The sequence below is a fragment of the Flavobacterium sp. LB2P53 genome (genome assembly GCF_003970305.1).
GTDB lineage: Bacteria > Bacteroidota > Bacteroidia > Flavobacteriales > Flavobacteriaceae > Flavobacterium.
In genome coordinates this window covers 1-57,671 of sequence record NZ_RYDG01000012.1, presented here as the reverse complement: position 1 = coordinate 57,671, position 57,671 = coordinate 1, and the positions used below count along the sequence as shown (strand labels likewise).

Annotated in this window: 45 protein-coding genes and 3 pseudogenes; 20 read left to right on the top strand and 28 right to left on the bottom strand. The window is 34.5% G+C overall.

Translation table 11 applies throughout. The annotated features are described in order from the left end of the window. Nucleotides 1-13 precede the first annotated feature (13 nt). From EKL95_RS13260 to EKL95_RS13240, 5 genes are all read right to left on the bottom strand, one after another. Complete coding sequence (locus EKL95_RS13260) at nt 14-2,161, bottom strand: TonB-dependent siderophore receptor (RefSeq protein WP_126564398.1); 2,148 nt, start codon at nt 2,159-2,161, stop codon at nt 14-16. Between the two features lie 188 nt (nt 2,162-2,349). Then, nucleotides 2,350-2,829, bottom strand: coding sequence for a DUF6265 family protein (locus EKL95_RS13255; RefSeq protein WP_126564397.1), 480 nt, complete (start codon nt 2,827-2,829; stop codon nt 2,350-2,352). A 648-nt stretch (nt 2,830-3,477) separates the two neighbouring features. Beyond that, nucleotides 3,478-5,769 carry a DNA topoisomerase 3 gene (locus EKL95_RS13250; RefSeq protein WP_126564396.1) on the bottom strand — a complete coding sequence of 764 codons (2,292 nt, stop codon included), beginning with the start codon at nt 5,767-5,769 and terminating at the stop codon, nt 3,478-3,480. Between the two features lie 1,249 nt (nt 5,770-7,018). Continuing rightward, the gene (locus tag EKL95_RS13245; RefSeq protein WP_126564395.1) at nt 7,019-7,633 is read right to left on the bottom strand and encodes an AbiV family abortive infection protein; all 615 of its coding nucleotides are present in this window, start codon (nt 7,631-7,633) and stop codon (nt 7,019-7,021) included. Between the two features lie 83 nt (nt 7,634-7,716). Next, nucleotides 7,717-8,439, bottom strand: coding sequence for a tetratricopeptide repeat protein (locus tag EKL95_RS13240; RefSeq protein WP_126564394.1), 723 nt, complete (start codon nt 8,437-8,439; stop codon nt 7,717-7,719). A 555-nt stretch (nt 8,440-8,994) separates the two neighbouring features. On the opposite strand from EKL95_RS13240, the gene prfA reads away from it, so the two are divergent. From prfA to EKL95_RS13215, 5 genes and pseudogenes are all read left to right on the top strand, one after another. Beyond that, entirely contained in the window at nt 8,995-10,071 is a 1,077-nt protein-coding gene (gene prfA, locus EKL95_RS13235) for a peptide chain release factor 1 (RefSeq protein WP_126460993.1), read from the top strand. 63 nt (nt 10,072-10,134) lie between these two features. Beyond that, on the top strand, nt 10,135-10,494 hold the full coding sequence (locus EKL95_RS13230; RefSeq protein WP_126460991.1) for a four helix bundle protein: 360 nt from the start codon (nt 10,135-10,137) through the stop codon (nt 10,492-10,494). A gap of 38 nt (nt 10,495-10,532) precedes the next feature. Beyond that, nucleotides 10,533-11,360, top strand: coding sequence for an orotidine-5'-phosphate decarboxylase (gene pyrF / locus EKL95_RS13225; protein ID WP_126564393.1), 828 nt, complete (start codon nt 10,533-10,535; stop codon nt 11,358-11,360). Between the two features lie 208 nt (nt 11,361-11,568). After that, a complete protein-coding gene (locus EKL95_RS13220) occupies nt 11,569-12,381 on the top strand; it encodes an ABC transporter substrate-binding protein (RefSeq protein WP_199736841.1) in 813 nt (270 codons plus the stop codon). A gap of 250 nt (nt 12,382-12,631) precedes the next feature. Further along, nucleotides 12,632-13,416, top strand: a pseudogene (locus EKL95_RS13215) (alpha/beta fold hydrolase). Nucleotides 13,417-13,689: 273 nt separating this feature from the next. On the opposite strand, the gene purU reads toward EKL95_RS13215, so the two are convergent. Continuing rightward, on the bottom strand, nt 13,690-14,544 hold the full coding sequence (purU, locus tag EKL95_RS13210; protein ID WP_126460985.1) for a formyltetrahydrofolate deformylase: 855 nt from the start codon (nt 14,542-14,544) through the stop codon (nt 13,690-13,692). A 239-nt stretch (nt 14,545-14,783) separates the two neighbouring features. On the opposite strand from purU, the gene EKL95_RS13205 reads away from it, so the two are divergent. The 3 genes from EKL95_RS13205 (at nt 14,784) to EKL95_RS13195 (ending at nt 20,490) form a co-directional block, all read left to right on the top strand. Beyond that, nucleotides 14,784-18,236 carry a methylmalonyl-CoA mutase family protein gene (locus EKL95_RS13205; RefSeq protein ID WP_126460982.1) on the top strand — a complete coding sequence of 1,151 codons (3,453 nt, stop codon included), beginning with the start codon at nt 14,784-14,786 and terminating at the stop codon, nt 18,234-18,236. Between the two features lie 691 nt (nt 18,237-18,927). After that, nucleotides 18,928-19,800 (top strand): alpha/beta hydrolase, encoded by an 873-nt coding sequence (locus EKL95_RS13200; RefSeq protein ID WP_126561869.1) that lies wholly within the window; start codon nt 18,928-18,930, stop codon nt 19,798-19,800. A gap of 189 nt (nt 19,801-19,989) precedes the next feature. Further along, on the top strand, nt 19,990-20,490 hold the full coding sequence (locus EKL95_RS13195; protein ID WP_126460976.1) for a hypothetical protein: 501 nt from the start codon (nt 19,990-19,992) through the stop codon (nt 20,488-20,490). Between the two features lie 60 nt (nt 20,491-20,550). Here EKL95_RS13195 and EKL95_RS13190 read toward each other — a convergent pair whose 3' ends face one another. Then, nucleotides 20,551-21,516 carry a TerC family protein gene (locus EKL95_RS13190; protein WP_126460973.1) on the bottom strand — a complete coding sequence of 322 codons (966 nt, stop codon included), beginning with the start codon at nt 21,514-21,516 and terminating at the stop codon, nt 20,551-20,553. 302 nt (nt 21,517-21,818) lie between these two features. Between EKL95_RS13190 and EKL95_RS13185 the strand changes: the two genes are divergently transcribed. The 3 genes from EKL95_RS13185 to EKL95_RS13175 all read left to right on the top strand — a co-directional run bounded on the left by EKL95_RS13185 (nt 21,819) and on the right by EKL95_RS13175 (nt 25,942). Continuing rightward, the gene (locus tag EKL95_RS13185) at nt 21,819-24,008 is read left to right on the top strand and encodes a glutamine synthetase III (RefSeq protein WP_126460970.1); all 2,190 of its coding nucleotides are present in this window, start codon (nt 21,819-21,821) and stop codon (nt 24,006-24,008) included. Nucleotides 24,009-24,341: 333 nt separating this feature from the next. Next, complete coding sequence (locus EKL95_RS13180) at nt 24,342-25,520, top strand: AIR synthase related protein (RefSeq protein WP_126460967.1); 1,179 nt, start codon at nt 24,342-24,344, stop codon at nt 25,518-25,520. A 62-nt stretch (nt 25,521-25,582) separates the two neighbouring features. Further along, on the top strand, nt 25,583-25,942 hold the full coding sequence (locus tag EKL95_RS13175) for a hypothetical protein (RefSeq protein WP_126460964.1): 360 nt from the start codon (nt 25,583-25,585) through the stop codon (nt 25,940-25,942). Between the two features lie 516 nt (nt 25,943-26,458). Here the strand turns inward: EKL95_RS13175 and EKL95_RS13170 are convergent. From EKL95_RS13170 to EKL95_RS13160, 3 genes and pseudogenes are all read right to left on the bottom strand, one after another. Continuing rightward, a complete protein-coding gene (locus tag EKL95_RS13170) occupies nt 26,459-28,303 on the bottom strand; it encodes a PLP-dependent transferase (protein WP_126564392.1) in 1,845 nt (614 codons plus the stop codon). Nucleotides 28,304-28,553: 250 nt separating this feature from the next. Further along, nucleotides 28,554-29,021, bottom strand: a complete 468-nt coding sequence (locus EKL95_RS13165; RefSeq protein ID WP_126561871.1) for a hypothetical protein — start codon at nt 29,019-29,021, stop codon at nt 28,554-28,556. An 81-nt stretch (nt 29,022-29,102) separates the two neighbouring features. Continuing rightward, nucleotides 29,103-29,430 (bottom strand): annotated as a pseudogene (locus EKL95_RS13160) (IS1595 family transposase); the annotation flags it as partial. Nucleotides 29,431-29,718: 288 nt separating this feature from the next. Here EKL95_RS13160 and EKL95_RS13155 point away from each other — a divergent pair. From EKL95_RS13155 to EKL95_RS13140, 4 genes are read left to right on the top strand one after another with little or no spacing between them, the layout of a single operon-like run. Continuing rightward, complete coding sequence (locus EKL95_RS13155) at nt 29,719-30,111, top strand: hypothetical protein (RefSeq protein WP_126460951.1); 393 nt, start codon at nt 29,719-29,721, stop codon at nt 30,109-30,111. Further along, on the top strand, nt 30,112-30,732 hold the full coding sequence (locus EKL95_RS13150; RefSeq protein ID WP_126460948.1) for a hypothetical protein: 621 nt from the start codon (nt 30,112-30,114) through the stop codon (nt 30,730-30,732). A 14-nt stretch (nt 30,733-30,746) separates the two neighbouring features. Then, a complete protein-coding gene (locus tag EKL95_RS13145) occupies nt 30,747-31,538 on the top strand; it encodes a sensor histidine kinase (protein WP_126460945.1) in 792 nt (263 codons plus the stop codon). A gap of 3 nt (nt 31,539-31,541) precedes the next feature. Then, the gene (locus EKL95_RS13140; protein WP_126460942.1) at nt 31,542-32,207 is read left to right on the top strand and encodes a response regulator transcription factor; all 666 of its coding nucleotides are present in this window, start codon (nt 31,542-31,544) and stop codon (nt 32,205-32,207) included. 133 nt (nt 32,208-32,340) lie between these two features. Here EKL95_RS13140 and EKL95_RS13135 read toward each other — a convergent pair whose 3' ends face one another. After that, nucleotides 32,341-33,060 carry a DUF547 domain-containing protein gene (locus EKL95_RS13135; protein WP_126561873.1) on the bottom strand — a complete coding sequence of 240 codons (720 nt, stop codon included), beginning with the start codon at nt 33,058-33,060 and terminating at the stop codon, nt 32,341-32,343. Nucleotides 33,061-33,370: 310 nt separating this feature from the next. Here EKL95_RS13135 and EKL95_RS13130 point away from each other — a divergent pair, with 310 nt between their 5' ends. Continuing rightward, complete coding sequence (locus EKL95_RS13130; protein WP_126564406.1) at nt 33,371-34,630, top strand: asparagine synthetase B; 1,260 nt, start codon at nt 33,371-33,373, stop codon at nt 34,628-34,630. A 384-nt stretch (nt 34,631-35,014) separates the two neighbouring features. On the opposite strand, the gene EKL95_RS13125 is transcribed toward EKL95_RS13130, so the two are convergent. From EKL95_RS13125 to EKL95_RS14970, 7 genes are all read right to left on the bottom strand, one after another. Then, entirely contained in the window at nt 35,015-35,818 is an 804-nt protein-coding gene (locus tag EKL95_RS13125) for an endonuclease/exonuclease/phosphatase family protein (RefSeq protein WP_126564391.1), read from the bottom strand. A 355-nt stretch (nt 35,819-36,173) separates the two neighbouring features. Then, nucleotides 36,174-36,581 carry a hypothetical protein gene (locus EKL95_RS13120; RefSeq protein ID WP_126561875.1) on the bottom strand — a complete coding sequence of 136 codons (408 nt, stop codon included), beginning with the start codon at nt 36,579-36,581 and terminating at the stop codon, nt 36,174-36,176. Between the two features lie 129 nt (nt 36,582-36,710). After that, nucleotides 36,711-37,766, bottom strand: coding sequence for a type I restriction endonuclease (locus EKL95_RS13115; protein ID WP_126564390.1), 1,056 nt, complete (start codon nt 37,764-37,766; stop codon nt 36,711-36,713). Between the two features lie 164 nt (nt 37,767-37,930). Further along, nucleotides 37,931-38,155 (bottom strand): hypothetical protein, encoded by a 225-nt coding sequence (locus EKL95_RS13110; RefSeq protein WP_126555644.1) that lies wholly within the window; start codon nt 38,153-38,155, stop codon nt 37,931-37,933. A gap of 735 nt (nt 38,156-38,890) precedes the next feature. Then, nucleotides 38,891-39,559 carry a response regulator transcription factor gene (locus EKL95_RS13105; RefSeq protein ID WP_126460926.1) on the bottom strand — a complete coding sequence of 223 codons (669 nt, stop codon included), beginning with the start codon at nt 39,557-39,559 and terminating at the stop codon, nt 38,891-38,893. A 10-nt stretch (nt 39,560-39,569) separates the two neighbouring features. Beyond that, nucleotides 39,570-41,294, bottom strand: coding sequence for a tetratricopeptide repeat protein (locus EKL95_RS13100; RefSeq protein ID WP_158614865.1), 1,725 nt, complete (start codon nt 41,292-41,294; stop codon nt 39,570-39,572). Between the two features lie 56 nt (nt 41,295-41,350). Then, nucleotides 41,351-41,515 (bottom strand): hypothetical protein, encoded by a 165-nt coding sequence (locus EKL95_RS14970; RefSeq protein WP_156063249.1) that lies wholly within the window; start codon nt 41,513-41,515, stop codon nt 41,351-41,353. Nucleotides 41,516-41,853: 338 nt separating this feature from the next. Here EKL95_RS14970 and EKL95_RS13095 point away from each other — a divergent pair, with 338 nt between their 5' ends. After that, nucleotides 41,854-42,714, top strand: coding sequence for a hypothetical protein (locus EKL95_RS13095; RefSeq protein ID WP_126460920.1), 861 nt, complete (start codon nt 41,854-41,856; stop codon nt 42,712-42,714). A gap of 104 nt (nt 42,715-42,818) precedes the next feature. Here EKL95_RS13095 and rplT read toward each other — a convergent pair whose 3' ends face one another. From rplT to thrS, 4 genes are all read right to left on the bottom strand, one after another. Next, the gene (gene rplT / locus EKL95_RS13090; RefSeq protein ID WP_035633036.1) at nt 42,819-43,163 is read right to left on the bottom strand and encodes a 50S ribosomal protein L20; all 345 of its coding nucleotides are present in this window, start codon (nt 43,161-43,163) and stop codon (nt 42,819-42,821) included. 169 nt (nt 43,164-43,332) lie between these two features. Continuing rightward, on the bottom strand, nt 43,333-43,530 hold the full coding sequence (gene rpmI / locus EKL95_RS13085) for a 50S ribosomal protein L35 (RefSeq protein ID WP_022827375.1): 198 nt from the start codon (nt 43,528-43,530) through the stop codon (nt 43,333-43,335). Nucleotides 43,531-43,668: 138 nt separating this feature from the next. After that, on the bottom strand, nt 43,669-44,226 hold the full coding sequence (gene infC / locus EKL95_RS13080) for a translation initiation factor IF-3 (protein ID WP_370273076.1): 558 nt from the start codon (nt 44,224-44,226) through the stop codon (nt 43,669-43,671). A gap of 16 nt (nt 44,227-44,242) precedes the next feature. Then, nucleotides 44,243-46,189, bottom strand: a complete 1,947-nt coding sequence (thrS, locus tag EKL95_RS13075; protein ID WP_126564388.1) for a threonine--tRNA ligase — start codon at nt 46,187-46,189, stop codon at nt 44,243-44,245. Between the two features lie 432 nt (nt 46,190-46,621). Between thrS and EKL95_RS13070 the strand changes: the two genes are divergently transcribed. Continuing rightward, nucleotides 46,622-47,194 carry an FAD-dependent oxidoreductase gene (locus EKL95_RS13070; protein WP_126460913.1) on the top strand — a complete coding sequence of 191 codons (573 nt, stop codon included), beginning with the start codon at nt 46,622-46,624 and terminating at the stop codon, nt 47,192-47,194. Between the two features lie 25 nt (nt 47,195-47,219). Here the strand turns inward: EKL95_RS13070 and EKL95_RS13065 are convergent, their stop codons facing one another. After that, nucleotides 47,220-48,287 (bottom strand): DUF3810 domain-containing protein, encoded by a 1,068-nt coding sequence (locus EKL95_RS13065; RefSeq protein ID WP_126564387.1) that lies wholly within the window; start codon nt 48,285-48,287, stop codon nt 47,220-47,222. 109 nt (nt 48,288-48,396) lie between these two features. Here EKL95_RS13065 and EKL95_RS13060 point away from each other — a divergent pair, with 109 nt between their 5' ends. Further along, nucleotides 48,397-49,860: an aminoacyl-histidine dipeptidase gene (locus tag EKL95_RS13060; RefSeq protein WP_126454018.1), complete on the top strand. Its 1,464-nt coding sequence runs from the start codon at nt 48,397-48,399 to the stop codon at nt 49,858-49,860. 354 nt (nt 49,861-50,214) lie between these two features. Here the strand turns inward: EKL95_RS13060 and EKL95_RS13050 are convergent, their stop codons facing one another. The 5 genes from EKL95_RS13050 to EKL95_RS13030 all read right to left on the bottom strand — a co-directional run bounded on the left by EKL95_RS13050 (nt 50,215) and on the right by EKL95_RS13030 (nt 56,014). Further along, nucleotides 50,215-50,982: a carboxypeptidase-like regulatory domain-containing protein gene (locus EKL95_RS13050; protein WP_126460905.1), complete on the bottom strand. Its 768-nt coding sequence runs from the start codon at nt 50,980-50,982 to the stop codon at nt 50,215-50,217. Nucleotides 50,983-51,070: 88 nt separating this feature from the next. Then, nucleotides 51,071-52,993, bottom strand: a complete 1,923-nt coding sequence (locus EKL95_RS13045; protein WP_126460901.1) for a DEAD/DEAH box helicase — start codon at nt 52,991-52,993, stop codon at nt 51,071-51,073. Between the two features lie 204 nt (nt 52,994-53,197). Next, nucleotides 53,198-53,776: a non-canonical purine NTP diphosphatase gene (locus EKL95_RS13040; protein WP_126555663.1), complete on the bottom strand. Its 579-nt coding sequence runs from the start codon at nt 53,774-53,776 to the stop codon at nt 53,198-53,200. Nucleotides 53,777-54,046: 270 nt separating this feature from the next. Beyond that, nucleotides 54,047-55,060, bottom strand: coding sequence for a M28 family metallopeptidase (locus EKL95_RS13035; RefSeq protein WP_126460895.1), 1,014 nt, complete (start codon nt 55,058-55,060; stop codon nt 54,047-54,049). A 378-nt stretch (nt 55,061-55,438) separates the two neighbouring features. Then, complete coding sequence (locus EKL95_RS13030; protein WP_233589423.1) at nt 55,439-56,014, bottom strand: GIY-YIG nuclease family protein; 576 nt, start codon at nt 56,012-56,014, stop codon at nt 55,439-55,441. Nucleotides 56,015-56,289: 275 nt separating this feature from the next. On the opposite strand from EKL95_RS13030, the pseudogene EKL95_RS13025 reads away from it, so the two are divergent. Next, nucleotides 56,290-56,379, top strand: a pseudogene (locus EKL95_RS13025) (transposase); the annotation flags it as partial. Nucleotides 56,380-57,671: the final 1,292 nt, after the last annotated feature.

Genomic DNA, 57,671 nt, shown 5'->3' with positions numbered 1-57,671 from the left:
CGAATTAGGAATCTTAAAATTTATATGTCAAACCGGCAGTTACACTTCTTAATCGCTGTGGAGTTACAGTAGACCAGCCTGAATAATATTTTTCGTTTAATATGTTATTTAATTTTAAAGCTAAATTGAATTTATCATTCGAATACGACAAAGCCGAATTTAATATGGTATAACTTGGTAAGGCAAATGTTCCGATATTCGATCTGTTCAACGTTTTATATTCACTGGCGTGGTTTCCGCCAAATCCTAGACCGAATCCTTTTAATTTCCCGGAAGTCAACGTGTAATTTGCCCAAAAATTTACTAGCGTTTCTGGTCCGGCTTCTTCAGGTCTTAATCCTAAATATCCATCACCGGGATTGTCTTTTGTAACTTCACTTTTGTTATTACTGAATCCAGCAATCACATTAAATCCTTTCATTGGGTTTGCCGTAAAACTGATTTCAACTCCTTTACTGTTGACTTCACCGCCCTGAATTGCGTTGTTAATATTGTTTGGATCCGTCATTAATCGGTTTTTTACATCAATGTTGTAGTAGCTAATCGATGCCGAAATGATGTCTTTGTATAAGTTTGTTTTTAATCCAAATTCATATTGATTAGCTTGCTCCGGATCAAAAGATTCCATTCTTGTATTAGAACCATCCACTTCAGAAACTTCTCGTGGCGTTACATTTACAAAGCCATTCATATAATTTGAAAAAACCGAAACTTTATCTTTAATCAACATATAAACCAGACCGAATTTTGGAGAAACGGCTGCTTGGCTGTTTTCTTCGGTCGCTGTTTTCGATTTGAAATGATCGACGCGCAAACTGATCATTGCAGATAATTTATCGGTAACATTCAACACATCTGAGGCGTACGCACTAATAACCTCAACTTCAGCAGTTGAATTTCCGTCAAACGAATCTACTAAAAGATTATCAACTCCCGCTTGGGTCAAATCTCCGGTATCTGATCCATCGATTAAGGAGACAATTCCGTTTCCAACCCAACCGGTACTCCCGTTTATAATATTTGATTTATAATAATCGACACCGGCAACCAATCGGTTTCTTAAGTTTCCAATTTTAAAGTCTCCAATAAAATTTTGTTGAATATCCGTTGCTAAAGTTTCTCCGTTTCTTTTAGAAATGAATCGTGTAAAATCATTTCCGTTTGATGCATCAAATAAATAGGAATAATACCCATTTGTTTTACTGTTGCTTCTGGATAATACCGTTTGTGAAGTCCACTGATTCGATATTTTATAAAACATTTGAGCCTGTAAATTATAAGTAGGATTGCTGATGGACAGCTCGTTTGAAGTGAATGATTTTGTATAGTTTTTTTCGAATAATTCCATCGAATCAAATGATAGAGCGGAATTTCTGTTCAAGAAAAGCATCGGGGCATTTGATGAATTTCGGTTTGTAAATTCAGTATTGATCAAGAACGAAAGTTTATCACTAACTTTATAACTCAAGGAAGGCGCAAAGAAAAAGGATTTGCCAAAACCGGCATCCTGAAACGAATTTTCTTTTTGGTAGGCTGTATTTATTCGTACGGAAACATCTGTGTTTAGTGGGATATTTACATCTGCAGTAAGACGATCCATACCATACGATCCGGCATTATAACTGATTTCTCCACCAAATCTTGAATAAGGTTTTTTAGTTACAATATTTATTAAACCTCCGTATGAAATCAAACTACTGCCAAATAATGTTCCTGAAGGTCCTTTGATCACTTCAATATTGTCCACGTTGGCCGGATCAATACTTCCATTGTTGATTCCGGGAAGCCCGTTAATCATTGTTGGCTGAACTGAAAAACCTCTCATAGAAAAATATTCAGCACCGTCGCCGCCACGCCCGGTTGATTCCCAAAGACGCGTGATTCCAGTTGCATTTTTTAGCGCATCACTAAAGTTAGTAACCACTTGTTCTTTCATTAACTCGCTGGTAACGGTATTGTACACCTGTGGATTTTCAATATTATTCAAAGGCATTTTAGAGATTGTGGTGCTTTTTTCTCTTTTATACCTGTATTTGTTGGTGTTTATAATCACTTCTTTCAATGTTTTTAAGGTATCTTTTTCTTGCTCTTTCTTTTCTTGAGCAGTAACCGTTATTCCAAAAAGCAAAACGAACAGGTAAAAGGCAGGTATCTTTTTCATTTATTTAGATTAATTAAAAATAAGTTGCAAATATAAGAGTGCTTTTGTTCTTAACAAAACTTATTTAGACTAATTACAGATAATATTTAAAATTAATTTTTATTCCACTGCAAAACAGTTTTTTAACGGCATAAAAAAACCTTGCTTATTTCGAGCAAGGTTTTGATTGGAACTAAAATGTTAAAATTTTAGTTGATTTTTTTCATTGAATATTGTTCGGAACTGGGTTTTCCTTGCTGGATTCCTGAAATTTTTACCACTATACTGCCTGGATTGATTTCACTATAAATAATTTTTTGAGGATAATCATGTTTCGGGTTTTCAAAAACCAGTTGTTTCTCAGTTGTCGTTGTCAACTTGAATGCGACTGCTTTATCCTCGTTTTGTCCTTTTACCATAGTTGAATACGTTAATTCTTCTCCTTTTTGTTGCAAAATAATAGATTCAAAATGCAAAGTGTCTTTTTCTTTGATAAAATAGGATTGCGCTTCAAAAGTACTGTCGTTTACTTTTTTCCAAGTTTCAGAAAGATTTCCATCAACGGACTTATTTTCCCAATTTCCTAAAATCCAATTGGCGGCTTTCATTTTTTCTAATTCATTTGCATCCGATTCTTTGCAGGAAAAAATGGTTAACAAAAGTAATATAAGAGTTGTTTTTTGAAACATTGGTGTAAATATTTGGTGTTATTTTGAACTGCTAAATTAAGAAAAAATAGAATAACGTCGCTTTTTTAGTTTTGGAATCACAGGTTCACCATATAAGTCATATAAGTTTTTAATTTGAATAGAATAAAGGAAAAAAACAGTTCATTTAAGGAAAGTCGCATAGTTCATAAAGAATGTTTTAATTTACGTTCTCTTCAGCCAATGTGACAAATAAACTAACTTTCTTAACCCGTTGGGTGCAATTAATTTTTGATGATAATTTTCGTCAGTTCGAGTGATCCCGCTTTTGGGCGGGATTATATCGAGAACTAGAAAATTAGTATTAAAAACGGTTCTCGATACACGTCACTTCGAGTGCGAAGCGTATCGAGAAGTTTGTTCCGTTTTACTACACAAAAAACACTCGAACTGACGTTTTGAATAATTGCACCCAACGGGTTTTCTTATATAACTTAAGTAATGACTAAAATTTAATGTCGTATTTTAATAAAGCACTAAATTTCTTTGCCACAGATTTCACAGATTAGCACAGATTAATTCGTTATGTAATTTTAAAAATCTTTTTAATCCTTACAATCTGTGGCAAAAACTCTTTTTAATAATTGCGACAATATATCTTTCTTGCTACTTATATGGTTAAAACAAAATTTAATCACTTTCATTCAAAATAATATAAACCAATTCTTTAGTTGGTTTTTGATCTTTCAGTTTTGCTCTGACCACATCAAAAGGTACTTTGAAATCACAGCCTGATTTATAACCGCTGCAGCCGTAAGCGATTTTTCCTTTTAGCACCGTTCCTTTCTTGCATTTCGGACAGGCTAATTCGTCCGGAATGACTTTTTTTAAAGCTTTCTTGGCTTCTAATTTGAGTTGGAAATTTTCGTCAAAACGAAGTAAACCTTCCACAGTGCCGATATCAGTTTTAAAATCTTTTAAGTTTACAGTAGATCCTTTTTGTAGTAATCGCAAGTATTGGTTCTCGGATATTTTTTTCTCTGCAAAAGTGTAAGGCAATAGGAACGTGCAACCTGCTTTATAATTGGTACATCCAAATGAAGATTTTCCTTTGATAAGTGTTCCTTTTCTGCATTTTGGACAGGCTTCCGCCAAAATCCCTGCGGCTTTCTTTTTCTCGACTTTAACAACTTCTTTTTGAATGCTTCCCGCATGCGAGATATTGGCACGTCTGGTTTCACTTCGCACTTCATAGACCAAAGCTTCTACCATGTTTTTCATGTTCTTAATAAACGCAGCAGCGGTAAAAGTTCCTTTTTCAATATCTTTCAACTGCTTTTCCCAAGAGCCGGTGAGTTCAGCTGATTTCACCAAATCATTTTGAATGGTGTCAATAAGCTGAATTCCCGTAGGTGTTGGCAATACCTGTTTTTTGTTCCTAATGATGTATTGGCGTTTAAACAGCGTTTCAATAATATTGGCTCGCGTGGAGGGACGCCCAATACCGTTTTCTTTCATCAATTCGCGTAAATCTTCATCATCCACTTGCTTGCCTGCGGTTTCCATGGCGCGCAATAAAGTAGCTTCGGTGAACTGATTCGGTGGTTTGGTTTCCTTTTCTAAAAACGAGGGTTCATGTGGCCCTTTTTCACCTACAACAAAACTCGGTAAAATATCGGCTTCTTTTTCTTTGGCGTTTGGATCTTCAAAGACTACGCGAAATCCCTTTTTAAGGATTTCTTTTCCTGTCGTTTTGAAGGCTACATCTGCTGCTTTCCCAATAACGATGGTATTGGCAACCAAACAATCGTCATAAAACACGGCTATAAATCGCTTGGTAATTATGTCATATACTTGCTGCTGATTGTATTGCAAGTTGGATTGAATCCCCGTTGGAATAATCGCATGGTGATCCGTAACTTTTTTATCGTTGAAAACTTTGGGCGATTTTTTTATCTTTTTTTCCAAAAGCGGTTGCGTCAACGCAGCATAATTTGTCAAGTTTTTCAGAATCCCAGCCACTTTTGGATAGATATCATTGGGCAAAAACGTCGTATCAACTCTGGGATACGTAACTACTTTTTGTTCGTACAAAGTTTGGACAATTTTGAGTGTTTCATCTGCCGTAAAACCAAATTTGGTATTGCAATACACCTGTAATCCTGTTAAATCAAATAGTTTAGGTGCAAACTCATTGCCATTCTTTTTTTCGACAGAAACTATTTCAAACTCACTTTCCTTGACTTTATTGGCCAAGAGTTCGCCATCTTCTTTTTTCAAAAAGCGTCCTTCTTCATAGCTGAAAAGCGTTTCTCTGTATAAAGTTTGCAACTCCCAATACGGCTGTGGTTTAAAATTCTCAATTTCTTTGAATCGGTCCACAACCATTGCCAAAGTTGGGGTTTGCACCCTTCCTATAGACAAAACTTGTTTGTATCCGCCATGTTTTACGGTGTACAAACGCGTGGCATTCATGCCCAGTAACCAGTCGCCAATGGCTCTGGAAAACCCTGCATAGTATAAATTATCATAGTTGGCAGATGGTTTCAAGTTCTGGAAACCCTCTTTGATGGCTTCGGTGGTTAGGGAAGAAATCCACAAGCGTTGCACCTCGCCTTTATAATTGGCTTCGTTCATCACCCAGCGTTGAATAAGTTCACCCTCTTGCCCGGCATCCCCGCAGTTGATGACCAACTCGGCTTTGTCGAAAAGGCTTTTTATGATTCGGAATTGCTTTTGGATCCCCGAATTCTCGACCACTTTGGTTTCGAATTTGTCGGGAAGCATGGGCAGATTGTTCAAATCCCAACTTTTCCAATGGGGCTTGTAATCGTTCGGTTCTTTTAAGGTACATAAATGCCCAAAAGTGTAGGTGACCTGATAACCATTGCCTTCATAATATCCGTCATGCTTGGTATTGGCTCCCAAAACGGATGCGATTTCGCGGGCGACACTTGGTTTTTCGGCAATACAGACCTTCATTTTTTCCTACTGATTTAAGGGTGCAAAGTAGGAATTTAGAAATTGGTATTAAAAAGAAATCGACAGGAGTTATGAACTGGTATGTGATTCATTGCGAGGAACGAAGCAATCCCATTCAGTTGGTCTATTATTTATTTGCTTATCGTTATGGGCACAGAATACAATTCTGCGCTAACGATTGTGGATATTCGAGCGATCGGTAATACAGACCTTCATTTTTGCTACTTATTTTGAGGGCGCAAATTAGGAATTTACAAATTGGTATTAAAAAGAAATTTTGTGGAGTTATGAACGGTTAGGACGTGCTGTTTATTAGGAGCAGTACGAATGGCGTTTTTTCAAGAACCCATCTTCCTGCTGTCCGCTGTATCCACGCTAAAAAGCGTGGGATGCCGCTTCCATCAGGGCTATTGATTACGTCTCATTTTCATAATAACGAAAGAGAAAATGCCGTAGATTACTTCATATATTCTCATTTACTGTTAGCGCAGAATTGCATTCTGTGCCCACTCCAATTGACACCCAAACTAATTTACAAAATTACTTCTAAATCAGCTTTAAAAATTAAAAAAAAAGCTAATATCGTTTTATGGATTAGCTCTTTTGACTTGTTTTACCTGTCCTCGTTTGTGGGCACAGAATGCAATTCTGCGCTAACGACTGTGGATATCTGAGCAATCGGGTCCGCAAATTAAGAATTTAGAAGTTGGTATTAAGAAGAAATTTTGTGGAGTTATGAACGGGGAGGGTTAAGTCATTGCGAGGAACGAAGCAATCGCATCTAGTTAGTCTATTATTTTATTTGCTCATCGTTCTGGGCACAGTTTGCAAAACTGCGCTAACGATTGTGGATATCCGAGCGATCGGGTAACAATAATGCACTAATAACACAACTAATATAAGTTATGTATTTGATTTTGTTTATTTTTTCAAAATCAAAACAGTTAAATATACCTGCAATTATTGTCATAACTATAAATTTAAAAAATATGTAATTTAAAATAGCAAGTATTATTAAAGAATAAATAATCGTCAATAATAGAGTTTTATTTGGATTTATTATTAGAATAAATTTCAATGCTAATAAATAAGAATAGTAAAATACAATAAAAGTTAGTATAAAATGAAATGAGAATTTTATTATGTTGAAAATTGAAAAAGTGTTTTTCATAATATTTATTTTTGTTTTCTAACTTAATTCTAAAAAAGGTGAAGGCTCACGACTTAGTAATCTGAGGCTGGATGGATCTTAGTTTTTAAGAATTTCTTTTATTTTTTTATAACTTTTGATTGAAGTCGCTTCTTCATCTAAATTATTTCGAGTTTCATAAAGTATATCAAAGTTTTGAATTCCTAATTTTAAAAATGGTTCAGCGATTTGCAATCTAAATTTCGCGTAATATGCAATATTATCTAGCTTTTCTTTTGTAATAATTTCAGATGGTTTATTAAATTTATTGTCAATAAGTGAAGTATATAAACTAAAGTTCTTATAGTTGTTAGAGATATGGACCTTTCCTAATTCAAAAAATGAGTTCTCTAATAATTTTGTAGTTAAATCGCTTTTCTCTGCCATTATAGCAAACATAAAATCTATGCCTTGAGAAAATTCAGTTTTAGCTAAATGGTTTTTATAATCATTTTGAAATTTTTTAGTTTCTAGATCACTTTCAATGTCTCCTTTTAAGAGAAAATTAAATGTTAGAAATGCTTTTCCAACTTCTTCAATGCTAAATTGAAAAAGACTATAAGCTCTAGCTACTTTATTCTTTTCAGCTAAAATTTCAGCTTCTTCGATTAATTCTCGAGCATTAGCCAAAGACTTTTCGATTGCTTCAAAATAATCTAATCGGTCAATTTTCATAGTTTGTTTTTTTAGTATTGCTTAATATGTTTGGCTACCGCTGCGAGTCATTCGTGCGGCAGTCTGAGGTTTTTCTCTATAAATTATTCAAAAGTTATGATTTTTTCCAATTCTTCTGCCGAATAACTGTCAAGTTTTTTAACTTCATAAAATTCTTTTTTCGCTTTATCATTATTGCCAAACTCAGCATATATCTTGCAAGCACAATAATGGGCCTTTAAATAATCAGGTTTTAATTTTATTGCTTCATTTAGCATATTTAGTGCTTTTTCTTTGTTCCCATTTTCTTTAAGAACAAGCCCTAGATTAAAATATAACTCAGGTTTTTTTGGATTTAATTTTATTGCTTGCTCATAAGCATCAATTTCTTTATCAGATTGTCCCATTTTGCCATATGTCAATCCAAGATTAAAATATACTTCTGACGATGGTCTTTTACTTATTTCATCTGTGAAAGCTTCTACAGCTTTATCATATTCTCCCGCAACGAAGTATTTACGGCCTAAATTACTTATTCCTATATACCAAAACGAAAAGTAGATTGAAGAAAACACCCACAGAAATTTTAATGGACTAGTCATGCTTAATAATCCTAAAAAGAATGATGATGGAAGCATCCATAGTAAATGAAATGGTGAAATATGGAGAAGAAATATTAGGATTATCGCGACAGTCATTAAAAAAGCTTGAAGTTCCATCGCCTTTTCTGTTGCTTGTTCATTTTTGGCTTTTTCTCTGATTTTTAGAGTCCAACCTAAAGTGATTAAAATGCTTAATCCTAAAATAATGTAACTGATGATGTTCATTTTATTTTAATTTGGGGTTGTGAATATTTTCGGTTCAGTACATTACAACGACCGCTGCTTACATTAAACGAAACTTTTCTTTACAATTGTTATTTCACCAAAAATATAATTTAAATCCGAAAATACTGATAAAAAATTATCAAGTTTAAATCTTTTTTCAAAACTAACTCTTTTTAATTCAGGAACTTTACGGGAAACCGTAAAACGTTTCTTTTTTTTTAGCTTCAGAACGATTATAACTTTTCACAGGCTTCTCGATACGATTTTTAGTTGTAAAGCTGTCGCATTACTACTAAAAATCACTCGAACGGACGGTACAAGAGATTGATTTATTCGAATAAATATATTGAGTAGTACAAATGCCATAGCCCTGATGGAAGGGAAAATCCTTTATTGATAAAACGCGGAGCAAGTTTTATCAATAAAGATTGGAATGACAGCAGGAATCAGCTCCTCGAAAAAAATGTGAAATCTGCAATCCAAAATGTGAAATCTTTTCACTAAATAATGTGAAATATTTCACTAAATTTGCACCCTAAATAAAGGACTAAGAAAATGTTAGATAGACTTCAAATAGTAAAACAACGTTTCGATGAGATTTCGGATTTGATTATTCAGCCGGATGTTATTATGGATCAGAAGCGTTATGTGCAATTGAATCAAGAGTACAAAAGTTTAAAAGCTTTGGCTGAAAAACGCGATGAATATGTTGTTTTGATGGCAAACATTGACGAAGCAAACGAAATAATTGCCGATAACAGTGATGCGGATATGACCGAAATGGCCAAAATGCAACTGGACGAAGCTAAGGAAAGATTGCCGGAACTGGAGGATGAAATCAAGTTTATGTTGATTCCTAAAGATCCCGAAGATGCTAAAAATGTTATGGTGGAGATTCGTGCCGGAACGGGTGGGGATGAAGCGAGTATTTTTGCCGGGGATTTGTTTCGTATGTACACGAAATATTGTGAGAACAGAGGTTGGAGAACGTCGGTAGTGGATATGAATGAGGGAACTTCGGGTGGTTTCAAAGAGGTGATTTTTGAAGTTACCGGTGAGGATGTTTACGGAACCTTGAAGTTTGAAGCGGGTGTTCACCGTGTACAACGGGTACCGCAAACGGAAACACAAGGACGTGTTCACACATCAGCGGCGACTGTTATGGTATTGCCGGAAGCAGAGGAATTTGATGTGCAAATTGATATGAATGATGTGCGTGTGGATTTCTTCTGTTCGTCAGGACCTGGTGGACAATCCGTAAATACAACTAAATCGGCGGTTCGTTTGACACACATTCCAACTGGATTGGTGGCGCAATGTCAGGATCAGAAATCACAACACAAGAATAAAGATAAAGCTTTTGGCGTTTTGCGTTCCCGTTTGTACGAACAGGAATTAGCCAAAAAACAAGCGGAAGATGCTACAACGCGTACGTCTCAGGTAAGTTCTGGTGACCGTTCTGCAAAAATCCGTACCTATAATTATGCACAAGGTCGTGTAACGGATCACCGTGTAGGTTTGACGTTGTACGATTTGGGAAATATCATGAATGGTGATATTCAGAAAATTGTAGATGAGTTGGCGTTAGTCAACAACATGGAAAAACTGAAAGAAGCCAGCGAGGTTTTTTAAATAGGTTTTGGGCGCCGGGTTTTAGGTCTTAGTAGGTTATAGGTTTTTGTAAAACTAAAATATATGAGAAACTTTAGGGATTTAGAAGTTTGGCAAAGTTCTGTTTTGCTTGTTAAAAAAATTTATATTATTACTGGTTCGTTTCCCAAAGAAGAAAAATTTGGACTGGTTTCTCAAATCAATAGATGTGCAGTTTCAATTCCTTCGAACATAGCGGAAGGTTGTTCCAGAACTTCTCAAAAGGATTTTTCTAGATTTTTACAGATAAGTTTAGGTTCGGCCTTTGAATTAGAGACTCAAATTGAAATAGCTAAAGAGATAGGTTTTGTGGATGTGTTTTTACACTTAGAAATTATTTCCGAGCTTAACATAATTCAAAAAAGAATTCAATCCTTAAAAAAGTATGTTGATTCCAAGGTTTAAAACCAACACCCAACATCTAAGAACCCACCACCTAAAAAATGACTACACAACAACTTATTGACCAAATTCAACAAAAAAAATCATTCCTAGCAGTAGGACTCGATGTCGATTTGACTAAAATTCCACAGCATCTATTAGAATTGGAAGATCCCATTTTTGAATTCAATAAAGCGATAATCGATGCAACGCATGATTTGGCTGTGGCTTATAAACCAAATGTTGCTTTTTATGAAGCGTATGGTTTGAAAGGATGGACGTCTCTACAAAAAACAATTAATTACATCAACTCAACGTATCCGGATATTTTTACTATTGCCGATGCCAAACGCGGTGATATAGGCAATACGTCTGCCATGTATGCCAAAGCTTTTTTTGAAGATTTGAATTTTGACAGTATTACCGTTGCTCCTTATATGGGAAAAGATTCAGTGGAGCCTTTTCTGGCTTTCAAAAGTAAACATACGATTATGTTGGCTTTGACTTCTAACGAAGGTGCTTTTGATTTTCAGACTTTAAACTTAAACGGAAAAGAATTGTATAAACAAGTTTTGGAAATATCTAAAAACTGGAAAAACAGCGAAAACCTGATGTATGTTGTAGGTGCAACAAAAGCTGAATATTTCACTGAAATTCGCAAAATTGTTCCTGACAGTTTCTTGCTTGTTCCCGGAGTAGGAGCACAAGGCGGAAGTCTGGCTGAAGTTTGTAAATACGGAATGAATGCGAATGTTGGATTACTAATCAATTCTTCCAGAGCGATTATTTATGCTTCAAACGGAACTGATTTTGCCGATAAAGCAAGAGCCGAAGCGTTGAAAATGCAACAGGAAATGGAGCAAATTATGAGTTTGAAGTTTAACGTTTAACGTTTTTGGGTTTTTATAAAATATTTTGAATTCAATCATTCTTCATTTTAAACCATTAAGAAATTAAGTTTTATTACCCTTGCGCTAAGATTTGAATCAAAAATTTTAGCGCTAAACTTTTTAAGCCTTAATTTTTCTAAATTTCTTAATGGTTTAAAAATATAATTTTTGATTAGATTTACTAAACATTAAACATTAAACATTAAACTTGAGACAAAAAACTTTAATCGATCAAATCGGAATAACACATTCTTTTGAAACTTCGCCAAAACGCATTATATCATTGGTTCCCTCACAAACGGAATTGCTGTATGATTTAGGTTTGGAAGACCGAATTATAGGAATTACAAAATTCTGTGTGCATCCGTATCATTTTAAGTCGACCAAGAAAATAGTTGGTGGCACCAAAAAAGTGCATTACGAAAAAATCAGATTGTTGCAACCGGATATTGTCATTTGTAACAAAGAGGAAAATACCGCTGAAATTGTGGAAGAGTTGCGTAAAATTTGTCCGGTTTGGGTGACCAATATCATCACGATTGAAGATAATTTTCAGATGATTGCCGACTTTGGTCAACTTTTCAATTGCAGAACCGAAGCCCAGAAATGGAACGATAAATTGGCTTTTGCCCTGAGCGATTTTAAAAACTTTATAAAAGATAAGCCGCAACAAAAAGTAGTATATTTCATTTGGAAAAATCCTTTTATGGTTGCCGGTTCTAATAATTTTATCAATGAATTACTGAAACTAAACCATTTTCAAAACATATATGCAGGCAATGCCGAGACTTCTGGACGTTACCCGGAAATTGAACTCAAAAAAATGCGTTTAGAAGGGGATCCGGATTTGGTTTTTCTTTCATCAGAGCCGTATCCTTTCAAAGAGGAAGATGCTTTCGAAATAGGAAGACACACACACCACGCAAAAACGGTATTTGTAGATGGTGAAATGTTTTCCTGGTATGGAAGCAGGCTGTTAAAAGCGTTTGACTATTTTAAAAAAATGCATCAAAAATTATAATTCGCATTCTTCTAAAATCAATTTTTCTGTTGTCACGATCGATTTAACAGAAGAATTTTCGATATGGAAATTTAGTTCTGAGAACTTTTGGTACTCTTTTTTAAGCTTTTCTATTTCACTTTTCTCTTGCAATAATCCTTTCATGGGTGATGATTTTATGCAAATTTACATTTTACGATCTTAAAAGAAGCATTATTATTTGTTAAGATTGGGATTTAAAATTAATGTGCTATTTTTACAAAAAAAAGACGTGATCAATTATACCATTTACGAAAATAAAAACAGCGACCAATGGGTAACTTTTGTTCATGGTGCTGGTGGAAGTTCGTCTATATGGTTCAAACAAATACGGGATTTTAAGAAACAGCATAGTGTTTTATTATTGGATTTACGCGGTCACGGGGAATCAAAACCTACGCTGAAAACAGCTTTCAAACAAAAATATACTTTTTCGGCTTTGGCCAATGATATTCTGGAAGTCTTAAACCATCTCAAAATTGAAAAATCACATTTTGTCGGAATTTCATTGGGAACCATACTCATCAGACAATTGGCTGAAATGTATCCGGAACGCGTGCAAAGCATGATCCTTGGCGGTGCGATATTGAAAATGAATTTCCGTTCTCAAGTATTGATGCGATTGGGTAATTTGTTTAAATATGTACTGCCTTATTTGGTTTTATATCAGTTTTTTGCCTTTGTCATCATGCCAAAAAAAGTCACAAACAGTCTCGGGTGCTTTTTATCAACGAGGCCAAGAAATTATACCAAAAAGAATTTATCAAATGGTTTAAACTCACCGCCGAAATAAATCCGGTACTCAAATGGTTCCGTCAGGTCGAGTTAAATATTCCTACGCTTTATGTGATGGGCGAAGAGGATTATATGTTTTTACCATCAGTTAAAAAAGTGGTAGAAAATCATTACAAATCGTCTACGTTGTTTGTAATACAAAACTGTGGACATGTAGTCAATGTGGAACAGCCTAATGTTTTTAACGATGCTGTTCTTTCTTTTATAAACACTGCTAAATAAAAATTGCCTGCATTTTTTATGCAGGCAATTCTTTAACTAACCAAAACCAAAATAATAAATAACCAGTTTATTACTCTGCAAAGATCACACTTACAGAGGCGTTTTGCTGTTAAGATTTTGTTATTACTTTGTTGTACATACGTTAAGTTTTTTTTACTTTGTTTCAATGCATACTTTTTGTTCACTCGGTAGCAAGTTACACGATGGACTGTCTCAGGTTTTAATTTTGAGTTATCTTTTTGTTTAAGACCTGGATTTTAAAGGGTAATAAGTCTATAGAAATACTATCGTTTTATTGTCATATACTATTGTTTTTCTCTCGGCATGCAGTTTTATGGCTCTTGCCAAAACCGTACGTTCCAGATCACGTCCTTTCATGATGAAATTTTCAATAGAATGACTGTGTGTAACTCGGGTAATATCCTGCTCGATAATTGGACCTTCATCCAATTCCTCAGTCACATAATGACTGGTAGCGCCTATGATTTTAACACCTCTCATGAAAGCTGAGTGATAGGGTTTTGCCCCGGGAAACGCAGGGAGAAAGGAATGATGAATGTTGATGATTTGATTCGGGTATTGCGCAATCAATTTAGGGGTGATAATCTGCATGTAGCGAGCCAAAACAATAAAGTCAATAGTATACTGCTTCAGTAAATCCAGTTGTTTTTGCTCGCCTTCGGCTTTTGTATCTTTGGTAAAAGGTACATAATGAAACGGAATATTAAAACGGTCTGCTACTGGTTTCAAATCCTCATGGTTGCTTATTATCAAAGGAATTTCTAGTGGCAATTCACCAGCGCTGTGGCGTCCTAAAATATCATACAAACAATGGTCGTATTTTGAAACAAATAATGCCATTTTTGGTTTTTCATCTTGGGTGTACATTGCCCAGGACATATTAAACGGTGAAGCCAACGTTGCTTGAAAATCATTTTTAATAGCTTCAATATTCCAATTTTTGGTATTGAATTCACATTCTAAACGCATGAAAAACACATTCTCATTAGCATCAACGTGTTGGTCTAGGTAGATTATATTGCCATCAATGAAGGCAATATAATTTGTAACGGAGGCAATAATTGCTTTTTGATCTTTGCAATGGATTAGGATTGTAATTTTTTGCATTAGCATTTTGTTTTTAGCTTTGTTTTTTAGTAATGATTAGTGTTTTTCAAAACTAAATGTATCTGTGTTTATAAAAAAGTTAGATTGGGTTGTTTTATGTTTAAAAAAATAGCCCAATTTTAATCTATTTGTTGTCCTACATGGCATAAACTTTATTATTTATTAATAACCAACAGTAACAACGGATAATTTTTAAAATAAAATTGTAAATTGCAGTCTTAAATTATCATATTCATAAAATGGAACAACAAAAACCATATATCCCTAACAATAAAGTAAGAATTGTTACCGCAGCTGCGCTTTTTGACGGTCACGATGCTGCAATCAATATTATGCGTAGAATCATTCAGTCTACAGGCGTTGAGGTAATCCATTTGGGTCACGATCGTAGTGTGGAAGAAGTGGTCAATACCGCGATTCAGGAAGATGCGAATGCTATTGCGATAACTTCGTATCAAGGCGGACACAACGAATATTTCAAATACATGTATGACTTGCTTCAGGAAAAAGGAGCTGGGCAAATCAAGATATTTGGTGGAGGAGGAGGAGTAATCCTGCCTTCTGAAATTGCCGAATTGCAAGCGTACGGAATCACCCGTATTTATGCGCCGGATGACGGTCGCGCGATGGGATTGCAGGGAATGATTAATGATTTAGTACAACAATCTGATTATCCCGTTGGAGATAAACTGACGGATGAAATAAAACATTTGGAAGAAAAAAATCCAAAAGCAATTGCCAGAATTATTTCATCAGCAGAGAATTTCCCAGACATAGCGGCCAAAACTCTGGAAGTTATCCAAAAAAAGAATCAGGGTTGTAAAACTCCGGTTCTTGGAATCACAGGAACAGGTGGAGCAGGAAAATCTTCTTTGGTGGATGAATTAGTGCGTCGTTTTCTAATCGATTTCCCGGAAAAAACTATCGGATTAATATCCGTCGATCCATCAAAAAGAAAAACCGGCGGTGCCTTGTTAGGTGATAGAATCCGAATGAACGCTATTAATAACCCTCGAGTTTACATGCGTTCTTTGGCCACACGCCAATCGAATTTGGCTTTGTCTAAATATGTTGCCGATGCAATCCAAGTGATTAAAGCAGCAAATTATGATATCATAATCCTGGAAACCTCAGGTATAGGACAATCTGATACGGAGATTATGGACCATTCTGACGTTTCTTTATATGTAATGACGCCTGAATTTGGTGCTGCAACTCAACTAGAAAAAATCGACATGCTTGATTTTGCTGACTTGGTAGCGATAAACAAATTTGACAAACGCGGTTCTCTGGATGCATTGAGAGACGTGAAAAAACAATACCAACGCAACCATAATTTATGGGATGCGAATTTAGATACGCTTCCGGTTTTTGGGACTATTGCTTCGCAGTTCAACGATCCGGGAATGAATACGCTGTACAAAGCGATAATGGATAAAGTCCATGAAAAAACGAATTCTGATTTGAAATCAACATTCCAAATCACTCGTGAAATGAGCGAGAAGATTTTCGTTATTCCGCCACACAGAACCCGTTATTTGTCTGAAATTGCCGAGAGCAACCGGAAGTATGATGTTACGGCCGTTAGCCAAGAACAAGTGGCTCAGAAATTGTACGGGATTTTTAAAACGATTGAATCGGTTACTAGAAAAATCCCTGAATTGAATAAAACAGGAATTAATGACGATTCGGTTTTGCCAAGTGCTTTAGAATCTGAAAAACCGGGTGCTGCTGAGGACAAAATATTTTTAAATCTTTTACTAAATCAATTTGATAAAATAAAAATGGATTTGGATCCATACAACTGGGAAATCATTTTGACTTGGGACGAGAAAGTAAACAAGTACAAGAATCCGGTGTATACGTTCAAAGTTCGGGATAGAGAAATCAAAATGGCCACGCACACGGAGTCCCTTTCACATTCTCAAATTCCGAAAATTGCATTGCCAAAGTACAAAGCTTGGGGTGATATTTTACGTTGGTGTTTGCAGGAAAACGTTCCTGGAGAATTTCCCTTTACCGCAGGTTTATATCCTTTTAAACGTGAAGGAGAAGATCCATCTCGTATGTTTGCCGGAGAAGGCGGACCGGAAAGAACGAACAAACGTTTTCATTATGTAAGTGCGGGATTACCGGCAAAACGATTATCAACGGCTTTTGACAGTGTGACTTTATACGGAAACGATCCACATGTACGCCCTGATATTTATGGAAAAATAGGTAATGCCGGAGTTTCTATTTGTTGTTTGGATGATGCTAAGAAATTATATTCTGGTTTTGATTTGGTTCATGCAATGACTTCGGTGAGTATGACTATTAATGGACCGGCACCTATGTTATTAGGGTTTTTCATGAATGCAGCGATTGACCAACAATGTGAGTTTTACATCAAAGAAAATGGCCTTGAAAAAGAAGTTGAGGTAAAAATCAACAAAATATATGCAGCAAAAGGAGTTGAAAGACCGCATTATCAAGGGGATTTGCCCCAAGGGAATAACGGTTTAGGGTTGCTGCTTTTGGGTGTAACCGGAGATCAGGTTTTACCTTTGGAAGTGTATAACGAAATAAAAGCAAGAACGTTATCTCAAGTTCGTGGAACCGTTCAGGCCGATATTCTTAAAGAAGATCAAGCGCAAAATACCTGTATTTTCTCTACTGAATTTGCGTTGCGATTAATGGGTGACGTACAGGAATATTTTATTACTAAGAATGTAAGGAACTTTTATTCGGTTTCTATTTCAGGGTATCATATTGCCGAAGCGGGAGCAAATCCAATTACACAATTGGCTTTCACGCTCTCTAATGGGTTCACGTATGTAGAATATTATTTGAGTCGTGGTATGAATATCAATGATTTTGGACCCAACTTATCGTTTTTCTTTTCGAATGGTGTAGATCCTGAATATGCCGTTATCGGTCGTGTGGCACGTAAAATTTGGGCGAAAGCCATGAAAAATAAATATGGCGCTAACGAGCGTGCGCAAATGTTGAAATACCACATTCAGACTTCGGGACGTTCTTTGCACGCACAGGAAATTGATTTCAATGATATTCGTACTACTTTGCAAGCGTTGTATGCCATTTATGACAACTGTAATTCCTTGCATACCAATGCGTATGATGAAGCAATTACAACACCTACAGAAGAATCTGTGCGTCGTGCGATGGCAATTCAGTTGATTATCAATAAAGAATTAGGACTGGCCAAAAACGAAAATCCAATTCAAGGTGCTTTCATTATTGAAGAGCTAACGGATTTAGTCGAAGCGGCAGTTTTATTAGAATTTGACCGAATTACAGAACGTGGTGGCGTGCTTGGAGCTATGGAAACCATGTACCAAAGAAGTAAAATTCAAGAAGAAAGTTTGTATTATGAGACTTTGAAACATACAGGTGAATTTCCTATCATTGGTGTGAATACGTTTTTGAGTTCCAAAGGTTCTCCAACAGTAATCCCCGCCGAAGTAATTCGCGCCACAGAGGAAGAAAAACAATACCAAATTGATATGTTGAACCATTTGCATCAATCCAATCAGGATGTAGTGAAGGATCATTTAAATACGCTTCAGGAAGCAGCCATTAAAAACGAAAATTTATTCGAGCATTTAATGGAAGCGACCAAGGTTTGTTCCTTGGGACAAATAACAGCTGCTTTATTTGAAGTAGGTGGACAATACAGAAGAAATATGTAAGCAGAGAACCACTTTTTGCATCGCAAAAAGTGTGTGAATCGCTTATCCCGCTTTTGGGCGGGATCTAAGGTAATCAGTATTGAATTGCATCGCAAAAAGAGTGTGAATCGCTTATCCCGCTTTTGGGCGGGATCTAAGGTAATCAGTATTGAATTGCATCGCAAAAAGTGTGTGAATCGCTTATCCCGCTTTTGGGCGGGATCTAAGGTAATCAGTATTGAATTGCATCGAATTGCATCGCAAAAAGTGTGTGAATCGCTTATCCCGCTTTTGGGCGGGATCTAAGGTAATCAGTATTGAATTGCATCGCAAAAAGAGTGTGAATCGCTTATCCCGCTTTTGGGCGGGCATGATCTATTTTTTTTTTAAGACCTTACAGTAATGAGAGGTCTTTTTTTGTTCATGTAATTATTGCGACTTTATTACATTTATTCTAAAGTAGCTGTTGGGTGTAATCCAATGCGTTTAATTTTTTAACCACATAGAAACATAGATTTTAAAATTATGTAAGTCGTTTCACTTTTTTGGAGAAAATCATAGCTATATGAAGCCAAAAATTGGGCTGTCCAACTCTTTTTTTCTATGTTTCTATGTGGTTCATTTTTTTTAGTTAAGATTAATTGAAATTTTCATTAATTACACCCAACGAGTTAAAGTACTATATTTACATTTTACCTTAAAACCGAATAGTATGAAAAAACTTCAAATTGTATTCTTATTTTTTCTTCTTGGTCATACTGTAGTTTCTTATGCAGCAAAAGCCGATACATTGCAAATTCCTAGTATGGCAATGAATAAAACGTATAAAGCTGCGGTAGTATTACCAAGTTCGTATGCAAAAAGCAAGATTAATTATCCCGTGCTTTATCTGTTGCATGGCGCTTATGGTCATTTTAATGATTGGTTGTCTAAAACTCCGGATAAGAATTTATTGCACAATTTAGCAGATCAGTATAATATCATAATCGTAATGCCGGAAGGAGAAACATTCAGTTTTTATCTGGATAGCCCTGTGAATAAGGGAAGTCAGTTTGAAACGTATATTACAAAAGAAGTAATTCAGAAAGTAGACAACACTTATCGGACAATAAACAACAGAAAAGGACGTGTAATTACGGGACTTTCTATGGGAGGTCACGGAGCATTGTATCTTTCGACAAGACATCCAGAACTATTTTGTGCAGCAGGAAGTATGAGCGGCGCTGTTGATATGGGAAGCATGATTAATCCGGAATCTAAGGAAAGAGTTACTAAATTAATGGAACCTGTTTTTGGGATTGAAGGAGCGCCACAGGAAGTATATGCCTCCAGTGCAGTTTTGAATATGGTGGATAAAATAAAAAGTAACAAACTGGAATTGATTATAGATTGCGGTGTAGATGATTTTTTGATTGAATCCAATAGAGAATTACACCGAAGGCTTGTTTATAATAAAGTTGCTCACGATTATACGGAACGGCCAGGAGCGCATACGTGGGAATATTGGGAAAATGCGTTACCTTCTCATGTGTTGTTTTTTAGCAAAATTTTAAACAATAATGGCGTGGCTGTTGTGGAGAAATAATAACCGAATAGTAATAAAATTTTAAAAAAGCCTTTCATCTGAGAGGCTTTTTTAGTTTCTTTTAAGCCCAGGATTATTAGGTATAATTTAAGTTTTTTTTCCATAATTGAAAAGCACTTTTTTTTGAAAATAAAGTTTGGCACAATTCATGAATAGAGTTTTTTAATATAAATTATAAAACGATAACGAATGAAAAAAATTACCTTATTTTTAGTTTTCATCGGGATGATGACTCTACAAAGTTGTGAAGTGACAGAACTATATGATACCGTTGATAACGGTCCTCGAACTGAAGTGTATGAAGTTACAACTTCGTTCAACTCCAATAATAATTATAGCAGCTTGGTTGTATTTGATCCGCCAATTTATTCTTCGGATTCTGTTTTAGTATACCATTTGTATGATACGGTAAATGGAGCAGATATTTGGAAATTAATGCCTCAAACGTATTATCTGAATAATGGTGGTGAATTAGATTTTAATTTTGATTATTCCAGGTTTGATGTTAAAATTTTTCTTGCGGCTAATTTCAATCTGAATACTTTAGATTCCAGTTGGACACAAAATCAAACTTTTAGAATAGTAATTGTACCAGCAAATTTTGCCTCTACAATAAACAAAAATAATATGGATGCAGTTATGTCCTCATTGAAGGTTAGTAAAAGTGAAATTCAAAAAATAAATTTATAATTTCAGAGAAGTCAAAAAAAAAGGAAATCGAAAGATTTCCTTTTTTTATAGACCTTAAAATTAGGAGACAAACTCTTTGCTGTTTTTTCTAAGTGAAACTACAATTCCCACTATAAGAGCCACCGCTATAAAAGCCAGTGACATCCATTCCGGAATTTCATAATTGTATTTTTTTAGTATGTCATGGGTTAACATTTTCACACCAACAAAACTTAAAATAGCAATTAGACTGTATTCCAGATAACTAAATTTAGCTAACATATTAGCCAGAAAGAAATACATGGATCGCAATCCTAGAATGGCAAAAATATTAGAACTGAAAACTAAAAAGGGGTCATTAGTAATGGCTAAAATAGCAGGAACACTATCAATGGCAAAAACCACATCCATGACTTCAATAACCACAAGAGCTACAAATAGAGGGGTTGCGGCAGTAATGTGTCTTCTTTTGACAAAGAAATGCTCCTCATCCATATGATTAGATATGGGCATTATTTTTTTTAGGCTTTTATAGACGAATGATTTTTTAGGTTCAAATTTTTCATTTTCATTTCCAAACAACATTTTCATGGCAGTATAGATCAGGAAAGCACCAAAAATATACGTCATCCAAGAAAATTTATTGATTAGCATAACGCCAAAAAAGATCATTAGGCCTCTAAAGAATATTGCCCCTAATATTCCCCAAAATAAAACACGATGCTGGTATTGTGGCGGAATTTTAAAAGCAGAAAAGATTATGGCTATGACAAAGATGTTGTCAATGCTTAATGATAATTCAATTAAATATCCGGTAATGAACTTTATGGATGCTGTTGTGGGAGTTAATTGATCCGGATTTGCGATATAATTATTGTTGTAGAGCCAATAAATAACGCCGGAAAACAGGAATGATAAAGTAACCCATATTGCAGTCCACTTACCCGCTTCTTTTGAACTTATAATATGTGGCGTTTTGTTGAAAACACCTAAATCAAGAGCCAAGAAAATCATTACGGCTACTAAGAAAGAAATCCAGACAATCATATATCATATATTTAAAAAGTTGCACAAAGATACTTTTAGATTGTTTAACTTCAATAAATATTTAATCGAAAGTTTGGTGTTGTTTGTGATTGTCTATGTTTATTTTATTTTATGAAAATATCAGTAAAAATAAATAGGGGTGTTTAAATTGCTAAGTTGTTATTATAATTAATATTTTTTGTTAATTTGATAAATTTGACGTGGTTACCCATAAAAAACAGAGGTAATATTTTATAAAAGTAATTATTAAATTATATTTGCATCAAAATAATAGGGGGTTTAATTAATTAAAACAAAATTGTATGTCATCATTACGTTTTCAAGCTTTGAAAGAAGCATCAAACAGAGTTCCAGTAAAATTTGAAGAGACTGATAGAAAATCAACTATTTTTGGTTCAAATGTCTTTAATGACAAAGCAATGAAACAGTTTTTAACTTCAGATGCTTTTAAAGGAGTGCGCGATGCAGTTCAACATGGAACTAAAATAGACAGAAAATTAGCGGATTATATCGCAATGGGAATGAAAGAGTGGGCCTTGGCTAAAGGGGTGACTCATTATACACACTGGTTTCAGCCACTTACAGGAACAACCGCTGAAAAACATGATGCTTTCTTTGAAACTTCGTATGATGGCAGTGATCCAGTAGAGAAATTTGGTGGCGCTCAATTAGTACAACAAGAACCGGATGCATCTAGTTTTCCAAATGGTGGAATCAGAAATACATTTGAAGCTAGAGGGTATACAGCTTGGGATCCAACATCTCCAGCATTTATTTTTGGAACTACTTTGTGTATTCCAACGGTTTTTATTTCCTATACGGGGGAAGCTTTAGACTATAAAACACCTTTGTTGAGAGCTTTGACCGCTATGGATGACGCTGCTACCGAAGTATGTAAATATTTTGATAAAAATGTAAAAAAGGTAACTGCAACTTTAGGTTGGGAACAAGAATATTTCTTAATTGATAGATCTTTAGCAAATTCGCGTCCTGATCTTATGATGACCGGTAGGACTTTGTTAGGACATACATCGGCTAAGGGGCAACAATTAGATGACCATTATTTTGGGTCTATACCTACTCGTGCCTTAATGTATATGAGAGACTTGGAACAAGAATGCATGTTGTTAGGAATTCCTGTGAAAACACGTCATAATGAAGTAGCACCAAATCAATTTGAATTGGCTCCTATTTTTGAAGAAACAAATCTTGCTGTTGATCATAACTGCTTGTTGATGGATGTGATGCAAAAAGTAGGAGAACGCCATGATTTGAAAGTGTTGTTTCATGAAAAACCTTTCAAAGGAGTGAACGGTTCCGGAAAGCATAATAACTGGTCCTTGGCAACAGATACAGGAGTGAATTTATTGAGCCCTAGTAAAACTCCAATGAGTAATTTACAGTTTCTGACTTTCTTTATCAATACAATAAAAGCAGTAAATGATTACGAGTCTTTATTAAGAGGTGCAATTGCTACTGCAAGTAATGATCATAGACTAGGGGCAAATGAAGCACCACCAGCAATTATATCCGTATTTATTGGGGCGCAGTTGACTAAAGTTCTAGCAGAATTAGAAGGTGTAACTGCAGGGAAACTATCTCCAGAAGAAAAAACAGACTTAAAACTAAATGTAGTAGGGAAAATTCCAGATGTTCTTTTGGACAATACAGATAGAAATAGAACATCACCATTCGCTTTTACAGGAAATAAGTTTGAGTTCAGAGCAGTAGGATCATCAGCTAACTGTTCTAATTCAATGACGACTTTGAATACTATTGTAGCAAAACAATTAAAAGATTTCAAAATTGAAGTAGATGCGCTGATAGAATCTAAAGACATGAAAAAAGATGATGCTATTTTCAATGTTTTGAGAGAGTACATCAAAGTTTCTAAGAAAATCCTTTTTGAAGGAGACGGATATAGTGAAGCATGGGAAATTGAAGCAGGTAAAAGAGGGTTAAGTAACTTTAAAACAACTCCTGAAGCACTAAAAGCAAGAGCTTCTAAGCAAGCTTTAGATTTGTTTTCTGAAATGGGTATCATGAATCATATTGAAGTGGAGGCACGTTATGAAATAGAATTAGAGGAGTATACTAAGAAAATTCAAATTGAAGGTAGAGTTTTAGGTGATCTTTCTCAAAACCATGTTATTCCAACAGCCATTCGCTACCAAAACACTTTGATTGAAAATGTGAAGGGACTAAAAGAGATTTTTGGTGCTGATTTTGAAAAAATTGCAAAAGAACAAATCATTTTAATCAAAGAAATTTCCGGACATATTGAGGGGATCAATTCTAAAGTTCATGAAATGACCGAAGCTAGAAAGAAAGCCAATGCAATTACTGATGCACATGAAATGGCTCTAGCTTATTGTGATAAAGTAAAACCATTTTTTGAAGAAATTAGAAGCCATTGTGATAAACTGGAGCTGTTAGTGGATGATGAGATTTGGACACTAACAAAATACAGAGAATTGTTATTTACGAAGTAATCTACTTATTAACACATCGAGTGTCATTATAAGTCAAATAATATCTGGATTTACCGGTGCTCTAGGGTAGTATTATTTTTTGACGCATGCATGCTTGATTGGGAGTAATTTATTGCGCCATTGAAATTTAATAAAAATGTCTATCTGTTTCAGGTAGACATTTTTTTGATGTTTTGCACCTTGAAAGGCTAAATTGAAGGGTGTAAACAAATATTCTTAGTATGACAATTTTAGCAAGAAACACTTCTGATGACTCGATAGGCAAAACCCAAAAAAATAATTACCTTTGCCGCACAACTACCTGCATAAAAGCAGACTTCACAACTAGACTACATGAGTTCAGATACTTCAAAAAGATATGCGCTTCGCGGTGTTTCGGCATCCAAAGAAGATGTTCATAATGCGATAAAAAATATTGATAAAGGATTATATCCACAAGCTTTCTGTAAAATTGTCCCTGATTATTTAACTCAAGACGAAGAATATTGTCTGATCATGCATGCTGACGGAGCGGGAACTAAATCCTCTTTGGCCTACATGTATTGGAAAGAAACAGGCGATATTTCTGTTTGGAAAGGCATTGCCCAAGATGCTTTAATCATGAATATTGACGATTTATTGTGCGTGGGTGCAACGGATAATATTCTGCTTTCATCAACCATTGGAAGAAATAAAAATTTGATTACCGCTGAAGTAATTTCAGCAATTATTAACGGAACCGAAGAACTGATTAAAGAACTGGAATCTTTTGGGGTGACCATTCATTCAACAGGTGGAGAAACTGCTGATGTAGGCGATATTGTTCGAACTATAATTGTAGATTCAACAGTAACTGCTCGTATGAAACGCAGCAAAGTAATTGATAATGCTAATATTAAAGCCGGTGATGTAATTGTAGGATTGGCTTCTTTTGGCCAGGCTACCTACGAGAAAAACTATAATGGCGGAATGGGAAGCAACGGGTTAACATCGGCGCGTCATGATGTTTTCGGGAAATATTTGGCAACCAAATATCCGGAGAGTTTCGATGCTTTAGTTCCTGAAGAATTAATCTATTCTGGACAAGTAAAATTGACAGACGCCGTTGAAAATTCACCAATCGATGCCGGACAATTAGTGCTTTCGCCAACCAGAACGTATGCACCAATCATTAAGAAAATTTTAGACCAATATTCTTCCAATCAAATTCACGGAATGGTGCATTGCAGTGGAGGAGCCCAAACTAAAATTTTACACTTTGTAGAAAACCTACACATTATAAAAGACAATTTATTTCCAGTTCCGCCATTATTTCAGTTAATTCAAGAACAATCTAAAACGGATTGGAAAGAAATGTACCAAGTTTTCAATTGCGGTCACCGTATGGAAATTTATGTTCCGGAAGCTGTTGCACAAGACATTATTGCGATTTCAAAATCATTTAATGTTGATGCGCAAATCGTAGGTAGAGTAGAAGCTGCTACTTCAAAAAAACTGACTATTACCAGTGAATACGGAACTTTTGAATATTAAAAAGCTTCAATTGAAGTTCATTTTTCAATCTTTCAATTCTTTAATCTTTTAATTTTTTATCTATGTACGAATTGGTTTTTTGGAAATATCTGGAGGGGATTTATCTCAACCATCACGAAGTTTATGAAGCTGTTTCAGAAGAACAAGCTGAAATTGAAGGTCTTGAAGAACTTCCGGTACAAGTCATTTTGAACAGAATTGCTTCTGTATTCTCCAAATGGGAAAAAGTAGACGAGAACAGTTGGAAAAATAACTATGGTGCAGGTGCTTTTCATATCAGGATGACGCCCCAAAGTGTAAAAATTGATTGTTATGGCACTGAAGGAAAAACAATGGATACTTTAGTGAATATAATGGATGAATTCAAATGTTCGCTGTATGATCCCCAAGTTCCGGAGCGATATGATGAAATGAGTGAATAAAATTTTCACGTCTATCGCGGCTATGAGAATCAGTGATGTAAGTAAGTCGAAAGTTTAAAAGTCGTAAAGTCAAAAGAATTAACTTTAAGTAAAACAGCTTTAAATCATATTGTTACATAATTTTATCCTGATTTTAAAATACGACATTATACCATGGTTATTACTTATAACCCAAATTAGTTTTAAATCAGCTTATTTACCGCTGGTGTATTCAGAAGAATTGGCGTTCCATAACCAATTTTCTTCAGCTTTTTTAACTGCGTTTCAGCATCACCTACCACTAAATAGATCATTTTATCAGCATTCAAATACTTTTCTGAAAGCTTTTTTATGGAGCCAATAGTAATTTTGTTTGGTATTAATAGCCAAATCTTTGACCCATCCCTCCACAGTGGTTTACTTGTAATGGTTGTCTGTTTCTGTAAAAAAAAATCAGAAAATTCTATTTTAGTTAATATGGATCATTACTTAGTTTTTTCCTTCAAGGTTAAATAGAGGAATGGTATAGGATCAGAATTAAATTTGGCTGACAAAATCTAAAAAAACTTTTTTGTGAAGTTCTAAATCCATGGTAGGAGAAAGTGCTACACGTACGATGTAATCTTTGTCACCCTCTTTAGTCGTCCCTTGAGTTGATGTTGCCGGAATTGTCCAGTAACATCCTTTTAACTGCCCATAACTCACACAAAACTTGCTTTCATTAGGTATTTCTCTAATCATTAAATTTATTAACCTAAGATTTAACTCTCTTTTATGAGCTTCTTTTTCTTCCGTTGTGTTCCCTTTACTGGGAAGGTCTAATGAAAACACAGAGGGGGTAAATCCTTGGTCTGCCAATGCTGACGAAACAAAATTAATTTTCGCCGCTGGTAAAGTTTTTTTTATGAAGTTTACAAATTCATGTGTATTATGATATGCATCCTTTATTCTTTGATTCATAGAAGGCAATTGTTTTGCCAAAATCTCCATTTGAAGATTGGTAGCCTCATTATCGCAAAGTTTTAGATGAAATTCTATTTTTTTCATCAACCCTTCCGTTTTTTTATTTCCCACACAATAGCCCGCAGTACATTGCCCGCCACTTGGAAATTTAGATCCGCTTACATATGAAATGGTCCTAATTGGTGATAATATATCCTCTTCACCTAAAAAGTGTACATTTGGACAAAAGGTTTGATCTAAAACAAAAATAGGATCTGTAGCAATTTTACCAGTTGCAGTTTTTCGCTGTTTACTCAAAGTAGCGCTTAATTTGAAAAGATCCGGAACTTCAACTCTGGGATTTGTTGGAATTTCAGCAATTATGATTGGAATAGCATCCTCGTCAGCAATTTTATCTAAAAGAAGCGCAATACTTTCAACCATATCTTTACCACCGTCAACCAGTAAATCCAGTATTTGAACAGAGTCAATGCAAGCAGCAACCCGTCTGGCTTGGTCGTTTGTACCACCGTAACAATTGGGGGGAACAATAATTTTGATCGCCTTTCCTTTATGGTTTTCCTTCGCATCATGAATTAATCCCATGACAACCGCATATTGAATTGATAGTCCACTGGAAGCAATTAGTGCTTTTGTCTTGCTTCCGGTAATGGTCGCAATCGAATCTAAAACCATTGCTTTGTTTGTCTCGATAGTATTCTCTTTTGGTTCTAAAGAAGATTGTGCTGTCAGAATTTTCAACATAGCAAGACAATTGGCTGGCGTCATTGCAATGGTCTCTCTTCTTCTGACATGCTGAATTTCGGGGATATAACTTTCGTTTTGGTCTCCATTTACAACTAAAATACTTCCAAAGTCAGAATGAACATTGATAAAAAAGTCAATGTTTTTGGTAAAATCAAAAGTGCTAATTTCATCTTGCTGCGTAATGAAAATGGTACTCCCGTCAAACTTGGAAATGGCTGTTTCTTTTTCAATCTTCTTTAAATCAAATGTATAGCCATAAATGTGCTGAAGTACTTCAACATCAAAAAATTCTGGTAATTCACCAGTGTAAATAATTTGAGTGTTTTTGCCAGCTAATAAATTTTTCCTTAGTACTGCCAAAATCGGAGTCGTCTTTGAGGAAAAACTAATTACATTTTCTGGTTTTAAATGATGTAAGTGGGCAATCACCCATTCTAATATACAAGATAATGGATGCCCTAATCGAATATAGTCATAAGCAGTGGGTAACTCTCCTAATGCCTTTGATTCAGAATTATTGCTATTAAATAAAATTTCAAACTGTTCTAAGAATTGAGTTTTCGCCAATTTTTCGTCATAAATATCTAGTCTGTGAGTTGTTAGATTCAACCAGCCAGTTGGCTTATTTTCTAACACGTCTTTAATATAACGTACTATTTTATTGTCTTTCATAATTTCCACCTTTAGATAAGATGGTAATATACAGTAATTAGATTTATTTAAAAGTGTTACAAGAGGTTTTATTATTACAGATCTGTTGTCAGTGTTGTGAAAGTGTCAGGAATAAATCCTCTAGGAGTGCTCTTTTTGGTTAGTCAGTAAATAAATATATGGCATAGAAACTTCAATCAGAATTCTTTAACAAAAATTATTTCGTCGGTCTTAAAAAAGATATTATTAAAAAAAAATAGTTTACCCGTAATTAAAAAATCCCTAAACGAATGCTCGGAGTGCTTACTCGCACCGGAGTGTTTATTATAGTACGATTTGGTCTTCTCTGATAGTTGTGTCTGTTGTCGTATTGGTAATAATAAAACTGGGCATTGCTATAAAAATAATCGCTATGGTGATCGTGATTGCAATGTTGGTGATGTTCTGCATATGCCTCTTTTTTTCCTTGAATGTAGGCGCGATAAGCTTTTTTGTTGTTTTTCTTTAATTGTTTTTCGTATTTTTTTTGTTCTTTCCAAAAAGCTTTGTCTTCGCTGTTGTTTTGAGCAGTAAACTCCTGCTCATATTTTGCATCCTCTGCAGCGCGTTGTTGGTAATAAGTTACCGTAGCTTGTTTTGTGTTTTTTTTTGGTTCATCGGTACTATTGGCTTCTTGCGCATTTATATTTATGGCAAAACCAATAGTGATGAAAATGAGTAAGGCTTTAAATGTGTTCATAATTTTTATTTTAGTGATTATTGAGTGCTTCTTTATTGATAGCATTCTCAAGTAAGACAACTCTAAAGCAATTTACCCTACCAAGGGTTCATAATGTTTGTGACCCAACATACGTTGTATTTCTAATGCCGAAAAACTCTTTTGTGACAGCATCACGAGTTCAATACAGAGCATCCAATATTGGAAAAGGCAAATTAGTATTCTCCATAACGGTGCCTGAACGAAGACTGACACGACTACCGCATTTTTTGCATTGAAATTTTAAATCTGCCTTACGAAAGTAATGTTCGGTGTGTTGACACTTTTTACATACAATTACCATTTCAAGTAGTTTAGCTTTGAATCCCTTATTACGTGTGACTTAATCAGGGTATTTCTCTAAAAATTCAGGTAGGTTCATAGCTCGTATTTAATAGGTTGATGACTCAAAAACAAGCTATTTTTAGCATTGGTACAAGTGACGGATAGTCATATTAAATTAATACCATTCAGCAGGGCTAATACAAATTAGGTTCTCTACAAACCAAATTCAGGGTTACAAGAACTAAATAAGCGACCTGAGCAATCGGTGCTTATTTTGAAAACGAACATTGTAGCTTGTATAATTACTAAGCTGGTTTTGTATAAACAATAAAAAACAGTAGTTTAGCTAATAATTTTTTATTTATAAAATCCGTAATCTGCAAACCTAATAAATATGTCACAAGAAACTACTTCTGGAAGCCTAAAAAAAGGAAAAGTTGTGAATGTCATTCCGTTAAAAACAGCCCAAAGATGGGCAAAACGATGGTCTAAACGAGAAGGGGATTATAACAAACACCATCATTTAAATGCTTTTTTGATCCCTAAAATTGATTTAGTAGAAGTCCTCAAAGAAGGGGTCGATGCAGTGAGAGCATACATAGGAGTTGATGATGATGGAGTAGAAAAATTAATGATTGTGGGAACAAAATATGATCCCCTAACTCAAATTTATGTTGATATGATCACTCAAGACAATGGTGACGCTGGTGCAACGGAAGATGATATTTATGATTTTACGTCTCCTTGTCCATCTACTTGTGATCCTGAAACTCTAATGCTACAATAGATGTTAAATGTATTTATATATGTAGGTCTCTTGGTTTTATTTTTGAATTTTGTTTTATTTATCCGGTGCTTTTCTCTTCAGGATAAAGTCTTTAAGATTTTTACAGGATATTTAGGGTTGGTTTTAGTTATCCAAATAATTTCGAATGTCTTGGCAAGAGTTAATATTAATAACCTTTATTTGTCTCATTTTTATTTTGTGGGTCAGTTTATAATACTCAGTTTTTTTTACAAAGTTTTATTAAAAGAGACGTATCAAAAAAAGATTGTTACAGTGGGTTTGTATGCTGGTTTAGCAGTCATTGGAATTCAATACGTACTAGATCCGAGTTTGTTTTTTAAATTCAATTTATTCGAAATATTCATTACCTCTTTTTTAATAGTTAGCTACGCAACCCTACATCTTTACAACATATTAAATGAGAAAAAAGAGTATTATTATATCAATATGGGTATTTTACTCTATTTATTTGGAAGCACCATTTTATTTATAGTAGGAAATTTGACAAATATATTGAGACTGGAATACACAAAAATACCTTGGGTATTGAACTCAGGACTCTATATAGTCTACCAATTATTCATTTTACTAGAGTGGAAAAAAAGTTTTTCCAAAAAGTAATTAAATAAATATTTATGAAGGCAGAATTAATAAATGAAAGTGATATAATCGAAATAATTATTTATTCCTGTGTTGCTTTTCTTTTGATGGGATTCGTCTTAATCTTGTTTTTCTATTTTTCGAGAAAAAAAATTATCCAGAAAGAATTAGAAAAAAAAGATCTGGAAATCCAGTATCAAAAAGAGTTATTGAGTGCCGTAATTATTACGCAAGAAGAAGAGCGCAAGCGTATTGCCCAAGATTTACATGACGACATCAGTTCTCAGCTTAATATTGTGTCTTTGAACAGTCATTTGTTAAATACTCCAAATTTGACCAAAGATGAGGTAGGAACAATTACCGAGAATATCATCAATCTGACTGCCAAAGCGCTGGATAGTTCCAGGAAAATCGCACACGGTTTGTTACCTCCGGTTTTAGATAAATTTGGACTAGATGCAGGAGTGGGAGAATTATGCATGGAATGCAATAGTTCTCAAGTTGTCACGGTAAATTATGAAAATACAACCTTCTTTGATATTAAAGATAATATGAAGCATTTACACGTATTTAGAATCTTGCAAGAGTTGATCAATAATTCCATTCGGCACGGTAAGGCAACTGTCATATCTATTCTTTTTGAGGACAATTACGGACTCAAAAAATGCTCTTATTCTGATAATGGAATTGGTTTTGATATGAAAAATAAAGACAAGCAAAAAGGTCTTGGGATGAAAAATATTAATAGTAGAGTCGCTTTTTTAAACAGCACTATTGTCATTAATTCAGCTGTAAATAAAGGGATTACGGTCACTTTTAATTTTTAAATAATGAATGATGTTATTCAAATAATTTTAGTAGATGATGAAATTCTTTTTAGAAAAGGAATCTCTTTTTTGCTGGAACGGGAAACAAATATTGAGATTGTTTTTGAAGCCTCCAATGGGGATGAATTGATTTCCTACCTTCGCAGTACTAAAAATCATCCCGATATTATTATCATGGATCTGAAAATGCCAATTTTAAATGGAGTCGAAGCCACTAAGATCATCCATAAAGAATTCCCTGAAATAAAAATTATAGCGCTAACCAGCTATGATTCTAAATCTTTTGTGGCGAATATGATTGATGTTGGTGCTGTTTCCTATGTGATAAAAAATGCGACACCACAAGAATTGCTTACAACCGTAAATGAAGTGGCTTTAAAAGGATTTTACTATACGGAATATGTCATGAAAATTATTCAAACCAATATTTTGAACACTAGAAAAACGAAAAGTAACTTTGATAGTGGATTTTTGAGTGTACGTGAATTGGAAGTACTCAAACTTATTTGCTATCAAAAAAGCACCTTAGAAATTGCAGAGCAACTTTTTATAAGTCCAAGAACGGTGGAAGGACATCGAAATAACTTGTTGCTTAAAACAGAATCCAGGAATATTGCAGGATTGGTTGTGTATGCGGTTCAAAATGAAATTATGCCGTTTGAAGATTAATCAGAACCCATTTGTACTAAAAGCAATGCTGGATGCACTTTTTTTTGCAAAAAAAGAGAAGATTTTTTTAAAATTTTAAACAACTTAAATTCAGGTTTTAAGATAAGGGATTCCTTTAACAAATGCCAATGGACTAAGAAATATGGTGCTTTTTTTCGATTCTGTTATACGGCTTGAACTTTAACGAATATCCTTTGAAATCTTTTTTAAAAATAGTTTTCAGCATTTTTTTTATGGATTGTATTCCGCCAAAATCCCGTAAATAGGTAAACAGAAATTGCGATACGATCATTTTTTTTGATTCATGGTCAAATTCAGTTTCAAATTTGATAAAATCAGTGGTGACAGTAGCAAGCTGTGATTCAATTTCATCACAATTAAAATAATCAAACGGATCAGGATTTAAATTTGTAGTTCTTAACGCAAAGTGAATTCGGTAGTCTAGTTTACTGACGGCTAAGGTTTTTATAAAACCAGAATAAAATGGATTGGTTACATATCCTAATCCTATTTTGAATTTATTTTTTCTTAAAATACCATGTTCAATATCATTTAACGAGAATATGGAACGTGCAATCTTTATCCTTTTAAGACGATACATAGTGTCGTCTTGTTTTGTTTCGTTTAGAATAATGAGATAAAAAGCATTATAGATATTAATCCAAAAAGTTTTTTTTAAAGCATCAGTGTCCAGACTCTTTTCGATTTTTGTATGTCTGATATAATAAAGTTGTCTTCTGAGGGAAGTCGTATCTTTTCCTAATTTTGCAGTTGATAGGATTTCTTCTGATAACGCGGCATAATAATTTTTTGAAACAATTGGTTGTGGTGTTTTTTGGTCTCGATTTAGCATTACAGAAGAAAATAATTAAAACATAAAGTGTAAAAAACAACAATAAGTCCTACTAACAAAGAAAATCCAATTTTTTTAAAAATAGTTTTAAAATTAAAATGGTTATTGTTTTCCTTTGAATTTAGTACTAAATTTTTCATTTAATGTAGATTAGGTTATAGTTACAAATTTATAGATACTAATTCGTCTGGCTTTAGGTGTTTTTACGTGGTTTTATTTAAATTAGATTGGTGCATTCATTTTAAAGTTAAATTATTCTCATTTGAACGGCTTCCTTTCTATCTTTGAAATATAAAAAGGCAATACAATGATGTACAAGCGATTTATATATATTCTGATTTTTCTACTATCAATTTCCGCAAAAGCTTCTTTTATTTTGTTGCCAATGGATGAAACCACGCAACAAAATCACTTGAAGGCGTATGGAATTACGTTTTGGTGTTTGGAAAAAAATCACAAAGTCAGCTGGCTACTCAACTACCGTGGCGGTTCTTTTTTAGTGCCTGATGCGCAGGAAATACGCAAAGAGTGCCGGATTAGAGGAGTGAGTTTTGAAATAATCTCTGATGAGGAAGAAGTGATACTCTTAAATGAAATCTCCAGTCCGTCCCAGAATATGGAATCCGTTATTTTAGAGAAAGCACCAAAGATTGCAGTGTATACACCAAAAGGGAAACAACCGTGGGATGATGCAGTGACGCTGGTCTTGACCTATGCTGAAATTCCTTTTACAGCTATATATGATCAGGAAGTGTTGGGAGACCAATTGTTGCTTTATGACTGGTTGCACTTGCATCACGAAGATTTTACTGGGCAATACGGTAAGTTTTACGGAGCCTATAAAAATGTACCTTGGTATATTGAACAAAAGAAAGAAGCTGAAATACTGGCGACAAAATTAGGGTTTTCAAAAGTATCTGACGAAAAGGGAGCTGTGGCTAAAAAGATTAGGGACTTTGTAATAGGAGGTGGGTTTATGTTTGCAATGTGCTCCGCAACAGATAGTTTTGATATTGCTCTTGCAGCGGATGGAGTAGATATTTGCGAAGCTATGTTTGATGGGGATGTGAGTGAAGGCAATTACCAATCGAAGATGAATTATAGTAATTCTTTTGCTTTCAAAGATTTTATCTTAGAGCGAAGACCTGAACAATATGAGTTCTCTGATATTGATATGACCTCTAAACGAAGAATTCCTATGGAAAAAGATTATTTTACCTTAATGGAATTTTCGGCAAAATGGGATCCTATTCCCACTATGTTGTGTCAAAATCACACACAACTTGTCAAAGGATTTATTGGACAAACAACATCATTTGATGCGGTACTTGTAAAATCGAATGTTTTAGTCATGGGGACAGGTGAACTTAATGGCGAAGCCCGTTATATTCATGGGCAGAAGGGGAAAGGGATGTTCACTTTTTATGGGGGTCATGATCCGGAGGATTTTCAGCATCAGGTAGGCGATCCCCCTACAGTTTTGGACTTGCATGCAAATTCACCCGGATACCGTTTGATTTTGAACAATGTGTTGTTCCCTGCAGCTAAAAAGAAAAAATTAAAGACATAAGTAAGTCGAAAGTTTAAAAGTCGTAAAGTCAAAAGAATTAACTTTAAGTAAAACAGCTTTAAATAAGATTGTTATGTAATTTTATCTTGATTTTAAAATTAGACATTATACCATGGTTATTACTTAGTATGAAAAATACAATCAGTACCAATTGGTTTTTTTAGCCCTGATGGCAGTGGTATACCACGCTTTTTAGCGTGGATAAAACGAACAGCAGGAATTGCTCCAAATAATTTAAAATCAAAAAAAAAGCCACCTGTTACGGTAGCTTTTGTGATGTAAAAGATAAATGATTAAACGCTTCCATCTTCATTTTCCTTGTCTAAATATTCCTAAACAATATCAATTGCATTAGTCACAACATCACTTAATGCGGTGTGGATATCAATTCAAAGAAAATTCAAACCAAATAGGAACGTGATCGGATATTTTTCGAGCTTCTTTTAGTGTGCTAAAATTTTTATAAAAAGGAATAATACCGGAATTTAGAAGTGTAGTTTTAGAAGTTTTGTAATACATATTATCAAATTCAGAAGCGAGACAAATCTCTTTTTTGCATTCTTGTTTCAATGAGGTTTTTTGGTTTACTAAAATAGATTGAAATCCCATTTTTTTCAACGAATTGAAAACCGAATGTGATTGCGGACAGTTGAAGTCTCCTGCAAAAATTAAATTCAAGATGGGATATTCATCAGGTAAAAATTTGAAATATTTAATCTCGGTTTCGGGTTGCATTTTTTTAGTAATAGCATGAAAATTCACCAGCGTGAATTGTTTGTTTTCATATTGAAAAGTGCAAAAATAGGGCTCTCTCTCAATCTCTAGATGGTATTTTTTTTCGAGCCAAGCTTTTCCTATTTTCTTTACTTTGCTCGTTTTCCAAATGAAGGCATATCTTTCGGTTTTATAGGCACTGCTGCTGGTGGGGTCACTGATCACATACTCCCATTTAGCTCCTTTTCGGTTGAGTTCATCTGTTAATCGTGCTACTGCCTGTGCGCCTCCATATCCGGCAACCACTTCCTGAATGGCAATTATGTCGTAATCTTTCAGCGTTTTTGCAATATAAGTAATGGTTTCTTCGGATTTCGATTTTCCAAAATTGGCTATGTTCCAGGAAAGGATTTTGGTTTGAGCGAAAGCAAAAGTGGCTAGGAAGAGGAACAGTAAGGAAAATAGGGGTTTCATTTAATTAGGAGAATATTAGTATCACTTTTTACGGATAGAATTAGAGTAGCTCAAACGTATGATAATTAAATGGAATTTGAGGAATTTTTCGAGTCTTATGAATTGTTTAATATTGTTTTCTGATGTATTTTATTTTGGTTATATCGACAAAGGAGAAATTTCATTACTTAGACTTGTTATAGGATTCTCCTTTTTTGAAATAATAATAATTGTATGTACTAGAGGCAGTATGGTACAAATAACGGGTAGTCTTGAAAGATAATTACAATTTTAATATTTGATTTTTTTTGAGATTCATATAATTTTTTTTAAAGTTTGGTATAAACAATCAAATGACCATAGTTAGGAACTAAAGCTAATTCTTTTTGTTATTTATTTTATAGTTGTAAATCCCTTTTTGGACTTCATTGATACTGTTGATAGTCTCCAGTTTTAATTTTGCCAATATTTTTTCTTCTATAATTTCACCATTTTTCAAACGGATTTTTATGCTATAGCTTTTGTGTTCATTCATTTTTAAAAAAATAAATACAATCAGAAAAAAAGTAATCAGTAAGATTAGGTCTATTTGCAGGTATAAATAGGAAAGAAAACCCAAGGATAGTAATGCCCAAATAATTATAAATGTATAAACCGGCCTCATTTTATTTACTTTAACGTGAGTCTTGTCTAACTCAGAAAATAATATTTTTTGTGTTTTATAAGTCAATATTATTCCGTTTTCAGTTACCGTTATTTTTCTGAAATTGTTATTAAAAATCATTTGTTTAATTATAATTAAATATTCTTGTCAACTTTTAGAATTTATGGTGCAACAGGTACTTTAATGACTTAGGTTTAAAGGTCATATTACAGGATTTATTTCGTATTGTAAATACTTTTACAAAGCAAATCACTTCCCTTCATAAGCCCCAACAGTTTCCAATAATTCCTTTTCAAATTGATAAATGTCATCAATTGACTGAATGTGATGTTTTATTTCGATTTTGTTTTCATTGAAAAGGCCAAGATATTTTTTAGTTCCGTTGAGATGCAACCTGCATAAAGGTTTGCGGTTGTTGTCATCAAGTAAAATCCCAAAGTAGGATTGAGTATCCCGAGGAACGATTCTGTTTACAGGAATTTTACGCCTTAGAATAGCCACGACAATTCGGTAGGCTTCCAGTTCTTCATCACTCGTAATCACTTTGCTCGCTTCTTCAACGGGTTCCATTTTTTCTTCTTGTTGTTTTATTGTTTCTTTATTTAGTGCGGCATTCAAGCGGTCATTAATTTTTTCGTTGATAAATTGATTAAATGCTTTTTGAACTAACATTTTGAATTCTTCCATCACTTTTTCCGTAAGTCTTCCAGCATATACTTTATTAGCAAAGAGTTTTATAAAATCATTCGAGGGATTTTCCAGTTCGTCATTAATCTCTTTTTTGATTTCTTTGGTATATTTTAAAGCACTCGCATTGTTTAGAATGTGATCTACATTAAAACTTGATTTATGGAATTTAGCAATTTCAATGATCGAATTTTCTTTGAGATTGATGATGTCAAACTCCAGAAAAGGCTTCTGGTCCATTTTGTTTTTCTCGTCTAAATCGGTATAAAATTGATATTGAATGCCATTAGTTAAGAGTGCAAAACGAGTTTTTGTGACATGAAAATAGCGAAATAGTTGTGAGCTGTGCACTGAAAGGTTTTCTTTCCAGCTTTTGCATTCAACAATTAGGATGGGTTCACCGCTCTGGAAAATAGCATAGTCTACCTTTTCTCCTTTTTTTAATCCAATATCGGCAGTGAATTCAGGGACTACCTCCAGCGGATTGAAGGCATCATAGCCAAGCATGTTGATAAATGGGAGTACAAATGCGTGTTTGGTTGATTCTTCGGTTTCGATTTTGTCTTTTAACTGAATGATTTTATCCGCTAGGGATTTTAGTTGAATGGTTAATTCCATAGTATTTTGTTGCTAATTGGTTTCAAAATTACTTCCGTAAAAGATAACTTCTTTACGGTTTTCCTCATTTGGATTGTTTTTTCCGAATTTTATACGCTATATCAATAATCCGCCGATACTCAGTACAACTATTTGTATTGAAAACAACAGGATGTATTTCATAATTATAATTTTTTCCATTGATTCTTTTTTTTACGTTCCGATGTATAAATAACTTTACCTTTTCGTTGTCTTGAAGAGCTTTTTAGCTTTTCTTGAGGTATAGCAATCCCAATTGGACTTTGTATTGGATTTGCAAGAGGTATTTGATTTTTTCTTTTTAACGAATCAGTTTGCGTATTTGTTTTTTTGTCTATAGCTGTATCCGTTTGTTTTGGTACTATTAACACATCGTCATCATATTTTCGATGTATTTGGTTGTGAAGTATTTGTCGGTGTTGAGGTTGTTTTTTTGGTTCTGATTTGCAAGATGTTAGGATGCAAAATGACAGTATAAAAAAGATGGGTTTTTTTATTTGGTTTTTGAACTCCCGATAGTTGTCCTTTGTCAAGATCCTTCCTTCGGAATATCGAGCGAATACTAAATTGGTTATTGTAAACTGGAGCATTTGTTTCATTTGATTTTTTATAAACCAAATCTAGCAACTTTTGAAATCTATTTTTTACGGGAAACCGTAAAGACATCATTTTTATTAAAATCAGGCTATGATTTGCCAATACAATGGTCAAAAAAAGAAGTGAATTTAAGCTAATATCGCATACTTAAGTAGCAAGAAAGATATATTGTCGCAATTATTAAAAAGAGTTTTTGCCACAGATTGTAAGGATTAAAAAGATTTTTAAAATTACATAACGAATTAATCTGTGCTAATCTGTGAAATCTGTGGCAAAGAAATTTAGTGCTTTATTAAAATACGACATTAAATTTTAGTCATCACTTATCTTTGGTACAACCGTAAAAAACATATCAATTCTACCGCTATGTTTTATGATTTAATCACCGTGTCAAAAATCTTTGGAGCGCTGTAAATGATCTTAGCAATTGATTGTTTTTGATGCTTTTAAATTGCAGTAATAACGTTATTGGAATATTTTTTTTAGTTTTTAATAGTCTGAAATGCGAATTAGACTAATCCTAAATCTTTAGTGATGGCTATAAGATGTACGTTATTGTTTGCTTTGAAATATATTTTAAGCCTATTGATGCGTTTTTCAAGACTACTGGTGCCACTAGGAATAATTCCGGAATTTTTAAATTCCGAAGCAATATCCTCCAGGGTTAATCCATTGGATAAAGATTTTAAAAGTAAAATATCATAGGCTTCAATTTCAAAAAGGGATTTGTTTCTTAAAGCATGGCGTACTTCCTCAGATGGATGAAGGTTCTTATTATTATAAATATTTTGTATCGTTTTCTTGAGTTCCGGAATACTGTCTCTTCCTTTTGATACATAGGCATTTATTCCTAAATTAGTATACAGTGATTTTATTCTAAAGGATTTGTCTTCTATCGAAAACACAATGGTTTTAAGTTCAGGCTGTTCTTTTTTTACGGCTTCAATGAGTTCCTCACCAGAGGATAATCGATCCTGACGGTGATCGGGTTTAAATGATAAATCACTAATCAACAAGTCATAGGGAACTTTGTCATGAAGGGCTCTTTTTATTTTTAGGAAAGCTTCATCACAGTATTTGGCATGGTGAATTTCTAAAATAGAAAGCTCTCTTAGTGCTTGAATTATTGCGATGCTTATAGTGTCTAAATCTTCGGCAACTAAAACTTTATGGAACATATGGACTAGATTATATTGGAAAAATAAAACGGACTCTAAACCCTTTGTTGGATTTACTGTCAAAATTAAGGGTTCCTTTTATGGCATGAATACGGTTTTCCACATTTTGAAGTCCATTTGTTGAAGTTAATTCTTCAAGCGTGGCTCCAATACCATTATCAGTGTAATCGACTTGTAATTTATTTTTATTTTTTTTGAAAGTTAATACAACTAAACTGCATTGGCTGTGCTTTTTCATGTTGACCAGTAACTCTTGTACCACTCGGTAAAGCGTTATTTTTTTAGTACTGTTTATAGCGTTCCACTGAATTGTATCCATTCCATTGGTTAATATATTGATTTCATTTGTTTGAAAACCGGACATCATTTCTTTTAAACTAGTTTCAAACAGTGCTCCTGCTTCAATAGTGCTGTTTTCTCTGGAAATGTTTCGTGTCCGGGAATAAATAGTGTCTAGGCTGGTTAGTAAAACTTCTTTATTTTGTGCGGAGGATAAATCTTGTGTTTCTGCAAATGCCATGGTTTGATACACATCGTTAGCTAGTTCATCATGTAGTTTTTTTGAAATTCGAATTTCAGTGGTATATGAAATTTTCACCTTTTCTCTTCGGTTTTTAGCCATAAGAAAATTTGCTGCGGAAATGCTTATTATTAAGGTGAATACGATAACAAAGGATAAAATTAGATTTCTATTTTTTTGCTTTTCTAATAAAAGTGCATTTTCTATTTTTTGTGTTTTTAGTTCTAAATTTTCATCTTTATCTTTTTTAGAATCATATTTTATTTTTGCAAATTGATTTTTTGCTTTTTGTCGGGCTTTATTGATGCTGTCATTGATGTGGAGGTGAAGAATGGAAAATTTTTTTGTTTCCTTCCCAACGCTATTTCGTATTAATAATGCGATTGCTTTCAATCGGTCATCAACATTGTTAATTTTTGTTGCTTTTTCGTAAGCTAATTGTGCATATTTATAAGATAATCCAGGATTGGATTTTTTATAGAACTCAGCAATATTAAGATAACTGGTTGTAATTCCAAAGTCATCTTTTATTTTTTTTCTAATGATTAAAGCGGTATTCAGATAGTAAAGACTTCTTGAATCACCCATTTTGAAATAGCAATAGCCCAAATTATCAAGAACCCTGGCATTATTTTCCTCATCGTTTGAAATGTTTGTATGGAGAGTTAATGGCAACAGAAGCTGCAGTGCGCTTTTGTAATCATTTTTGCCTATATACGCTACGGCAATATTATTTGTAAGGATTGTTTTTTGTGATTCATCCGGGATTTGATTGAGTGCTTTATTATAGTAGAGTATTGCATTGTCATAGTCATAAAGTCGCTCATAATTAATACCTAATATATTGTATACAGCACATTTGTAGTAGCGATTTGTTGTTTTTTGGAATAAGGAAATAGCCTCAGTAGCCGTGGTTTCACTACTCAAATAATCCCCTTGTATTTGCTGAATTACAGCCATTTTTAATAAGGAATAAATTATTTTTCCAGTATCCGTTCCTTCATTACAAGCTAATTTGGATTCGTTGTAGTAATAAAAAGCACTATCATAAACTTGGTTTTCAAAATGTTTTTCTGCACGTAAAAAATGCTGTTGGTAGTGCGGGTTGCTTTTGATTTGTGTTGCAATGTTACTTTCTTTTTTGCAAGATATAAATCCTGTAAATAAAAGGATGAGTGAAATTAAAAACGGGGAATTCAACTTTTTAAGTTTCATTCCCCGAAAATACATAAATTAATTTTAGATATGGATTTAATTCTATATTTGTATTGTTATTTTGGAGGAGGAATTTTAGTTTGTCCATTCGCACCTCCTCCTGTATCATCTGCGGATACTTGTTGTTTGTTATCTGGAGTGGTTTGTACTTCGTCATTGGTACAGGAAACCATTGCAATTCCGGCAATGATTAAACACGATACTAGTAGTATTCTTTTCATTTTTTTTTGAATTAAAATTAAATATGGGTTGGTCAGTCCGATTTCGAAATCGAATTGTTATCAGGATTAGCCTACCATAAAAGATTTGCTTTTTGGGGAAGTAAGTGTGCTGAAAACAGAATAGGACCATCTATACTTCCCGAATAGACCGACCAGGCTGTTTTGTAGCACTTTTTTTAAGAACTAGTTTTGTACATTTGTCTTGATTGCAATTCAAGACAGCAAAGAATTCTTAAGCAAAGGAATGAGGATAGTGCAGTTTGTTCTCAAAGGAATTCCGGTAATTCCGGTAATTCTGATAGTTTCCGACTAATGCTTATAAATACCAAAATAGGAGTATGAATAAAATTACTTTTGAGGAGTATAAACGTGCCATTAAAGCAGAATATCAAGTATCTAAAATGGATGAAGTGTCGGGAATATTATTAAATCCAACCCCTGCACAATTGCGGAATCTATGCTTGATGAAATTGGGTAATGGCCTGTCTAATGCAGATGAAAATGTATTTAAAATGTTTTTTGATGCTAAAGCGGAGGATACTTTGAGACGGGTAATTGAAAATTTTGATCTCGGAAAATTTAAACCCATTATATCCTTTCTAAAAGGACAGAAAGATTCTGATACTGCGGCTAGAATAGAATTAGCAGCCATTTTGGTAGATTTTATTCCAAGGCCTTATAATACGTATTTACTCCATGGTAAGAGTAGCGAAAGAGATGCTCAAGAAAGTGTTAAAGCGTTTCAAAAAAAGAGAATGACCGATGTTGGTATTCAATTAGTGAACCCTACTAATAATGTTCTAGCAGGAATCTCTCAATATGCGCATTTGAGAAAATCAGGAATTATTCTTGCTATTTTGATGGCATTATTTTTTATGGGATATACTGTAAAAGGAATTTTTTTTCCAGAGAAGGACTGTATGAAATGGGAGGGGAATTATTATGTAGCAGTAGATTGCTTGAAAGACAATGGGCAGTTTGGAATTAGTAGTTCCATTGATGAGGAGGTAATGAAATTAAAGAAAGTAGATTGTAGTAGTACGTTGCAATTCTTTAATAAAGAGACACCTATCGTGTGGTATTGTAAGCGTGATGGAGTGATAGAACTTTTCAATATGGCAGGATTTCACCCAGTAACGGGAAAACCACTAAAGCCTATTACCAAGTACATTATCAAAAAGTATAATTTAATGCAATGATGGTGCAGAAGCAGTTAAGCTGAACCGTATGTAAACAAAAAAACCCAATCTTTCGGATTGGGTTTTTTATATAAGTAAGTAATCTAAATTGAGTTATAAAACGTTTATTTTACTTTATTAAGTACTGCTTTGAAAGCTTCTGGGTGATTCATTGCTAAATCAGCAAGCACTTTACGGTTCAATTCGATTCCGTTAGCTTTTACTTTACCCATGAATTGTGAATAAGACATTCCTTCCAATCTAGCTCCAGCGTTGATACGTTGAATCCATAATGCACGGAAATTTCTTTTGTTCACTTTTCTGTCACGGTAAGCGTAGCACATTGCTTTCTCTACCGCATTCTTAGCAACTGTCCAAACGTTTTTACGTCTACCAAAGAAACCTTTGGCTTGCTTCATTATTTTTTTTCTTCTTGCTCTTTTAGCAACTGAATTTACCGATCTTGGCATAATTTTTATTGTTTTTTGTAGCAGGCGGCTTGAATTAAATCAAAAGCGCTTAATGGCCGTACTCCAAGGTTATTTTAAATTGTTTTAACCTAAAGACTATTTAGTCAAAAGTTTTAAAGTCGAATATCCAAAGGCTTTAAGACCTTTGACTTTGCAACTTTAAGACTTATTAAATAATTCTTAATTGTTGTTTGATGCTTTTCATATCTGTTTTGTGAACTAGCGCAGAGTGTGTCAATGCTAATTTACGTTTTTTAGACTTTTTAGTCAAAATGTGACTTTTAAAAGCATGCTTTCTTTTAATCTTTCCAGAACCAGTAACTTTAAAACGTTTCTTGGCGCTAGATTTGGTTTTCATTTTAGGCATTTTTTCCTAGTGTTTTAATTTATTCGTACTTACTTATTTTTTCCTCTCCCCAGCCCTCCCAAAGGGGAGGGTGACGAGAAGTTATATTTGTTTCTCCTTTTTTTTGTTCCCTTCCTTCGGAAGGGTTAGGGGAGGATATTACTTTTTCTTTTTAGGAGCGATGAACATGATCATTCTCTTTCCTTCCAGAACAGGCATGGCTTCTACTTTTCCAAATTCTTCAAGATCTGTTGCCAATCTCAACAATAAGATTTGACCTTGGTCCTTGTATATGATTGAACGCCCTTTGAAGAAAACGAATGCTTTCAATTTGGCTCCTTCTTTCAAGAATTTTTCTGCATTCTTTCTCTTAAACTCATAATCATGCTCATCGGTCTGTGGGCCAAAACGGATTTCTTTCACAACAACTTGTGTAGATTTCGCTTTTAGGATCTTATCACGTTTCTTTTGTTCGTAAACAAATTTCTTGTAATCCATGATTTTGCACACCGGTGGTTCTGCATTTGGAGAAATCTCAACAAGATCCAATTCAAATTGATCCGCTAATCTTAGAGCTTCCGAAAGTTTAAAAACTCCTGGCTCAATGTTCTCTCCTACAAGTCTTACTTCTTGTACACCACGAATAAGACTGTTTATTCTGTGTGCATCTTTTTTTTCTACGCGAGGTTGGTAACCTCTGTTGCTTCTTATTGCTATGACTTTATAATTTAAGTTAAACTGTAAATACTTTTAATGTTTTATTGATCTCTTCATTTACAATAGAAACAAATTCGTCTATTGTAACGCTGATATTTCCCTTTCCTTCTTGTCCGTGACGACGGATAGAGATGGTTCCGTTTCTCTCTTCTTCCTCACCTACGATCAACATAAACGGGGTTTTTTGCATTTCGGCATCTCTGATTTTCTTCCCGATTGTCTCGTTTCTATTATCTATGAGGGCGCGAATTTCGTGATTTTCTAGCAAATCTAAAACTTTTTTCGCATATATTTCATATTTCTCGCTCAAAGACAATATTATAGCTTGTTCCGGCATTAACCAAAGAGGGAAATTTCCTGCAGTATGTTCTAATAAAATAGCAATAAAGCGTTCCATTGATCCAAAAGGAGCTCTGTGAATCATCACCGGTCTGTGTAATTCATTGTCAGATCCTTTGTAGGTCAAATCAAAACGTTCCGGCAGGTTATAATCTACTTGAATGGTTCCTAATTGCCATTGTCTTCCCAAAGCATCTTTTACCATGAAATCCAATTTTGGACCATAGAAAGCGGCTTCACCATATTCAACGACGGTGTTCAGCCCTTTATCTGCAGCAGCATTAATAATCGCATTTTCTGCTTTTTCCCAATTTTCATCACTACCAATATACTTATTTCTGTTTTCTTTGTCTCTCAAAGAAATCTGAGCGGTAAAGTTTTCGAATCCTAATGAACCAAATACATACAATACCAAGTCAATTACTTTCTTGAATTCTTCATCTAATTGTTCCGGTGTACAAAAAATATGGGCGTCATCCTGTGTAAATCCTCTTACACGGGTTAATCCGTGCAATTCACCACTTTGTTCGTATCTGTAAACGGTTCCAAATTCAGCATAACGTTTTGGTAAATCTTTGTAGGACCATGGTCTTACATTATAAATTTCGCAGTGATGGGGACAGTTCATCGGTTTCAATAAAAACTCTTCACCTTCAGCAGGAGTGCTTATAGGTTGAAAACTATCAGCACCATACTTAGCATAATGTCCTGAAGTGACATACAATTCCTTCTGACCTATATGTGGCGTAATTACTTGCTCATAACCCGCTTTCTTCTGTGCTTTTTTTAAAAACTGTTCTAAACGATCTCTCAATGCAGCTCCTTTTGGCAACCATAACGGTAAGCCTGCTCCAACTTTTTGTGAAAAAGCAAATAACTCTAATTCCTTTCCTAGTTTTCTATGGTCGCGACGCTTTGCCTCTTCTAGTAATAAAAGGTATTCCGTAAGATCCTTTTGTTTAGGAAACGAAGTTCCGTAAACCCGGGTCAACTGTTTGTTTTTTTCATCACCGCGCCAGTAGGCACCGGCAACACTCATTATTTTCATCGCTTTGATGATTCCAGTATTTGGAATATGACCACCGCGGCATAAGTCAGTAAACGTATCATGATCGCAAAACGTAATCGTTCCGTCCTCAAGATTGGTTATCATTTCTGTTTTATAAACGTTGTCTTTGTATAATTCTAAAGCGGCTTTTTTAGATACAGGACGTAGCTTGAATTCATGTTTTCCTCTTGCTATTTCAAGAACACGATCCTCAATTTTCTTAAAATCCGCGTCCGTTATTTTTTGATCTTCAAAATCTACATCATAATAAAATCCATTAGATATTGCTGGTCCGAGCGTTAATTTGATTCCTGGGTACATTTCCTCCAGAACCTGTGCCATAACATGCGAAGTAGAGTGCCAGAATGCTTTTTTTCCGCCCTCGTCATTCCAGGTAAACAAGATAAGACTGCCGTCTGTCGTCAAAGGAGTTGTGGTTTCAATAGTTGTATCATCAAAAGAAGCCGAAATCACATTTCTGGCAAATCCTTCACTAATGCTTTTAGCAACATCCATCGGTGTTACCCCTGAAGCAAACTCTTTAACTGACCCGTCGGGCAAAGTAATCTTAATCATTGTTTATTATTTTAAGAATGCAAATATAGCGCATTGCAGAAATACACACAATATATAAGTAAGGTTTGTTGCTATATGGGTGTAAATACAAAATCATAACGGATTATAAACAAATGAAAAGCAATCATTTATTTTGGGGAGTTGTCTGCTTTTTTAGTTCGTTTCGTTCGTTTTCTACTATACTATTGCACGCTTTTCTTTCGTAAAACAAAGGAAAAGCCTTTTCACATTTATCAAAACTCAATTACACGATTAGTTTTCTGACGGACTTTAAAAAAAAATAAGATCCTGATCTTGCGGAATAAAATCCAATTTTGAAAATGTTTAATTTGACTCTTTACCATTTACTTCTCACCCTTCACTTTGTCAATTCACATTTTAAAACGTTGTATCTTTGATTCTTTAGCACCTTTAAAAAATATTTCAATAAAAATGAACATCCCAAACTCACCTTTACCCAGAATAGTTATTATAGGCGGTGGCTTTGCCGGAATTGCGTTAGCTAAAAAACTCAAAAATAAAAAAGTCCAGGTTGTCCTTTTAGATAAACACAATTACCATACTTTCCAACCACTGCTGTATCAAGTTGCTACAGGCGGTCTTGAAGCTGGCTCTATTGCTTCCATGGAATCCGAAACCTATCCGCAAGGACATCCCATGATGGCGCAACCTGCGATGCAGCAAGGGAAATTATTGGGCGAAAACTTAATAAAATTAATTGAAAATAAACCCATGGAAGCTTTTGAATATAATGATAAAGGATCTATGGCAACCATAGGAAGGAATAAAGCGGTAGTCGATTTGCCGGGATACCATTTCAGCGGTGTTTTTGCCTGGTTTGTCTGGATGTTTGTCCACTTGTTTTCACTGATTGGTTTCAAAAATAAAGCCGTCGTATTCCTGAATTGGGTCTACAACTACATTCGTTTTGATCGGGAAGGCCGTTTGATTATCAGACCCTACAAAAAGAAAAGTTTTACGACATTTACCAGCGATGAAGTATAGAAAATCATGAATTTTAAAGTCTTATTTATAACTCATAACTTCTTTCCTTGTAATAATTTACCATCAAATTTATAAATTTACTATAGCCCTCGATGCCGTCTTTTTGCTGGTTTGCTTTCAGGAATTGATCATAAAAAGCATGGAATCCTTTGTCGATAATCGTGTCGTATTGCTTCCAGAAATGCTCACTTTCTTTGTAGTTTTTGATAATACCGGGATGAACAGTGTTTAATAATTGTTTAAAAACCACCTCGTCTCGGGCCTTCCAGTTGCTTAAACAATATCGCAAAGCCATGCTGTACCCCGAATATTGAATATACAAATCATCATTTTTTACCGAAGCTAAATACCCAATAAAATTGCATTCGCTTTCGCTTGCAAAGCCTATTTGGTGAGCCATTTCATGATTAGTAGTCATGGGGAAACTGTACATTGGACCTAGGTAATTAACCTGTGCTTCATTGGTAAACGGATTCAAATAGCCTCCAAAACCCATGTAGGTCAAGGGCAAACTAATTAACGATTTTTTAGTACTTAGCTTTGAATAGGCGAAGTAAGGATGTTCCGCTTCCAGGTTTTTATATCCATTCATACTCATTTCAAAAACCTGTTCTTGAGAGTACGGGAATACCACTTTCAAGCTGTCATTTTTTGTGAGTTGGTTTTGAACGGCATTGGTTTTGGTAATTATTTTTTTGGTGAAAGCCAACAAATCAGCATCTGAATAGTCTTTTTGAATTTCCATTTTTTCAAAAAGCGGTTCACGGTAATAATTCAGTGCCCAAAGTACATGAAACAAAAAGTAAAAAACCGAAACAAAGCTCAGTATACTCAAAAGGGTGTCTTTCCAATTGGATTTCCATGTTTTTCGTTTGTTCCAAAGCCATTTGAAAACAAATAAAATAATTATGAAATAGAGACAATCGCCTATGGAAAATGGAATTTCTCCCAGAATGGTTCTCGAGAACAACGAAAGTATCGGGTAGAGACCATTGCTATACCATTCTTCTACCTGTTCCGGATAGAAGGAAATAATTTGTAAAAGTAGTATTTGGATAAATAGAAAGGAGGAAAGGAAATATTTTGTTTTCAATGGTTGAATTTTGGAAATGTAAATATAATTACAATATCAATTACTACCGTAAGGAATTTAAACTTTGTAACTTTGGGACTTGTAAATGTTAAACCTCAAACACAAATAAATGAGTCAAGAAATAAGAAGTCTGGAACCAAAAGCACTTTGGAACAAGTTTGCCGATTTGAATGCCGTGCCTCGTCCTTCTAAAAAGGAAGATCGTGTGATTGCGTTCATAAAAAAATTTGGCGAAAGCCTTGGATTAGAGACTTTTGAAGATGAAATTCGAAACGTAATTATCCGAAAACCGGCAACTGCTGGTATGGAAAACCGAAAAGCTATCGTACTTCAAGGACATTTGGATATGGTGCACCAAAAAAATGCTGATACTGTTTTTGATTTTGATACCCAAGGAATCGATATGTATGTAGATGGAGATTGGGTTCGTGCTCGAGGAACAACGCTTGGTGCTGATAACGGTCTTGGAGTTGCTGCGATTATGGCAATTTTAGAAAGTACTGATATTCCGCATCCTGCAATAGAAGCTTTGTTTACTATTGACGAAGAAACAGGAATGACAGGAGCACTGAACTTAAAAGGAGGTATTCTGCAAGGTCAAATTCTTTTAAATATGGATACGGAAGAAGATGATGAAATAGATATTGGTTGTGCAGGAGGAATTGATGTGACGGCCACTGCAGAGTATGATGAAGAGGCCACTCCCGAAGGTTCTGTGGGGTATACAATTACTGTAAAAGGCCTGAAAGGCGGCCACTCCGGAATGGATATTCATAAAGGGTTAGGTAATGCCAATAAAATTATGAACCGATTGTTATTTGATGGTTTTGATAATTTTGGTTTGCAAATCTCCGAAATAAAAGGAGGAAGTTTACGCAATGCAATTCCGCGTGAAAGTCAAGCTAAAGTAATTATTGCTGAGGTATATGATGAAGCTTTTGTTTTTGACATGCAGCAAATTGTAAACGAAATCAAAACGGAACTTAAAACGACAGAGCCAAATTTAGAAGTTGTTTTTGAAAAAATGGAGGCAGCTCCTGCTAGAGTAATGCCTACAATTGCTCAGTTTTATTTTGTACGATCTATGTATACGGCGCACAACGGAGTGTACAGCATGAGTGCTGATTTTGCAGATTTAGTAGAAACATCGAATAATATTGCCAAAGTAATTGTAGGTGATGGACAACTTTCAGTACAATGTTTAACACGTTCTTCTGTTGAAACGGCTAAATTTGATTTGGCCAATGCGCTGCGTTCCGCTTTTGAACTAATGGGTTGTGAAGTAGAATTTTCAGGTGCGTATCCTGGTTGGACACCAAATTCAGAATCTGAAATTTTGGATGTTTTGGTGCCAATCTACGAAAAACAAAACGGTGAAAAACCAAAAGTAGTGGCGTGTCACGCAGGATTAGAATGTGGAATTCTAGGGACAAATTATCCGGATATGGATATGATTTCCTTTGGGCCAACCATTCACGGAGCGCATTCCCCTGATGAAAGAGCTAGTATTTCTTCTTCTCAGAAATTTTGGAAATTTGTTTTGGAAATTTTAGCTACTATTCCAGTCAAATAAAACAAAGTGTTCAGTAATCAGTTTTTAGTATTCAGTCTATTTGTAACTGAATACTAAAAACTGCTCACTGCTCACTAATAATTAGTCTCTTTTGGGAGTGTTTTTCTTGTCTCTTTTTTCTTCTTTCTTTTCTTTAGCCGTTTTTAAAGGCTCTTTCTTTGCGGTTTTCTTCGCGTCTTGACTTTTTGCCATAATAGGAGTATTTAGGTTTTGTTTTTAATTCTTGATGTAGGTAAATGTATATAATATTTTTGATTTGTTTGAAATATTACTTTAAAAAAGCCCCAATTTCTTTAAGAATTGAGGAATGATTTAATTTATGGAAATGGCAAAATTTCAATATAAGAGTATGTTTTATTTTATCTTTAAAACTTTATATTCTTCATAACAGCCACTGATGGCATCCATGATTTGTAGGTCGTTTGCTGTTTTTATAAACGATTCAGAGTAGTTGCAGCGTTGCAAAATTTCAGGAATTTCATTTTTGTCAATACCTAAAAGTACCGCAATAGTTTCTCTGTCAAATTTTGATTCCAAAAGATTTCGAACGGTATCATCCTTTTTTAATTCTTTTAGTTTCTTGAGTTCTTTGGGGTTGTTACCAAAGAAATTATAAAGCATATCTGCTGGATTAAAGATGGAGCCCAATACTCTTCCAAATGCATTTGGGGAATATTCACCTGCCTCGTATCCTTGTGTTAATCCGGAAATACTGTAGCGGTAATTTTCACTGATAGGAATGATTTTAGTATCTACTTCAAGATATCCGGTTAGATTAAAAGGTCTTATAACTATTTCTTCAAGAGCAATTGCTTTTTCTGTTAGCTGTATTTTGGTGCTTTTATTTTTTATCCAGTCATTAGTAACTCGTACACGAAGCGATTGGAATCCGAGACTGGTAATGTGAAGTGTGTCATTTAGTTGTACATCGATTTCAAAATGGCCTCTTGAATCGGTTGTCGCTCCTCTGACTTTATTAATATTAATGATGTTTACACTAGATAATGGTTCTCTAGTTGTGTTACTGATGATGACACCATCAACTTTCTGGGAAGGTTTCTTAACTTGCGCAAAAGCAGGTACAGATAGTACTAAAAAAAAGAAAACTACAAAATATTTCATAAACTGATTTAAGACTTTAAAAGTAATAAAACAGGATTAAATATTTTGTAGTTTCAGTATATAATTATAAGAATATTAACAATGAATGTTAGTCTCTTCTTGGTCTTCTTGGTCTTGGTGTGTCACCAAAGCTTTCAGAACGTCTTGGTGCTCTGTCAGAACCTTCTGTTCGAGGTCTGTCAGATGAAAAACCGCCTTCTCTTCTTGCTCCGAAACCACCTTCTCTAGGAGCAGAATTTCTGTCGCTTCTAAATCCACCAGAACCTTCTCTTCTTGGAGCAAAACTACCTTCTCTTCTTGGAGCTGAACTTCTTTCGCCACCAGAACGACCTCCGCCAAAACTTCCGCCAGAACTTCTTCCGTTATGATCACGTCTTCCGCCACCATCGTTTTTAGAAATTTCAACATTGATTCTACGTCCTTCTAATTGAACATTGTTCAATACTTCCATTACTTTATCGGTATGTTCCGGATCTGTGTTAAAGAAAGAGAATCCTTCTTTTACATCTACTTTGAAAACGTCATCACGACCTAAGTCTAATGTTTCTTTCAGGTAATCTTTCAATGACATCCAGTCAAAGTTATCTCTAGAACCTATGTTCACAAAATATCGTGTTGCGCCACCATTGTTATTTTCTCTTGGAGCACCATCTCTATCGTCGCGCTCACGTCTTTCAGAACCTGAAGCTTGATTAGAAATATCTCTAGTTTTCTTGTAATAATTGATAAAACGGTTAAATTCAACCGAAACCATTTTCTTGATTAATTCCTCTTTCGATAAATCTTCAAGAACGCTGTTAATTGCAGGAAGATAGTTGTCAATTTCGTGATCAACTTCTACATCTTTAATTTTATTAGCTAAGTGTAATAATTGGATTTCGCAGATTTCAATTCCAGAAGGAATCGTTTTTTCTTCGAATTTTTGTTTGATGATTCTTTCAATTGAAGAAATCTTGCGCAATTCGCTTTTAGTTACGATTACGATAGAAGTTCCTAATTTACCAGCACGGCCAGTACGACCTGAACGGTGATTGTAAGTTTCAATTTCGTCTGGTAATTGGTAATTTACTACGTGAGTAATGTTATCAACATCAATTCCACGTGCAGCAACATCAGTAGCGACAAGCATTTGGATTTGTCTTCCTCTAAAAGATTTCATTACACCATCACGTTGCGCTTGAGATAAATCTCCGTGCAATGCAGCAGCACTGTATCCGTCTTCAACTAATTTTTCAGCAACAGCTTGCGTATCTCTTTTGGTACGACAAAATACTACTGAGAAAATATCTGGATTAGCATCGGCTAAACGTTTCAAAGCTTCGTAACGATCACGAGCATTTACAAGGTAAAATTCGTGAGAAACTGTAGCAGAACCTGAATTTTTAGCTCCAACTGTAATTTCAATTGGGTCTTTCATGAATTGTTTTCCAATTCGTGCTACTTCGGCAGGCATTGTAGCTGAAAACAACCAAGTGCTTTTTTCGTCTGGCGTAGTAGAAAGGATGTTTACGATATCTTCGTAAAAACCCATGTTCAACATTTCGTCAGCTTCGTCAAGAATACAATAGTTGATTTGAGAGATGTTTACCAAACCTCTATTAATCATATCTTGCATTCTTCCTGGAGTTGCTACAATAATTTGCGCGCCTCTCTTTATGTCTCTCGCTTGATCTGTAATGCTAGCTCCACCGTAAACTGCTACCACATTAATACCTTTTTCGTATTTAGAGTAGTTTTTAATTTCGTTGGTAATCTGCAAACAAAGTTCGCGTGTTGGAGATAAAATTAATGCTTGAGTATTTCTGTTGTTGGCATCAATTTTCTGAATAACTGGAAATCCAAATGCTGCCGTTTTCCCTGTCCCTGTCTGAGCCAACGCAACCATATCTGTGTCTTTTTCCAATAATAGGGGAATCGCTTTCTCCTGTACTTCGGTCGGATTTTCAAATCCTAGATCTAAAATCGCCTTCAGTAACGATTCACTCAATCCTAATTGTTCAAATTTATTCATATGTATTTTTAAAATAGGGTGCAAAATTACTGTTTATAATTCATATAAACTAATGCTATTTTAAGATTTTACAATTTATTATAATTTGATTATCAGAATGTTATCGTTTTGTTTGAAAATTAATCGTTTTGATTTGGTGTATTTAGTGTGAAATTTTTATTTGGAATTCAAGTTTTTGTTATAAAAATAGTACAATTGAATCGTTTATTTATTCGTCTTTAGAAAATGAATCAGTTTTTGTGTTGCTTTTCCTCTATGGCTTATTTTGTTTTTTATATCTAATGATAATTCGGCAAAAGTTTCCTGATAGCCATCAGGTTGAAAGATCGGATCGTAACCAAAACCTTGATTACCAGTTTTCTTTAAGGTTATTTCACCACCAGCAATTCCGGTAAACAGATATTGTTTCCCGTTTAGATTTAGTGCTATAACTGTTTTGAATTGTGCTTTTCTATCCTCTTTATCCAAAAGGGCATCTAATAATTTAGTCATATTATCATTTGCATTGCGTTGCTCGCCTGCATATCTGGCAGAATAAACGCCGGGTGCTCCATTTAAGGAATGGACTTCGAGTCCAGTATCGTCTGCAAAACAATCGCATCCATATTTTTCAGTGATGTAATTTGCTTTCTGAATGGCATTGCCTTCAATCGTATCGCTTGTTTCCGGTATGTCTTCAAGACAACCGATACTTTCTAAACTTACAATGGTTATGGTTTTAGGAAGCATGCTTTGTAATTCGAAAATTTTATTTTTATTGCTGGAAGCGAAAACGAGTTGCATTTTTTTAGTTTAGGTTGTCAAATATACATTTTTTAAAAACAGTGTTGTCCGGTAAAATTATTTAGATAGAATTTGAAGTTTTTTATTGGACTGCAAATGAATTAATAAATGAGACAATCCGTTCCTTGTGGGTTTGCACAAGGGATAGCAGTGGAAATCCTTTTATATTTTGTCAGGGTTTTTAATCCTGACAAGATATAAAAGATTGTAACGAATAGCCCGACCACGCTGTAACGCTAGTGAAAGCGTGGATGTGCCCAAATACAAACTTTATTTTTTATCTACCATAGGTCTTTCGGCGCGGTTTGCCAGTTCCCAGGCGGTTACAAATGCAAACTGGGCTCTTTTAGTCAAGGCATCATATTCAATTTTGTCCGGACTATCAGTAGGTTTGTGGTAATCAGCATGGACGCCATTAAAAAAGAAAACAGAAGGCACACCGTTTTTGGCAAAATTATAATGGTCAGAACGTTCGTAAAAATGATTTGGATCTTTTGGGTCATTGAATTTGTAATCCAAAACAAGATTGGTGTATTTAGCATTTGCAAAGGTACAAATGTTATCCAGATCAGTTGATAATCGATTGGCACCAATGACGTATACGTAATTATTGCTGCTGGCGTGGGCATCATCGCGACGGCCTATCATGTCAATATTGATATTAGTTATTGTATTGGCTAATGGGAATAGAGGATTTTCAGAATAATATCGGGAGCCATGTAGACCATGTTCTTCGCCGGTAACATGGAGAAATAGGATGGAGCGTTTTGGACCATGACCTGCTTTTTTAGCTATTTGGAATGCTTGTGCAATTTCTAACAAAGCAACAGTTCCGGAACCATCATCATCAGCGCCGTTATAAATTTCTCCGTTTTTTGTCCCTACGTGGTCGTAATGGGCAGAAATGACCAAGACCTCATTTGGTTTTTCAGAACCCTCAATATAGGCCCAAATGTTTTCAGAATCCGGTAAGTTTTCATTGCGTTTTGCATTTAGGAAGGCGGCAGGAATTTTTTGGTAATAGTCGGAAGCGCCTGTAGGAAAGGGAACCGCATTTTTATTATATTGATCAATGAGGTACATCCCCGCTTTTTTTTGTCCGGCAGATCCTGTTTCACGGCCTTCCATTTCGTCTGAAGCAACAATATAAAGGTGCGTTTTAAGTTCGTCAGCTGTTATTGTATTCATGTATTTTGTAGGATCAACACGAGCAACGCTAGATTCTTGAGAAGCACAGCTGATGGTTAGAAGAATCATGAAGGATAATAAAGAGAATTTTTTCATTTTTTTTTAATGTAGGTTAATAAAGGTTTATAGGGCAAAAGGAATACTATAATAAGGACTAGAATAAAGTTAATAAAAAATAACAGGCTGCTTTTAGGAAAGAAATCAATCGAGTTTCTTCATAAGAACGGCTGTTTTAAATGTTCTAGTTTGCTAAATGTTATTGGCTGGTTTTTTTTACTATTATATTTTTTCAAAATAACGAATAGGATTTGCCATTCCTCTAATTTTAGGCACTATTTTATTCATATATATCAAGAATTTCTTTTGAAATAATTTCTGAACCTTCAAATCCCCATCTTTTTGTGCCTCTATATTCAATATCTTGAACCCATTTTTCAGGTTTAAATATTGCTCTTATTACACCTTTATATTCGGCTAAAACAAGCTCTGAATTTTCTGCTCTGTTTTGTCTAATACCCACCAACCTCTAGTTGCTTCGTAAATATTGGGTCTGTCATAAACTGGATTTTCACTTTTCTTTTTTCGTTTATTATCGTATGTTTTATTTATATTAATTACTAAAACTGTATGTTCAATATTTTCTTTTTTTAATTCTTCACAATTGTAAAGTATTTCACATTCATTAACAGTTTTAATTCCTTGGTTAAATGAATTATGTCTAGCGACGATATTTGAAATTTTAGCAATTTCTGCAAAATCCCTAAAGGTCAAAAAATCAATTAAAACAGATTCAACTATTAGAGCTTCATTTTCTTCTAATCCGTGTCTAATTATAAAGTGTTTTACTTTTAAATTTTCTATTTTAATTACTCTGATAATTTCTAATTTTTCAGTTTCGCTTGGATTAAATATTGCTTCATTAATATGAGAAAAAACACGATTTCCATAACCTTTTCCAAAATAGAATATTTTGTTATCTCTTGGGTCAATTAGAATATAAACATAAGATTTTAATTCTTCTTGTGTCTTTTGTGAAAATTGTTCAGTCATAATTCGTTATTTTTCTCCGATTTTAGGTATACTTGACACATAACGTCAATTCTCCTGAAGGATCGGGATAAAAACCTCTAAACGAACTGTGTTTTGTTAATCATTGAGTAAATATATGTTATTTAAACTACAATTAAAATTCGTTCTGGTAAAAGTCGCTTATGATTATTAAAATAAAACAGTCCGTAAAAAGGGTTGAAAATTGCTCTTAACATCACAAAACATAAAGTGATCCTTTTAGGAAATGGCAATGAATACTAACAAATCCGGCAGGATTCATGGTATTTGCTAAGCAACCTTTTGGCGGTTCAAGTCAGGTGGTGGAATATTCGGGGAGATACACCCATAAAATCGCCATCAGCAATCACATGTACAGTTTAAACCGGAATAGGGTGTTCAGTTTGCCCCGGAATATCCAGTGGAAGAGGAATTGCACCGCTCAACTTTTGGTTGGTTAAAAGTTAAGCGAATACAATAGGCATCTGTTTTCATCGCTAAAATTCTAGTATTTGTTTACTAATTCAAAATATTAGAAAAGGAAAATATTACAGCGCAAATTTTTAGCACGAAAGGACATACTGCAATTCCGTCAACAATTTTTTTGTAACCCACTCATTAAAATCCTTAATTATTCTTTTTTTAGCTGAGGGAATATATTAATTATCTAATTACAAAGGTGGGTTTTTTTATTTATAAGTTTTTATTAATGTTTGTAATAATATGCATTAAATAAATTTATGTTGTTTAAATGGATTACTTCTATTCTGTTTAAAGCAAATAAATCTCAGAGCATGGTAAAACTGGATATGCAAACTAATAACCGATTTACAAAAAGGACATCTCAGTTTTATTCTTAATGAAAAAAAACTCAAAAGCAAATTCATATTAGTGAAACTGAAAACGAAACACTAAAACACCTGGCTTTTAATAAAATCAAAAGATCAATATGCCGGTGATAGTGACATTTTGCTACAAGACAAATCCGTAATTTCTAACGTGACCCTATAAAAGGTAGAAAACTAAAGGCGTTAAGCTATTATTTGAGCGTTCCTCCATATATAAAAAGAGGAATTACTATAGCGTGTAGTAGTCTCTTTTTATATAAGGAGTCGGGCTATCCGCTACAAGTCCTCATAAAGTTGCGTTACGCTCCACTTTCTTGCGGGCTTTTCACTACTATCCCTAACGCGTGCTTTCTTAGTTTAGAACTTTTAGTTGTTTTGATGTATATAATGATACCTTATATATAGGATATAAAAGCAATAGTACAATTTAACACACTATCCCATCTATATAGCACAAAACCATTAGTTGGATTAATTTTAGACTTCAATAATGGAGGTAAAGCACCCTATGAATTAGAAAAGCGAAACGAAGAGCGGGTAAAAGAGCAGCTATAGCTGTATTTCGAAATATTTGGCAAAGAAAGAAAAGGAATCGAAGTGTTAGTATTGCAGTTGGAATAGTCGTTTTAGAGAAAGAAAGGGTATACTTTGGAGGCGGGTAGGGTTATAAAGAAAAAACTTTGATCTTCAAAAAACGAGATATCAGCTAGTTAAAGAAAAAGTTAAGAAAAGTTTAAAAAAAAGGGATTAAAAAGCTTGTAAAAGCGAATAAAGGGTGTAGTTTTGCACCCGCAATGGCGCAGAAGTTCTTT

Excerpts from the sequence above, each read along its gene's own strand:
- EKL95_RS13260 (WP_126564398.1), bottom strand. The coding sequence starts at position 2,161 with ATGAAAAAGATACCTGCCTTTTACCTGTTCGTTTTGCTTTTTGGAATA.
- EKL95_RS13255 (WP_126564397.1), bottom strand. The coding sequence starts at position 2,829 with ATGTTTCAAAAAACAACTCTTATATTACTTTTGTTAACCATTTTTTCC.
- EKL95_RS13250 (WP_126564396.1), bottom strand. The coding sequence starts at position 5,769 with ATGAAGGTCTGTATTGCCGAAAAACCAAGTGTCGCCCGCGAAATCGCA.
- EKL95_RS13245 (WP_126564395.1), bottom strand. The coding sequence starts at position 7,633 with ATGAAAATTGACCGATTAGATTATTTTGAAGCAATCGAAAAGTCTTTG.
- EKL95_RS13240 (WP_126564394.1), bottom strand. The coding sequence starts at position 8,439 with ATGAACATCATCAGTTACATTATTTTAGGATTAAGCATTTTAATCACT.
- prfA (WP_126460993.1), top strand. The coding sequence starts at position 8,995 with ATGTTAGATAGACTTCAAATAGTAAAACAACGTTTCGATGAGATTTCG.
- EKL95_RS13230 (WP_126460991.1), top strand. The coding sequence starts at position 10,135 with ATGAGAAACTTTAGGGATTTAGAAGTTTGGCAAAGTTCTGTTTTGCTT.
- pyrF (WP_126564393.1), top strand. The coding sequence starts at position 10,533 with ATGACTACACAACAACTTATTGACCAAATTCAACAAAAAAAATCATTC.
- purU (WP_126460985.1), bottom strand. The coding sequence starts at position 14,544 with ATGCAAAAAATTACAATCCTAATCCATTGCAAAGATCAAAAAGCAATT.
- EKL95_RS13205 (WP_126460982.1), top strand. The coding sequence starts at position 14,784 with ATGGAACAACAAAAACCATATATCCCTAACAATAAAGTAAGAATTGTT.
- EKL95_RS13200 (WP_126561869.1), top strand. The coding sequence starts at position 18,928 with ATGAAAAAACTTCAAATTGTATTCTTATTTTTTCTTCTTGGTCATACT.
- EKL95_RS13195 (WP_126460976.1), top strand. The coding sequence starts at position 19,990 with ATGAAAAAAATTACCTTATTTTTAGTTTTCATCGGGATGATGACTCTA.
- EKL95_RS13190 (WP_126460973.1), bottom strand. The coding sequence starts at position 21,516 with ATGATTGTCTGGATTTCTTTCTTAGTAGCCGTAATGATTTTCTTGGCT.
- EKL95_RS13185 (WP_126460970.1), top strand. The coding sequence starts at position 21,819 with ATGTCATCATTACGTTTTCAAGCTTTGAAAGAAGCATCAAACAGAGTT.
- EKL95_RS13180 (WP_126460967.1), top strand. The coding sequence starts at position 24,342 with ATGAGTTCAGATACTTCAAAAAGATATGCGCTTCGCGGTGTTTCGGCA.
- EKL95_RS13175 (WP_126460964.1), top strand. The coding sequence starts at position 25,583 with ATGTACGAATTGGTTTTTTGGAAATATCTGGAGGGGATTTATCTCAAC.
- EKL95_RS13170 (WP_126564392.1), bottom strand. The coding sequence starts at position 28,303 with ATGAAAGACAATAAAATAGTACGTTATATTAAAGACGTGTTAGAAAAT.
- EKL95_RS13165 (WP_126561871.1), bottom strand. The coding sequence starts at position 29,021 with ATGAACACATTTAAAGCCTTACTCATTTTCATCACTATTGGTTTTGCC.
- EKL95_RS13155 (WP_126460951.1), top strand. The coding sequence starts at position 29,719 with ATGTCACAAGAAACTACTTCTGGAAGCCTAAAAAAAGGAAAAGTTGTG.
- EKL95_RS13150 (WP_126460948.1), top strand. The coding sequence starts at position 30,112 with ATGTTAAATGTATTTATATATGTAGGTCTCTTGGTTTTATTTTTGAAT.
- EKL95_RS13145 (WP_126460945.1), top strand. The coding sequence starts at position 30,747 with ATGAAGGCAGAATTAATAAATGAAAGTGATATAATCGAAATAATTATT.
- EKL95_RS13140 (WP_126460942.1), top strand. The coding sequence starts at position 31,542 with ATGAATGATGTTATTCAAATAATTTTAGTAGATGATGAAATTCTTTTT.
- EKL95_RS13135 (WP_126561873.1), bottom strand. The coding sequence starts at position 33,060 with ATGCTAAATCGAGACCAAAAAACACCACAACCAATTGTTTCAAAAAAT.
- EKL95_RS13130 (WP_126564406.1), top strand. The coding sequence starts at position 33,371 with ATGTACAAGCGATTTATATATATTCTGATTTTTCTACTATCAATTTCC.
- EKL95_RS13125 (WP_126564391.1), bottom strand. The coding sequence starts at position 35,818 with ATGAAACCCCTATTTTCCTTACTGTTCCTCTTCCTAGCCACTTTTGCT.
- EKL95_RS13120 (WP_126561875.1), bottom strand. The coding sequence starts at position 36,581 with ATGATTTTTAATAACAATTTCAGAAAAATAACGGTAACTGAAAACGGA.
- EKL95_RS13115 (WP_126564390.1), bottom strand. The coding sequence starts at position 37,766 with ATGGAATTAACCATTCAACTAAAATCCCTAGCGGATAAAATCATTCAG.
- EKL95_RS13105 (WP_126460926.1), bottom strand. The coding sequence starts at position 39,559 with ATGTTCCATAAAGTTTTAGTTGCCGAAGATTTAGACACTATAAGCATC.
- EKL95_RS13100 (WP_158614865.1), bottom strand. The coding sequence starts at position 41,294 with ATGAAACTTAAAAAGTTGAATTCCCCGTTTTTAATTTCACTCATCCTT.
- EKL95_RS14970 (WP_156063249.1), bottom strand. The coding sequence starts at position 41,515 with ATGAAAAGAATACTACTAGTATCGTGTTTAATCATTGCCGGAATTGCA.
- EKL95_RS13095 (WP_126460920.1), top strand. The coding sequence starts at position 41,854 with ATGAATAAAATTACTTTTGAGGAGTATAAACGTGCCATTAAAGCAGAA.
- rplT (WP_035633036.1), bottom strand. The coding sequence starts at position 43,163 with ATGCCAAGATCGGTAAATTCAGTTGCTAAAAGAGCAAGAAGAAAAAAA.
- rpmI (WP_022827375.1), bottom strand. The coding sequence starts at position 43,530 with ATGCCTAAAATGAAAACCAAATCTAGCGCCAAGAAACGTTTTAAAGTT.
- thrS (WP_126564388.1), bottom strand. The coding sequence starts at position 46,189 with ATGATTAAGATTACTTTGCCCGACGGGTCAGTTAAAGAGTTTGCTTCA.
- EKL95_RS13070 (WP_126460913.1), top strand. The coding sequence starts at position 46,622 with ATGAACATCCCAAACTCACCTTTACCCAGAATAGTTATTATAGGCGGT.
- EKL95_RS13060 (WP_126454018.1), top strand. The coding sequence starts at position 48,397 with ATGAGTCAAGAAATAAGAAGTCTGGAACCAAAAGCACTTTGGAACAAG.
- EKL95_RS13050 (WP_126460905.1), bottom strand. The coding sequence starts at position 50,982 with ATGAAATATTTTGTAGTTTTCTTTTTTTTAGTACTATCTGTACCTGCT.
- EKL95_RS13045 (WP_126460901.1), bottom strand. The coding sequence starts at position 52,993 with ATGAATAAATTTGAACAATTAGGATTGAGTGAATCGTTACTGAAGGCG.
- EKL95_RS13040 (WP_126555663.1), bottom strand. The coding sequence starts at position 53,776 with ATGCAACTCGTTTTCGCTTCCAGCAATAAAAATAAAATTTTCGAATTA.
- EKL95_RS13035 (WP_126460895.1), bottom strand. The coding sequence starts at position 55,060 with ATGAAAAAATTCTCTTTATTATCCTTCATGATTCTTCTAACCATCAGC.
- EKL95_RS13030 (WP_233589423.1), bottom strand. The coding sequence starts at position 56,014 with ATGACTGAACAATTTTCACAAAAGACACAAGAAGAATTAAAATCTTAT.